General features: G+C 70.4%; 47 protein-coding genes and 1 tRNA gene (2 of these 48 running past the window's edge). 21 read left to right on the plus strand and 27 right to left on the minus strand.

Features of this window, described 5'->3' with window-relative positions; translation table 11 throughout:
• Together ACFYPM_RS13940 and ACFYPM_RS13945 are read right to left on the minus strand one after the other, a co-directional pair.
• Positions 1 to 1,929, minus strand: the 5' portion of a protein-coding gene (locus tag ACFYPM_RS13940; RefSeq protein ID WP_387196397.1) for a (Fe-S)-binding protein. The gene continues 327 nt to the left of window position 1, outside the view; the window shows 1,929 of its 2,256 coding nt (coding positions 1-1,929); its start codon is at positions 1,927 to 1,929; the stop codon falls past the left edge of the window.
• A 207-nt stretch (positions 1,930 to 2,136) separates the two neighbouring features.
• Positions 2,137 to 2,400, minus strand: a complete 264-nt coding sequence (locus ACFYPM_RS13945; RefSeq protein ID WP_387195611.1) for a cell division protein CrgA — start codon at positions 2,398 to 2,400, stop codon at positions 2,137 to 2,139.
• 221 nt (positions 2,401 to 2,621) lie between these two features.
• On the opposite strand from ACFYPM_RS13945, the gene ACFYPM_RS13950 reads away from it, so the two are divergent.
• The 4 genes from ACFYPM_RS13950 to ACFYPM_RS13965 are packed head-to-tail and all read left to right on the plus strand — an operon-like array spanning position 2,622 to position 5,908.
• A complete protein-coding gene (locus tag ACFYPM_RS13950; RefSeq protein WP_357243222.1) occupies positions 2,622 to 3,422 on the plus strand; it encodes a DUF881 domain-containing protein in 801 nt (266 codons plus the stop codon).
• Positions 3,419 to 4,978, plus strand: coding sequence for a class E sortase (locus ACFYPM_RS13955; protein WP_387195614.1), 1,560 nt, complete (start codon positions 3,419 to 3,421; stop codon positions 4,976 to 4,978). The genes ACFYPM_RS13950 and ACFYPM_RS13955 overlap by 4 nt, the downstream gene beginning before the upstream one ends.
• Positions 4,979 to 4,982: 4 nt before the next feature.
• Entirely contained in the window at positions 4,983 to 5,255 is a 273-nt protein-coding gene (locus ACFYPM_RS13960; protein WP_387195617.1) for a hypothetical protein, read from the plus strand.
• Between the two features lie 2 nt (positions 5,256 to 5,257).
• Positions 5,258 to 5,908 carry an aminodeoxychorismate/anthranilate synthase component II gene (locus ACFYPM_RS13965; RefSeq protein WP_387195620.1) on the plus strand — a complete coding sequence of 217 codons (651 nt, stop codon included), beginning with the start codon at positions 5,258 to 5,260 and terminating at the stop codon, positions 5,906 to 5,908.
• 47 nt (positions 5,909 to 5,955) lie between these two features.
• Here ACFYPM_RS13965 and ACFYPM_RS13970 read toward each other — a convergent pair whose 3' ends face one another.
• The 8 genes from ACFYPM_RS13970 to ACFYPM_RS14005 are packed head-to-tail and all read right to left on the minus strand — an operon-like array spanning position 5,956 to position 15,692.
• The gene (locus ACFYPM_RS13970) at positions 5,956 to 6,654 is read right to left on the minus strand and encodes a vancomycin high temperature exclusion protein (RefSeq protein ID WP_387195623.1); all 699 of its coding nucleotides are present in this window, start codon (positions 6,652 to 6,654) and stop codon (positions 5,956 to 5,958) included.
• A gap of 49 nt (positions 6,655 to 6,703) precedes the next feature.
• Positions 6,704 to 8,521: a Stk1 family PASTA domain-containing Ser/Thr kinase gene (pknB, locus tag ACFYPM_RS13975; RefSeq protein WP_387195625.1), complete on the minus strand. Its 1,818-nt coding sequence runs from the start codon at positions 8,519 to 8,521 to the stop codon at positions 6,704 to 6,706.
• On the minus strand, positions 8,518 to 9,927 hold the full coding sequence (locus tag ACFYPM_RS13980; RefSeq protein WP_387195628.1) for a protein kinase: 1,410 nt from the start codon (positions 9,925 to 9,927) through the stop codon (positions 8,518 to 8,520). Before ACFYPM_RS13980 ends, pknB begins: the two co-directional genes overlap by 4 nt.
• A gap of 1 nt (position 9,928) precedes the next feature.
• A complete protein-coding gene (locus ACFYPM_RS13985) occupies positions 9,929 to 11,434 on the minus strand; it encodes a peptidoglycan D,D-transpeptidase FtsI family protein (protein WP_387195631.1) in 1,506 nt (501 codons plus the stop codon).
• Complete coding sequence (locus tag ACFYPM_RS13990; RefSeq protein ID WP_387195634.1) at positions 11,431 to 12,921, minus strand: FtsW/RodA/SpoVE family cell cycle protein; 1,491 nt, start codon at positions 12,919 to 12,921, stop codon at positions 11,431 to 11,433. Before ACFYPM_RS13990 ends, ACFYPM_RS13985 begins: the two co-directional genes overlap by 4 nt.
• A 30-nt stretch (positions 12,922 to 12,951) precedes the next feature.
• Positions 12,952 to 14,415, minus strand: a complete 1,464-nt coding sequence (locus ACFYPM_RS13995; protein ID WP_387195637.1) for a PP2C family protein-serine/threonine phosphatase — start codon at positions 14,413 to 14,415, stop codon at positions 12,952 to 12,954.
• The gene (locus tag ACFYPM_RS14000) at positions 14,412 to 14,897 is read right to left on the minus strand and encodes an FHA domain-containing protein (protein ID WP_387195640.1); all 486 of its coding nucleotides are present in this window, start codon (positions 14,895 to 14,897) and stop codon (positions 14,412 to 14,414) included. The genes ACFYPM_RS13995 and ACFYPM_RS14000 overlap by 4 nt, the downstream gene beginning before the upstream one ends.
• A 6-nt stretch (positions 14,898 to 14,903) precedes the next feature.
• A complete protein-coding gene (locus tag ACFYPM_RS14005; protein WP_007454122.1) occupies positions 14,904 to 15,692 on the minus strand; it encodes a DUF3662 and FHA domain-containing protein in 789 nt (262 codons plus the stop codon).
• 206 nt (positions 15,693 to 15,898) lie between these two features.
• Between ACFYPM_RS14005 and ACFYPM_RS14010 the strand changes: the two genes are divergently transcribed.
• The 3 genes from ACFYPM_RS14010 to ACFYPM_RS14020 all read left to right on the plus strand — a co-directional run bounded on the left by ACFYPM_RS14010 (position 15,899) and on the right by ACFYPM_RS14020 (position 17,967).
• Positions 15,899 to 15,984, plus strand: a tRNA-Leu gene (locus tag ACFYPM_RS14010).
• A gap of 64 nt (positions 15,985 to 16,048) precedes the next feature.
• Positions 16,049 to 17,164 (plus strand): NAD-dependent epimerase/dehydratase family protein, encoded by a 1,116-nt coding sequence (locus tag ACFYPM_RS14015; protein WP_387195643.1) that lies wholly within the window; start codon positions 16,049 to 16,051, stop codon positions 17,162 to 17,164.
• Positions 17,161 to 17,967, plus strand: a complete 807-nt coding sequence (locus tag ACFYPM_RS14020; protein WP_387195646.1) for a WecB/TagA/CpsF family glycosyltransferase — start codon at positions 17,161 to 17,163, stop codon at positions 17,965 to 17,967. Before ACFYPM_RS14015 ends, ACFYPM_RS14020 begins: the two co-directional genes overlap by 4 nt.
• Before the next feature lie 63 nt (positions 17,968 to 18,030).
• Here ACFYPM_RS14020 and ACFYPM_RS14025 read toward each other — a convergent pair whose 3' ends face one another.
• Positions 18,031 to 19,587 carry a S8 family serine peptidase gene (locus ACFYPM_RS14025; protein WP_387195649.1) on the minus strand — a complete coding sequence of 519 codons (1,557 nt, stop codon included), beginning with the start codon at positions 19,585 to 19,587 and terminating at the stop codon, positions 18,031 to 18,033.
• A 214-nt stretch (positions 19,588 to 19,801) separates the two neighbouring features.
• Here ACFYPM_RS14025 and ACFYPM_RS14030 point away from each other — a divergent pair, with 214 nt between their 5' ends.
• Positions 19,802 to 20,401 (plus strand): hypothetical protein, encoded by a 600-nt coding sequence (locus tag ACFYPM_RS14030; RefSeq protein WP_387195652.1) that lies wholly within the window; start codon positions 19,802 to 19,804, stop codon positions 20,399 to 20,401.
• Here the strand turns inward: ACFYPM_RS14030 and ACFYPM_RS14035 are convergent.
• The 3 genes from ACFYPM_RS14035 to ACFYPM_RS14045 form a co-directional block, all read right to left on the minus strand.
• Positions 20,369 to 20,770, minus strand: coding sequence for a hypothetical protein (locus ACFYPM_RS14035; protein WP_387195655.1), 402 nt, complete (start codon positions 20,768 to 20,770; stop codon positions 20,369 to 20,371). The genes ACFYPM_RS14030 and ACFYPM_RS14035 overlap by 33 nt on opposite strands.
• Before the next feature lie 207 nt (positions 20,771 to 20,977).
• On the minus strand, positions 20,978 to 21,199 hold the full coding sequence (locus tag ACFYPM_RS14040; RefSeq protein WP_387195658.1) for a DUF397 domain-containing protein: 222 nt from the start codon (positions 21,197 to 21,199) through the stop codon (positions 20,978 to 20,980).
• Positions 21,169 to 22,050 (minus strand): helix-turn-helix transcriptional regulator, encoded by an 882-nt coding sequence (locus ACFYPM_RS14045; protein ID WP_357243174.1) that lies wholly within the window; start codon positions 22,048 to 22,050, stop codon positions 21,169 to 21,171. The genes ACFYPM_RS14040 and ACFYPM_RS14045 overlap by 31 nt, the downstream gene beginning before the upstream one ends.
• A gap of 626 nt (positions 22,051 to 22,676) precedes the next feature.
• Between ACFYPM_RS14045 and ACFYPM_RS14050 the strand changes: the two genes are divergently transcribed.
• Both ACFYPM_RS14050 and ACFYPM_RS14055 read left to right on the plus strand, forming a co-directional pair.
• The gene (locus ACFYPM_RS14050) at positions 22,677 to 22,961 is read left to right on the plus strand and encodes a hypothetical protein (RefSeq protein ID WP_357243171.1); all 285 of its coding nucleotides are present in this window, start codon (positions 22,677 to 22,679) and stop codon (positions 22,959 to 22,961) included.
• Between the two features lie 104 nt (positions 22,962 to 23,065).
• Complete coding sequence (locus tag ACFYPM_RS14055) at positions 23,066 to 23,521, plus strand: hypothetical protein (RefSeq protein ID WP_387195662.1); 456 nt, start codon at positions 23,066 to 23,068, stop codon at positions 23,519 to 23,521.
• Positions 23,522 to 23,528: 7 nt separating this feature from the next.
• Here the strand turns inward: ACFYPM_RS14055 and ACFYPM_RS14060 are convergent, their stop codons facing one another.
• Positions 23,529 to 24,356 carry a PASTA domain-containing protein gene (locus ACFYPM_RS14060; RefSeq protein WP_387195665.1) on the minus strand — a complete coding sequence of 276 codons (828 nt, stop codon included), beginning with the start codon at positions 24,354 to 24,356 and terminating at the stop codon, positions 23,529 to 23,531.
• Positions 24,357 to 24,513: 157 nt separating this feature from the next.
• Positions 24,514 to 25,200: a PASTA domain-containing protein gene (locus ACFYPM_RS14065; protein WP_387195668.1), complete on the minus strand. Its 687-nt coding sequence runs from the start codon at positions 25,198 to 25,200 to the stop codon at positions 24,514 to 24,516.
• 126 nt (positions 25,201 to 25,326) lie between these two features.
• Between ACFYPM_RS14065 and ACFYPM_RS14070 the strand changes: the two genes are divergently transcribed.
• Positions 25,327 to 26,739, plus strand: coding sequence for a hypothetical protein (locus tag ACFYPM_RS14070; protein ID WP_387195671.1), 1,413 nt, complete (start codon positions 25,327 to 25,329; stop codon positions 26,737 to 26,739).
• Between the two features lie 133 nt (positions 26,740 to 26,872).
• Here ACFYPM_RS14070 and ACFYPM_RS14075 read toward each other — a convergent pair whose 3' ends face one another.
• Together ACFYPM_RS14075 and ACFYPM_RS14080 are read right to left on the minus strand one after the other, a co-directional pair.
• Complete coding sequence (locus tag ACFYPM_RS14075; protein ID WP_387195674.1) at positions 26,873 to 28,351, minus strand: glutamate--cysteine ligase; 1,479 nt, start codon at positions 28,349 to 28,351, stop codon at positions 26,873 to 26,875.
• 297 nt (positions 28,352 to 28,648) lie between these two features.
• Positions 28,649 to 29,230 carry a YceI family protein gene (locus ACFYPM_RS14080; protein WP_357377339.1) on the minus strand — a complete coding sequence of 194 codons (582 nt, stop codon included), beginning with the start codon at positions 29,228 to 29,230 and terminating at the stop codon, positions 28,649 to 28,651.
• Between the two features lie 99 nt (positions 29,231 to 29,329).
• Here ACFYPM_RS14080 and ACFYPM_RS14085 point away from each other — a divergent pair, with 99 nt between their 5' ends.
• Positions 29,330 to 29,836, plus strand: a complete 507-nt coding sequence (locus ACFYPM_RS14085) for a MarR family transcriptional regulator (RefSeq protein WP_357243149.1) — start codon at positions 29,330 to 29,332, stop codon at positions 29,834 to 29,836.
• 207 nt (positions 29,837 to 30,043) lie between these two features.
• Here ACFYPM_RS14085 and ACFYPM_RS14090 read toward each other — a convergent pair whose 3' ends face one another.
• The 4 genes from ACFYPM_RS14090 to ACFYPM_RS14105 all read right to left on the minus strand — a co-directional run bounded on the left by ACFYPM_RS14090 (position 30,044) and on the right by ACFYPM_RS14105 (position 36,563).
• Positions 30,044 to 32,683: an ATP-binding protein gene (locus tag ACFYPM_RS14090; protein ID WP_387195677.1), complete on the minus strand. Its 2,640-nt coding sequence runs from the start codon at positions 32,681 to 32,683 to the stop codon at positions 30,044 to 30,046.
• 132 nt (positions 32,684 to 32,815) lie between these two features.
• Entirely contained in the window at positions 32,816 to 33,964 is a 1,149-nt protein-coding gene (locus ACFYPM_RS14095; RefSeq protein WP_387195680.1) for an acyl-CoA dehydrogenase family protein, read from the minus strand.
• A gap of 78 nt (positions 33,965 to 34,042) precedes the next feature.
• Positions 34,043 to 35,575, minus strand: coding sequence for an acyl-CoA carboxylase subunit beta (locus tag ACFYPM_RS14100; protein ID WP_387195683.1), 1,533 nt, complete (start codon positions 35,573 to 35,575; stop codon positions 34,043 to 34,045).
• Between the two features lie 169 nt (positions 35,576 to 35,744).
• The gene (locus tag ACFYPM_RS14105; RefSeq protein WP_387195686.1) at positions 35,745 to 36,563 is read right to left on the minus strand and encodes a basic amino acid ABC transporter substrate-binding protein; all 819 of its coding nucleotides are present in this window, start codon (positions 36,561 to 36,563) and stop codon (positions 35,745 to 35,747) included.
• 462 nt (positions 36,564 to 37,025) lie between these two features.
• Between ACFYPM_RS14105 and ACFYPM_RS14110 the strand changes: the two genes are divergently transcribed.
• From ACFYPM_RS14110 to ACFYPM_RS14150, 9 genes are all read left to right on the plus strand, one after another.
• Positions 37,026 to 40,085, plus strand: coding sequence for an amino acid adenylation domain-containing protein (locus ACFYPM_RS14110; RefSeq protein WP_387195689.1), 3,060 nt, complete (start codon positions 37,026 to 37,028; stop codon positions 40,083 to 40,085).
• 28 nt (positions 40,086 to 40,113) lie between these two features.
• Positions 40,114 to 41,667, plus strand: coding sequence for a B12-binding domain-containing radical SAM protein (locus ACFYPM_RS14115; RefSeq protein ID WP_387195692.1), 1,554 nt, complete (start codon positions 40,114 to 40,116; stop codon positions 41,665 to 41,667).
• A 16-nt stretch (positions 41,668 to 41,683) separates the two neighbouring features.
• The gene (locus tag ACFYPM_RS14120) at positions 41,684 to 43,258 is read left to right on the plus strand and encodes a cobalamin-dependent protein (RefSeq protein ID WP_387195695.1); all 1,575 of its coding nucleotides are present in this window, start codon (positions 41,684 to 41,686) and stop codon (positions 43,256 to 43,258) included.
• An 11-nt stretch (positions 43,259 to 43,269) separates the two neighbouring features.
• Complete coding sequence (locus ACFYPM_RS14125) at positions 43,270 to 44,532, plus strand: MFS transporter (protein WP_387195698.1); 1,263 nt, start codon at positions 43,270 to 43,272, stop codon at positions 44,530 to 44,532.
• 58 nt (positions 44,533 to 44,590) lie between these two features.
• A complete protein-coding gene (locus ACFYPM_RS14130) occupies positions 44,591 to 46,792 on the plus strand; it encodes an ATP-grasp domain-containing protein (RefSeq protein ID WP_387195701.1) in 2,202 nt (733 codons plus the stop codon).
• 60 nt (positions 46,793 to 46,852) lie between these two features.
• Complete coding sequence (gene lysA, locus ACFYPM_RS14135; RefSeq protein ID WP_387195704.1) at positions 46,853 to 48,169, plus strand: diaminopimelate decarboxylase; 1,317 nt, start codon at positions 46,853 to 46,855, stop codon at positions 48,167 to 48,169.
• On the plus strand, positions 48,169 to 49,410 hold the full coding sequence (locus tag ACFYPM_RS14140) for a GNAT family N-acetyltransferase (protein WP_387195707.1): 1,242 nt from the start codon (positions 48,169 to 48,171) through the stop codon (positions 49,408 to 49,410). Before lysA ends, ACFYPM_RS14140 begins: the two co-directional genes overlap by 1 nt.
• Positions 49,367 to 50,350 carry an aldo/keto reductase gene (locus ACFYPM_RS14145; RefSeq protein WP_387195710.1) on the plus strand — a complete coding sequence of 328 codons (984 nt, stop codon included), beginning with the start codon at positions 49,367 to 49,369 and terminating at the stop codon, positions 50,348 to 50,350. The genes ACFYPM_RS14140 and ACFYPM_RS14145 overlap by 44 nt, the downstream gene beginning before the upstream one ends.
• 108 nt (positions 50,351 to 50,458) lie before the next feature.
• Positions 50,459 to 51,034 (plus strand): snapalysin family zinc-dependent metalloprotease, encoded by a 576-nt coding sequence (locus ACFYPM_RS14150; RefSeq protein ID WP_387195714.1) that lies wholly within the window; start codon positions 50,459 to 50,461, stop codon positions 51,032 to 51,034.
• 61 nt (positions 51,035 to 51,095) lie between these two features.
• Here the strand turns inward: ACFYPM_RS14150 and ACFYPM_RS14155 are convergent, their stop codons facing one another.
• From ACFYPM_RS14155 to ACFYPM_RS14175, 5 genes are all read right to left on the minus strand, one after another.
• Positions 51,096 to 52,016, minus strand: coding sequence for a hydroxymethylglutaryl-CoA lyase (locus ACFYPM_RS14155; protein WP_387195717.1), 921 nt, complete (start codon positions 52,014 to 52,016; stop codon positions 51,096 to 51,098).
• An 88-nt stretch (positions 52,017 to 52,104) separates the two neighbouring features.
• On the minus strand, positions 52,105 to 53,442 hold the full coding sequence (locus ACFYPM_RS14160; protein WP_387195720.1) for an acetyl/propionyl/methylcrotonyl-CoA carboxylase subunit alpha: 1,338 nt from the start codon (positions 53,440 to 53,442) through the stop codon (positions 52,105 to 52,107).
• Between the two features lie 72 nt (positions 53,443 to 53,514).
• The gene (locus ACFYPM_RS14165; protein ID WP_387195723.1) at positions 53,515 to 54,114 is read right to left on the minus strand and encodes a TetR/AcrR family transcriptional regulator; all 600 of its coding nucleotides are present in this window, start codon (positions 54,112 to 54,114) and stop codon (positions 53,515 to 53,517) included.
• Between the two features lie 103 nt (positions 54,115 to 54,217).
• On the minus strand, positions 54,218 to 57,058 hold the full coding sequence (locus ACFYPM_RS14170) for a hypothetical protein (protein ID WP_387195726.1): 2,841 nt from the start codon (positions 57,056 to 57,058) through the stop codon (positions 54,218 to 54,220).
• Between the two features lie 2 nt (positions 57,059 to 57,060).
• Positions 57,061 to 57,671: the end of an HSP90 family protein gene (locus tag ACFYPM_RS14175; RefSeq protein ID WP_387195729.1), read on the minus strand. The gene runs 1,177 nt beyond the window's last position; the window shows 611 of its 1,788 coding nt (coding positions 1,178-1,788); its start codon lies beyond the right edge, outside the window — the gene reads right to left on this strand; its stop codon occupies positions 57,061 to 57,063.

Raw genomic sequence — 57,671 nt, forward strand, 5'->3', positions numbered from 1 at the left:
ACCGATGGCTGCGCCACCCTGGCCATCTCCGGCTCCGCCTGCGATGGCACTCCCGAGGACCTCCCGGGGGGCCGCGAAGACCCGGTTGTGCCGGCCCAGGTAGCAGGGGTCGTGGTAGGTGACCCCACCGTCGACCGGCTGCACCGGGGTGAGCTTGCCGGTGGCGACCAGGTGGGCCAGCAACTGGGTGTGGTGGACCACCTCGAACTCGCCGCCGAGTTGGCCGTACTCGTTGCCCAGGGTGTTGAAGCAGTGCGGGCAGGTCGCGACGATCTTCCGCTTGGCCTGCTCCCGACCCTCGAACGCCTCGTTCAGCGTCTCCACGTTCTGCTGGGCGAGCATCTGGAACACGAACTCGTTGCCGATCCGCCGCGCCGGATCGCCGGAGCAGGTCTCGCCCTCGCCCAGGATCGCGAACGACACCCCGGCCTCGTTGAGCAGCGTGGCCACCGCGCGGGTGGTCTTCTTGGCCCGGTCCTCGAACGCGCCGGCGCAGCCGACCCAGAACAGGTACTCGAAGTCGTCCACCTCGCCGACCCGGGGCACCTCGAAGTCGAGACCCTTCGTCCAGTCCTCGCGGGTGTTCTGCGGGGCGCCCCACGGGTTGCCCTTGTTCTCCAGGTTGCGCAGCATCACGCCGGCCTCGGAGGGGAAACTCGACTCGATCAGCACCTGGTAGCGGCGCATGTCGACGATGTGGTCGACGTGCTCGATGTCCACCGGGCACTGCTCGACGCAGGCGCCGCAGGTGGTGCAGGACCAGAGCACGTCCGGGTCGATGACACCGCCCTCCTCGGCGGTGCCGATCAACGGCTTGTCCGCCTCGGCGAGGGAGAGCACGTCCAGGTGGGCCAACTGCGCCTGGGTGGCCTTCTCCTCGCCGGTCAGGTCCTTGCCACCGCCGGCCAGCAGGTAGGGCGCCTTGGCGTACGCGTGGTCGCGCAGGCTCAGGATGAGCAGCTTGGGCGACAGGGGCTTGCCGGTGTTCCAGGCCGGGCACTGCGACTGGCAGCGGCCGCACTCGGTGCAGGTGCTGAAGTCCAGCAGACCCTTCCAGCTGAACTGCTCGACCTGGGCGACGCCGAACTGGTCCTTCTCCGGGTCGGCCTCCTCGAAGTCGAGCGGCTTGCCCTGGCTCGTCATCGGGCGCAGCGCGCCGAGGCCGGAGCCGGCCGGCCGGGCCGGCTCACGCTTGAAGAAGATGTTGGGGAACGCCAGGAAGCGGTGCCAGGCGACACCCATGGTGACGTTCAGCGAGATGACGATCAGCCAGGTCATCGAAATGATGATCTTGATGGCGGCGGCGACACTGACGCCGTCCGCCCAGTCGGGAAGCACCGCGCCGACCGCGTGACTGACCGGGGTGGCCCAGAACGGGAACTCGAAGTGGTCGGTGGCCACCTTGAAGCCCCGGATCACGAACCCGAAGATCAGGACCAGCAGCACGATCCACTCGACGAAGTAGCCCTGCCACATGGTCGAGCCGGTGAACCGGGACCGCCCGCCCGGCCGCGTCGGCCGGTTGCGCAGCCGGATCGCCATCAGCACCAGGATGCCGACCAGGCCCAGCACCCCGATGATCTCGGTGACCAGGCCGAAGATCGTCCAGTGCCCGATGATCGGCAGGCCACCGTCAGTGGTGACCACCTCGAAGTACGCCTCGAGCACAAGCAGCGACAGCACGACGAAGCCGACCATCACGAACCAGTGCGCCGCACCCACCACGCCCCACTTGAGCATCCGGGTGTGGCCGGCCGTCTCGACCAGCATGGTCCTGGCGCGGGAAACCTTGTCGGTGAACCGTTCCGGTGCCGGCTGCCCGAGCCGGATGACTGCCACCATCTTCAGGACCGCACGCACCGCAAGCCACACCGCTACGGCGGTGCTGGCGGCCGCGAGGATCGTGGTGACGATCTGGACGCTGCCCATCGAGTTGGCCTCCCCGGTCTGCTGCCTGATGACCTCGCTTCGCTCGGTCATGCAGTGCAGCCTACGCGAAGGTTACCCAGCGGTAACGTGAGTCATCTCGCAGTAGGCCACGCTGCCTGCGGACACCATAGGGGTCCCCACCCGTGCCTGCCGGGCAGGGGCGCGGGGGTTGACGTGGGACCGCCGACGCGACGGCCCCGAGCCGGCTCAGCGCCAGCGGGAGAGCAGCCCCAGCGAGGCGACCATCGCGCCGAAGCCGACCGCGAGGTTCCAATAACCCCAGGCGGCGACCGGGTACTCCTGCTCGGACAGGTAATAGAGCACCAGCCAGCCGATGCCGACGACGATCAGGGCGACCGCGGTGATCGGCAACCACACCGGGCTAGGCTTGCTCGTCGACGCCGCCGTCGTCGGACGAACGTCCGTCGGCGGGGTGTACACCTTCTTCTTGCGGACCTGAGACTTGGGCACGACGCTCTCCAGAGGGGTGACGACCTCGTCCGGCCTGACAACCGGGCGCGGGGGCGACGGTCCATGGCCAATAATGTTCGACAGCTAGCGTAGTCCCGATTGCCCGTCCGGACCATGAATGGGGTCAGGCCGGTGCACGGAGTGACCGAAAAAGGCGGGACTGCTCGCATCACCGGCCCGGCCGGGGTGGGCCGATCCCCGACACGCGGAAGGAACGCTCGGTGGAGTACACATCCGGCGCAACCTCGTGGCAGAAGGTCCTCCGACGGGCCGCCGCCGGGCTACTGCCCCGGCGACCGCGTCAACGCCGACCGGGCTGGTCAATCGGGGTGCCCCTGATCGCCGCCGCGGCGGGGCTGCTCTTCACCACCACCGCGACCACCGCCGGTGGCACCGCGCTGCGTGAGGACCGACGGCCCCAGCTCAACCAGTTCATCGAGGACCGGCGCGAGCAGGTGGCGGCGAGCGAACGCCGGGCCGCCACGCTGCGCGACGAGGTCCAGCAACGCACCAACATGCTGGCCGGCTCGGACGCCCCGATCAAGGATCAGCAGGATCGCGCCCAGGGCAGCCTCCAGGCCGCCGGATTCACCGCCCTCGGCGGACCCGGGGTCACGGTCGAGCTGAACGACGCGCCACAGCTCGACCAGACCCAGTCGGACGCCGACAACGACGACCTGGTGGTGCACCAGGCGGATGTGCAGGCCGTGGTCAACGCGCTCTGGGCCGGCGGAGCGGAGGCCATGTCAATCATGAACGTCCGCGTCCTCGCAACCAGCGCGGTACGCTGCGTCGGTAACACCCTGCTGCTCCACGGCCGGGTGTACTCCCCACCGTTCAAGATCGTAGCGATCGGCGATCCCGCTGCCCTCCAGCAGGCCCTCGCCAGCTCTGAGGGAGTCCAGTGGTTCAAGGACGCGGTCGACGACTACCAACTCGGCTACAACGAAACGGCTTCCACGGTGCGAGTCCCGGCATTCGAAGATTCGACCTCCCTACGCTCGGCCACGGTGCCTAAGTGAGCGCGCCGGACGAGCCTCGGGACGGGCGACACCGCGACCAGACCGACGATCCGACCGCCTTCCTGCCGAAGGTCGACCGGCCCGAGCCGGCGCCGGTCCGCCCGACCCCGGCCGGCAACTGGCCCGAGCCGATGCTGCCCGCCCGGCCCGGCCCGGCACGCCCGCCGGCCACGCCGGAGCCGTCCCGTCCGGCCGACCCGACCCCCGGCCCCCGGGGTGTCGACGCGCCGCCGCCGTGGCCAGGCAGCAGCACCGCCTCCCGATCCGGCCCGCACCCAGGGTCCGCCGGTCCGACCACTCCCGGCCAGCCGGCCGTGACCAATCCGGGCCCGATACGGCCCGCTGCCCCGGGCGACGCCCCGACCCGGGCGACGACCTCCGGCACACCGGGTCAGCAGGCCCCGTCCGGCCCGCCCACTCCACCGGTGGCCGACTCACCGACCGCGTTCATCCCCCAGATCGCCGCCCGGCCCACGCGCCCGACCGGCTCCCCGGTCGCTTCATCCGCGCCCGGCCCTGGCCCGGATGCCTCCACTTCCGCCGGGCCGGGCCGTGTCCCGCCCGCCGGACCGACCCGTGTCCCGCCCACCGGACCGACCCGTGTCCCGCCCACCGGTCCGGATCGCATCGCCGACCCGGCCGCCACCGCGTTGATTCCCGCCGTGCCCGCCACCCCCGCCACCCGGCCACCAACCCTGGACTCGACCGCGCTGATGGGTGCCGTCCCCCGCACGGCAGGCCCCCAGGAGCCGACCGGTGGCGGCGACAACCCCGGCGAGCCGCCCCGGCCCCGGCGCGGCGAGCGCGTGGTCCAACTCCGGCCCCACCAGACCGGCGAGGGCTACAAGAGCGTCTACTCCGAGCTGACCCGCCCGTCGCTCGGCTCCCGAATCCGCACCGGTGTCCGCGTCACCGGCGAAATACTGATCACCTTCGGCCTGGTGGTGCTGCTCTTCGCCGGCTACGAGGTGTGGGGCAAGTCGGCCATCGTCGACGCCCACCAGAACGACCTCAACAAGGCCCTGACCCAGGAGTGGGGGCCGTCCGACGACCCGACTGTCGCTCCGTCGGCCGGCCCGAGCGTCAAACCGACGCCCCCGGTACGCGGCAAGCCGCTCGCCGGCCTCTACATCCCCAAGCTCGACAAGAACTGGGTCGTGGTCGAAGGGGTCACCCAGCAGGACATCCGCTACGCCCCGGGCCACTACCCGGCTAGCGCCCTGCCCGGCCAGGTGGGCAACTTCTCCGTCGCCGGCCACCGCAACCGGGCGACCTTCTGGCGGCTGGACGAGCTCGACGAGGGCGACGCGATCGTGGTCGAGAGCAAGACCGACTGGTACGTCTACCTGGTGTCGCGGTCACAGATCGTCCGGCCCACCCAGGTCGAGGTGGTGGCACCGGTGCCCGGCGAGCCGAACAAGAAGCCGACCAAGCGGATGCTCACCCTGACCACGTGCAACCCGAAGTTCGACAACTACCAACGCCTGATCATCCACGCCGAGCTGGACCGCACCCAACCCAAGACGGCGGGCCGCCCGGCGGAGCTGGGAGGCTGACCCGATGTACGCGTTCATCTGGCGCAGGCTGCCCTTCGGCCCGGCCGGGAAGCTGATCGGCTCGGTGCTGCTGGTGGCCGCCACGGTGGCCCTGCTCTGGTATGTCGCCTTCCCCTGGGCCGAGCCCCTGCTGCCCTTCGACGACGTGCAGGTCGAGTCCCCCGCCGACTCGGGCGGCGGCGGCCCGGCGACCGGCGACGCCCCGGCCGGCGACGAGCACGAACTTCCGTACGACACCGATCAGAACAACCCCGCGCCACCCTCCCCAAGCAGGTGACAATGCGCATCCTGGTGATCGACAACTACGACTCGTTCGTCTTCAACCTCGTGCAGTATCTGGGTCAGCTCGGCGTGACCTGCGAGGTCCGCCGCAACGACGAGATCGACGTCGACGCGGTGGGCAGGGTGGGCGCGGCCGGCATCCTGCTCTCCCCGGGGCCGGGCAGCCCGGACCGGGCCGGCATCTGCCTGGACGTCATCCGGCAGTACGCGGGCGAGCTGCCGATCTTCGGTGTCTGCCTCGGTCACCAGGCGATCGGCGAGGCGTTCGGGGCGACCGTGACGCGAGCGCCCGAGCTGCTGCACGGCAAGACCTCCGAGGTACGGCACCAGTCGGTGGGCGTACTCGCCGGCCTGCCCGACCCGTTCACCGCCACCCGGTACCACTCCCTCGCCGTGCTGCCCGACACGCTTCCGGACGAGCTGGAGGTCACCGGCTGGACCGGCTCCGGCGTGGTGATGGCGATGCGGCACCGGACCCTTCCCATCGAGGGTGTCCAGTTCCACCCGGAGTCGGTGCTCACCGAGGGTGGTCACCTGATGTTGGCCAACTGGCTGGCCGGCTGCGGTCACCAGGAGGCGTTGGAGCGCGCGCCCGCACTGGCCGCCGAGGTCGACGCCCGCCGCCGGTCGGCCTTCGTCACCACCTGAGGCCGCGCCACTGGATCAGCGGGCCGGTGGACGGCACGTTGGCCGGATCAGCCGCGCAGCGCGTCCCGCACCGCCGGATCCGCGGGCGAGCGGACCGCGGGCGGGCGACCACGGACCGCGTCCCACGCCGCCTTACCGCTGGCGAAGTAGTCCCGGACCGACTTCTCGGCCAGCAGGAACGGGCCGCAGTCGTCACACCGTGCGGTGACCCCGTCGACGTCGAGGCCGAGATGCCGGCACAGCGTCACCGCCCGGGACAGATGGTAGGACTGGGTCACGATCAGTGCCCGCTGGACGCCGTACACCTCGCGCGCTCGGGCGCAACTGTCGTACGTGTCCAGGCCGAACGGGTCGGCCACCACGCGACGCGAGTCGACACCGAGCCCGGTGAGATAGGCCGTCATCACCGCGGGCTCGTCACCCGACGTGCCGCCCCCGTCACCCGACACGAGCACGACCTTGGCCCGCCCGCTGGTCACCAACTCGGCGGCGGTCTCCAGGCGGCCGGCGAGCCGTTCACCGGGCCGCTGCCGATCGGTCGCCACGGCGGTACCGAGGACGATCACCACGTCGGCGGCCGGCGCGTCGGCCTCGGCGTACACGTGGCCGCGTGCGGCGAGCGTCGTCCACAGCCACGGAAGACTGGCGAGCAGCAGCACGACGACCCCGAGGATGACCAGACGTCTGCGGCGTCGAGGACGTCGACGCACCACCGACCCGCCGCCGGCCACCTCGGCGTCACTCACACCGCCCCCTGGGGCGGCCAACGGCCGGCCAGGGGCTTTCACACATGCCCTAGTCCTCGGGAAGCCGGCTCGGCGGGGGTGGGAACGGCAGGCCGACTCCGCCCCCGGTGCCGGGCGTGGTCGGCGTGGCCGACGGCGTGCTGGTCGGTGTGCCGCTGGGCGGCGGTTCGACGACCTTCTCCGGTACGCCGATCTCGATGGTCACGGTTCTGTCCTTGGCCAGTGCGGTGCCCGCGCTCGGACTCTGCTTCTCGACCCGACCGGCCCGATCCGCCGGCACCTCGTCACCGTCGCGGAAGTCGACGTTGTAACCCGCCTCGCGAAGCTCCGCGGCGGCCTCGTCGCGCGTCGAGTTGAGCACATTCGGCACCTTGCCGACGTTGCCCCTGGAGACGTCGACGACCACCGTGCTGCCCTGCGCGACGGTGGTGCCCGACGCCGGAGTCAACTTGAGCACGGTGCCCTTCGTCGCGGCATTTTCCACCTGCTTGTCCTGGACATTCAACCCCTGGGCCTCAAGCTGGGACTTGACCAGCTCGTACTGGGAGTTGACCAGGTTGGGGGGGATCTTCACGTCGGGCTTGCCGTCGCAGAGCTGAATGGTCACCGTCGCGGACTTCGCCAGCCGAGTGTTCGGCGCCGGATCCTGCCTGGCGACCGTGCCCTTCGTGCAGTCGTTGTCCAGGACCGGTTCGCCCACCTTCGGCTGCAGGTTGGCTTTCTGGATCTCGGCGACCGCGACCGCCTGGGCCTTACCGGTGAGGTTCGGCACCGCCGTGTTGGCCTTCTCCTGCTGCTGGTTCCAGAGGAGGGCGACGACCAGGGCGATCACCGCCAGCACGCCGACCGCGCTGAACGTCGCGATCAACCAGGAGGACGCCTTGCGCTGGCGCGGATCGCCCACCCGGGCCATCTGACCGGTCTGCGGCCCACCGGCGGCGGCCGGGTAACCGCCCCGGCCGCCGGCCGGGGCCATCGCCACCGTCTCCGCCTCGCGCAGCACCGGGGTGGCCAGCACGGGCCGGCCGGCGGCGGCGCGGAGCAGGTCGGCACGCATCTCGCCGGCGCTCTGGTAGCGGTTGAGCGGATTCTTCGACAACGCCTTCAACACGATCGCGTCGACCGCCGGGGTGACGTCCGGGTTGATGTCGCTCGGCGTCGGCGGCGTCTCCCGTACGTGCTGGTAGGCAACGCTGACCGGGCTGTCCCCGACGAACGGCGGGTGCCCACACACCAACTCGAAGAGCACGCAGCCGGCCGCGTACACATCCGATCGGGCGTCGACAGCCTCGCCCCGCGCCTGCTCCGGGGACAGGTACTGCGCCGTCCCGATCACCGCGCTGGTCTGCGTCATGGTTGTCGCGCCGCTGGCCAACGCGCGGGCGATGCCGAAGTCCATCACCTTGACCTGGCCGGTCTGGGTGAGCATCACGTTGCCGGGCTTGATGTCCCGGTGGATGATCCCGTGCCGGTGGCTGAACTCCAGCGCGGCGCACATGTCGGCGCAGATCTCCAGCGCCCGGCGCGGCTGCAGCCGACCCTCGGCGCCGAGGACCTCCTTCAGGGTCCGACCGTTGACGAACTCCATCACGATGAACGGCAGTGTCTCGCCGGTCGGCGCGGTCTCCTCACCGGTGTCGTAGACCGCCACGATCGCCGGGTGGTTGAGCGAGGCGGCGTTCTGCGCCTCCCGGCGGAACCGCATCTGGAACGTCGCGTCCCGGGCGAGATCGGTCCGGAGCATCTTGATCGCGACGTCCCGACCAAGCCGGAGATCGCGACCGCGGTGCACCTCGGCCATGCCGCCGTAGCCGAGCAGCTCGCCGACCTGATACCTGCCACCGAGCAGGCGGGCCTGCGCTGTCATCGCGTCTGTCGTCCTTCGCTCGTCGTCGTCCCGCCGTCGCCCGGCTGGAGTCGTATCTCCCGACGGTACGACGTCTGGGTCGGATCGTCGCGTCCGTCGAGCCGCAGGGTGCCGGACGCGGCGGTGCGCACACTCGTCCCGACGGGTTCGCCGGCCTGCGACTGCTTCTTCAGGTTGTAGGAAATCACGCCGGAGCAGAGCAGGACCAGCACGGCCAGGAAGATGGCGAGGAGCACCAGGCCGGGCCGGGACCGCCGGGGCTCGGGGGACGGCGCCGACGGTACGGCCTGCCGGGCGTACGCCGCCGGTTGCTGCTGCCGGGGCGGTGCCGACGGCACCGCCGCGGCACCGCGCGGGTAACCGTTCGGTGCGGCCGGCGGCCGGGCGGACGGGACGGACGGCGCGACGGCGCTGGGGCGTGGGTGTTGGACGGGTGCGATCGCTGTCGGCCTCGGCCCGGCCACCGGCGGGCGGGCAGTCGGCGGACGCATCTGGTGTGCCTGCGGCACCTGGGCCCGGCCCGGCGCGGCCGGTGAGGCGGGCGCCGCGGAGACCGGCCCGGAGTTGGCACCGGCCCGGGCCTGCTGGGAGAGCGCGGCCTTGAGCTGACGGGCGACCCCGGCGAGAGCGGCGGCGCTCGGCCAACGGGCGGCCGGGTCCTTGGCCAACGCCCGTTCCACCAAGGAGCGGACCTGTGGGGGGATGTCGGCGGGCAGCGGCCGGGGCATCTCCCGCACGTGCCGCATCGCGATGTCGAGCGGGTTGTCACCCTCGAACGGACGCCGCCCGGCAAGACACTGGTAGGCGACCACGCCGAGCGCATACACGTCCGAGGCCGGGGTGGCCACCCCTCCGGTGGCCTGCTCGGGTGAGATGTACGAGGCGGTGCCGAGCACCGAACCAGCAGCGGTGAGCTGGCCGACCAGGTCGGATCGGGCGATGCCGAAGTCGGTGAGAACCAGCGTGCCGTTCGGTCGGACGAGCAGGTTGCCCGGCTTCACGTCGCGATGCACGATGCCCTTCTCGTGCGCCGCGTGCAACGCCTCCGCGGCCTGCGCGACGAGGGCCATCGTCCGGGCCGGGGTGAGCCGGCCGACCCGGCTCAGCGTGGACGACAGGGCGTCGCCCTCGACGTACTCCATGACCAGGAACGCGATCTGCTGGTCGTTGCCGAAGTCGTAGACGTCCACCACGCCCGGATGGTTGATCGTGGCCATGGTGCGGGCCTCACCACGGAACCGCTCGGCGAAGTCCGGGTCGTCGAGCAGGGCGGGGAGCAGGCTCTTGACCGCGACCGTCCGGCCGAGCACCTGGTCGGTGCCGCGCCACACATCGCCCATGCCGCCGCTGGCGATCCGCTCGTCGAGGCGGTAGCGGTTGCCGAGCTGGACGCCGGGGCTGAGCATGTCAGCGACCCCCGGGATCGGCGATCGCGGCCCGCATGATCAGGCCGGCGATCCGCGCCGCCTCGCCGCTGCCACCGCCGCCGGCCTGCTCGAGCATCACGCAGACCGCGGAGACCGGGGTGCCGTTCTTGTCCAGCGCGAAGCCGATGAACCAGCCGTGGTCGGGCCGGTCCGGCGCGGACTGGGCGGTGCCGGTCTTGCCACCGACCGTGTAGCCGGGGATCGCGGCCTTCCCTCCGGTGCCGTTCTGGACGACGCTGACCATCATCTCGCGCAGGTCGGCGGCGACCTGTGGCTCGACGGGCTGACGCAGCTCGCGCGGCTTCGCCGTGTAGTAACTGGTGGTGCGGTCCGGGGCGAGCAACTGCTGCACCAGGTACGGCCGCATCTGGCTGCCGTTGTTGGCGATCGCGCCGACGATCATGGCGCCTTCGAGCGGAGTCATCCGGACGTTGTTCTGGCCGATCGAGGACTGGGCCAGTGCGGCCTGGTCGGGGGTGCCGTCCGGGTTCTGGATGTCTCCGGTCCGGCTGGCCGCCGTGGGCAGACCGTCCTCGCCGAGGTGACCGACGGTGAGGTCCTCCTGCTCGAACCCGAACTGGCGGGCCTTCTCCTTGAGCGTTTCGGCGCCGAGCCGGACGCCGAGCTGGGCGAAGCCGGTGTTGCACGACTCGGTGACCGCGTCGAGCAGGGTGACCTTCGGCTGCGGGCAGATCGACGGGTCGGCGTTGCGGATCGGGGTGCCGGAGGTGGGCGGCGTCCAACTGGGGCCGGCCGGGATCTGGGTGGTCTTGGTGACGCCGTTCTCCAGCGCCGCCGCGGCGACCACGATCTTGAACGTGGAGCCCGGCGGCAGCGTCTCGGAGAGCGCCCGGTTCTTCAACGGACCCGCCGGGTCCTGATCCAGCTTGTTGAACGCCGCGGCCGCCTCCTTGTCGGTGTGGTTGGCCAGCGGGTTCGGGTCGAAGCTGGGCATGGAGACAAGCGCCTGCACCGCCCCGGTACGCGGGTCGATGGCGATGGCCGCGCCCCGCTTCGCCCCCACCTGGTTGTTGCGCAGCTGATTGTAGGCCGCGTCCTGGGCCTTCTTGGAGAGGCTGAGCAGCACGTTGCCGCCACCGCTCTCGTCGCCGGTGAACATGTCCTTGATCCGGTCGCCGATCAGCTGGTCGCTGTTGCCGGCCAGGAAGTCGTTCTCCACCCGCTCGATGCCCGTGTCGGCCAGGCTGACCGGCTTGTAGCCGAGCACGTGAGCGTATTCCGCGCCGCCCGGGTAGGTGCGCTGGAACTTCAGCCTGCCGGTGGTCTCCTTGCTGGTCGCCACCGCCGTGCCGCCAGCCTCGATGTTGCCGCGCTTGCGCTTGTAGTCGGCGACCTGGACCCGACCGTTGTAGTCGCTGGTGCGGTACTCGTCGGCCTTCTGGAACTGCACCCAGTTGAGGTTGGCGAAGAGCAGACCGAACAGAACCATGACGACGACGCCGACGCGGCGCAGTGGTGCGTTCACGGCTTGATCACCTCCGTGGGAGCACCGTGCAGTTGCTCCGGGGCACCACCGGCGGGTCGGGCGGCCTTGCTGACGCTCCCGCCGACCGGCCGGCGGGCGCCGTCGGAGACCCGCAGCAGCACCGCGATGAGCAACCAGTTGGCCATCAACGACGAGCCACCGGCGGACAGGAACGGGGTGGTCTGACCGGTCAGCGGGATGAGCTTGCTGATCCCGCCGACGATCACGAAGACCTGGAGGCCCAGAGTGAACGCGAGACCACCGGCGAGGAGCTTGCCGAACGAGTCCCGGACCGCGAGCGCGGCCCGCAGCCCGCGCTCCACGATCAACAGGTAGACGACGAGCAGGGCGGAGAGACCGAAGAGGCCGAGCTCCTCGCCCATGCCGGCGAAGATGAAGTCGTTCTGCACCTCGGGCAGGATGTCCGGCTGACCGCCGCCCGGCCCGGCGCCGAAGAGCCCGCCCGTGCCCAGGGCGAGCAGGCCCTGGACGAGTTGGTAGCCCTTGTCGGTCGGGTCGGCGAACGGGTCGAGCCAGATCTCCGCCCGGACGTAGAAGTTGGCGAACGGGCCGCCGACCGTCGAGCCGAGGACGTAGGCGAGGTAGGCCCCGCCGAAGAAGAGGACGAGACCGATCAGCAGCCAGCTGACCCGTTCGGTGGCGATGTAGAGAGTCACCACGAACATGCCGAAGTACAGCAGCGAGGTGCCCAGATCCTTCTCGAACACGAGCACCAGGAGGCTGACCAGCCAGACGCCGACCACCGGGCCGAGGTCGCGCCCGCGCGGGAAGTCGATGCCGAGGAAGCGTCGGCTCGCCAGTGAGAGCACCTCGCGCTTGCGGACCAGGTAGTAGGCGAAGAAGACGAGCAGCGCCAGCTTGGCGAACTCACCCGGCTGGATGGAGAAGGTGCCGAGATCGATCCACAGCTTCGCGCCGTTTCTCTCCGAGATGCTCGCCGGCAGTACCGCCGGGAGCATCACCAGCACGATGCCGGCCAACCCCAGGGTGTACGAGTATCGCGAGATCGACCGGTGGTCGCGCATGATGGCGAGCAGGCTGGCGGCGAGGATCACCGCACCGAGCGTCCAGGCCAACTGGCGCCCGCCCTGCCCCGCGAAGACGGCCAGGCTCTCCCGCTCGGCCACCGGGGCGTCGCCCAGGTCGATCCGGCGGAGGAAGCCCACCCCGAGCCCGTTGAGCAGGGCCACCGCCGGCAACAGTGCCGGATCGGCGAACGGGGCGAGGAATCGGATGACCAGATGCAGACCGAGGAAGACCGCGCCGAGCACGGCCGCGGGTATCCAGAAGTCCGGGGTGACGGTGTCCAGCAGGTTCGCCTCGACGGTCGCCCCGTACGCGGCCACCAACGCCATGGCGAGCAGCAGCAGGGACAGCTCGGCGTTGCGGCGCGACCGCGCCAGGCGTACGCCGGACTGCTCGCCCGCGGTGGCGGGCGAGGGTGCCGGTGTGGCCGCTACGGTCACAGGTGGAGTCCTTGGGATCTCAGCCGACGCTCACTCAGGAGACCGGCAGGTGGCCGGGTCGAGCGCCGGCGTGGCCGAGTCGGAGGGCGTGTTGTCGGGCGTGGTGGACGAACCGGTCGCACCGACAGCGGCGGTGGCACCGACGGTCGGGCTCGCGCTGGCAACCCCGTTGGAGGTTGGCGACGCGATGGTGCTCGGACTGCCGTTCGGGCTCGGCGACGGATCGGCCGGTGTCGGCGTACCGCTCGCCGCGGCGGTCGGATCGAGCGCGCAGAGCGGCTTCAGGTTGGGGTTGCTCGGGGTGTCGCTGGTCAGCTCGGCGAGCTGGCGTTCGGCGTCCGGCTCGCTCTTGGCCCGGATGCCGACCTTGACGGTGTCCTGCGCCGCGACCGTGAGGTCGTCCAACCGGGTGCCGCTGCGGCGGTGCACGGTGGAGAGGTCCATCCCGGCGATCTGACCCTGGACGCCACGGAAGACGGCGACCTGGCCCTCCTCGGTGGCTCCCACGTAGTACTGCCGCTGGGTGTATGTCCAGCCCCCGAACGCCGCGCCGCCGAGGATCACCAGCAGGGCGAGCGCCATGGCGGCGGTCCGCACCGGGCGGCGCTTCGGCCGGTCCGGTTCGTCGTCCGAGGCCGCCGGCTCCTCAGGGGCGGCCGGACGCGGCGCGGCGAGCGCCGAGGCTCGGGCGGCCGGAGTGGAGTCGTCCGCCGAGGTCGCCATACCCCGGTCCCGAGCGGCGGCACCGCCGACGATCGGGCTCGCCTCGACGATGTCCTGATCCGTGGCATCGGCGATGATCACGGTGATGTTGTCCGGGCCGCCGCCGCGCAGCGCGAGCTGCACCAGCCGCTCGACGCACTTCTGCGGGTCGGTGTACTCCCGCAGGGCCTCGCCGATGGTCTCGGCGCTGACCACACCCGACAGGCCGTCGCTGCAGATCAGGTAACGGTCGCCGGGCAGCACCTGGCGCACCGAGTATTCCGGGTCGATGTCCCGACCGTCGAGGGCGCGGGTGAGCAACGATCGTTGCGGGTGGCTGCTCGCCTCCTCGGCGCTGATCCGACCCTCGTCGACGAGCATCTGGACGTACGTGTCGTCCTTGGTGATCTGCGCGAAATCACCGTTGCGCAGGAGGTAGGCCCGCGAGTCGCCGATGTGGACCATCCCCAGCTTGCTGCCGGTGAAGAGGGTCGCCGTCAGCGTGGTGCCCATCCCCTCCAACTGCGGGTTGGCGTCCACCGTGTCGCGGAGTTGTTGGTTGGCGGTGCCGACGGCCGAACGCAACGCATCGACGAGAGCGTCCCCGGGGACGTCCTCGTCGAGCGGCGCCATGGCACCGATGACGATGTTGCTGGCGACGTCACCGGCGGCCATGCCGCCCATGCCGTCGGCAACGGCGAGTAGCCGCGGTCCGGCGTAGACGGAATCTTGATTGCCGTCTCGGATCAGACCGCGGTCGCTGTGGGCCGCATAGCGCAGGGTCAGAGTCATGGCCGTAATTCGAGGGAAGTGCGGCCGATCCGGATCGGCACGCCGAGGGGGACGGGGGTTGGTCCGGTGACCTTAGCGCGATCGAGGTACGTGCCGTTAGTCGAGCCAAGGTCCTCGACGAACCACTGCCCGTCCCGCGCCATGAGCCGGGCGTGTCGCGCGGAGGCGTAGTCGTCGGTGATGACCAGGGTGGAGTCCTCAGCTCGCCCAATGGTGATCTGCGCGTCACCGAGAGTGATCCTGGTGCCGGCCAGCTGACCGGCTGTCACTACTAGCTGGTGCGCCGCCCTGCCCCGTTTCACCTTCGCCGGCTTCGCCGCCTGCCCCGTCGAGGCGCCGACCGCGCGTGGCGCGGCCACCAGACGACCGGAGCGGGCGCCCGCGAAGAGATCCCTTCGGATCACGCCCACCACGGTGAACACGAAGATCCACAGCAGGATCAGGAACCCGAACCGGGCAACGGTGATGACCAGTTCCGGCAAGGCGGGTCAGCCGTCCACGCGGAAGGTCAGCGTCGTCGTGCCGAGCTGGACCATGTCACCAGGGTTCAGCGCGACAGCGGAGACCCGCTGCCCGTTGACCATGGTGCCGTTGGTCGACCCCAGATCGGTCAGCACGACCTGGCCCCCGTCGAAATCCAACCGGGCGTGTCGCCGGGAGATGCCGACGTCGGGCAGACGCAGGTTGGCCTGATCGCCGCGACCGATCACCGTCGACCCCATCTGAAGGGGGTAGGTGCGACCGTCACCGGAGACCAGCCGAACGTTGCGACCGCCACCGTGCCCGGGCGGAGGGCCGTAGCCACCACCCTGGTCGTACGCCGGGTAGGCGGGCGGGCCGGCGTCATAGCCGGGCGCCGACACCGGGGCGACCTCGCCGCCGGTGTAGACCTCGGCTGTGACACGGAACATGCCCGTGTCCAGACCCTCGCCTCGCTCGATCTCGACGATCACGTCGCCGTAGACAGTCCAGGCCTGCTCGCCGATGAACTCCGCCTGCGACTGGGCCAACTCCTGGGCCAGCGCAGCGGCGTACGGCGCCAGCCGACTGTGGTCGAACGGCGAGAGATCGATCACGTAGCGGTTGGGCACCAACGTGCGCCCACCGGCCAGGATCGCCTTGTGCGCCTCGGCCTCCCGCTGCATGGCGTTGAGGATCTCCACGGGGTGGACCACCCCTTTGAAGACCTTGGCGAAGGCCCCTTCGACCAGGCCTTCCAGACGCTTCTCGAAGCGTTGCAGCACGCTCACCGGCTCCTCCTCGGGTCCCGAGGACATGATGGTATCCGGCCGGCGCGCGCGCAGCTCACACGCCGCTCGGCCACCTGCTCCCGACCCGTTCGGAAGGGTCGGGACTGCCGTGCTAATCTTTCGTCCGCCACGAACGGTAACCGCTCGTGGCGAGCACCTGGGACAGCGTAGTATTCCCGAGGCCGTTGGAGACAGCGGGGCCGGGGCGGTTACAGTGTTCCGGGTTGTGCCACGGGGATGTGGCGGAATGGCAGACGCGCACGGTTCAGGTCCGTGTGCCCGAAAGGGCGTGGGGGTTCAACTCCCCCCATCCCCACCAGCGACGAGGGCTCCGCATACCGCGGGGCCCTTCCGTCATATCGGGGCGCGTCGGACGCCAGGCTATGCTGCGATGGATTCTGTCTCCGATGGACCAGGAGTGGCGTGTGAGTGTCGCGTTGGTGACAGGGTCGGGTGGCCTGATCGGCTCCGAGGCGGTCCGGCACTTCGCCGGCCTCGGTCTGGACGTCGTCGGCATCGACAACGACATGCGCCGGTATTTCTTCGGCGAGGACGGCTCCACATCCTGGAGCCTGGATCGGCTCGCCCGTGACCTGGGCGACGCGTACACCCATTTCGCGGTGGACATCCGGGACCGGGACGGCCTGGAGCAGGTGTTCAAGAAGTACGGCTCGGACATCGCCGTGGTGATCCACAGCGCGGCTCAGCCGAGCCACGACTGGGCCGCCAAGGAGCCGTACACGGACTTCGACGTGAACGCCGGCGGCACGCTCAACATCCTGGAGAACACCCGTCGGCACGCGATCGACGCGCCGTTCATCCACTGCTCGACGAACAAGGTCTACGGCGACCGGCCCAACACCCTGCCGCTCGTCGAGATGGAATCACGGTACGAGCTGCCCGAGGACCACCGCTGGTACCAGGGCATCACCGAAGAGATGTCGATCGACCACTCGCTGCACTCGGTCTTCGGCGCCTCGAAGGTCGCGGCGGACGTGATGGTCCAGGAGTACGGGCGCTACTTCGACATGAAGACCGCCTGCTTCCGGGGTGGCACGCTCACCGGTCCGGCGCACTCGGCGGCCGAGTTGCACGGGTTCCTGGCGTACCTGATGCGCTGCGTGATGGAGGGCCGGACATACAACCTGTTCGGTTACAAGGGCAAGATGGTCCGGGACGCGATCCACTCCCGGGACGTACTGACCGCGTTCGAGGCGTTCTTCCGGTCCCCGCGCTCCGCGGAGGTCTACAACCTCGGCGGCGGCCGGCACTCCAACACCTCCCACATCGAGGCGTTCCGCATCGCGGAGGAGATCACCGGCCGCGAGGCGCGGATCAACTACGTCGAGCAGGCCCGCACCGGCGACCACCAGTGGTATGTCAGCAGCATGGCCCGGTTCGAGGAGCACTACCCGGACTGGAAGATCACTTACGACGTGCCGATGATCCTGCGGGAGATCTACGAGGCCAACGTGGGTAAGTGGGTATTCAAGGCATGACCGCGCGGACCAAGCGCAACGTACTCGGCGTCCTGGTCGACGCCACCGACTACGCGACGGCGACCGATGCGGTGGTGACCGCGGCACATGAGCGGCGTCCGCTCGCGCTCACCGCGTTGGCCGTGCACGGCGTGATGACCGGGGTGCTCGATCCGGCGCACAACGCGCGGCTCAACTCCTTCGACGTGGTCACCCCGGACGGGCAGCCGGTGCGGTGGGCGCTCAACCTGCTGCACCATGCCGGGCTCTCCGAACGGGTCTACGGGCCGACGTTGACCCTGCACGTGCTGTCGCGTTTCGCCGACGAGGGGCTGCCGATCTACCTGTACGGGTCGACCGAGGAAACCCTCTCCCGGTTGATTCCGGCGCTGGAGCGGATGTTCCCGGCCCTGAAGATCGCCGGGGTGGAGCCGTCCAAGTTCCGGGCCGCCCAGCCGGGCGAGGACGCCGAGATCGCCGACCGCATCCGATCCAGCGGTGCCCGGCTGGTCCTGGTCGGGCTGGGCTGCCCGCGCCAGGAGGTCTTCGCGTACGCCATGCGACCGCTGCTGGACATGCCGTTGATGGCGGTCGGCGCTGCCTTCGACTACCACGCCGGGTTGCTCCGTCAGCCCCCGCGCTGGATGCAGCGTGCCGGTCTGGAGTGGTTCTGGCGTCTCGGTCTGGAGCCGAAGCGGCTCTGGCGGCGCTACGTCATCCTCAACCCGGCCTACCTGAGCCGGCTCGCCGCCCAGAAGCTCGGCCTGTGGAAGGCCCGGCCGCCGGCGCCGGCCAGCGAGCAGCCGGCGACCTTCTCGGTCTGATCGATCCGTACGGCACGGGGCCCCACCCGGTCCACCGGATGGGGCCTCGGCCGTCAGAAACCGTCAGACGGTCAGGGTCCAGGTGTTGATGTAGCCGGTGTCGGCCGAGTAGGTGTCCCGCACCTGAAGCCGCCAGATGCCGTCGGCAGCCTCACCGGAGACGTTCACCGTGTACGTGGCGTTCACGTTGTCGGCGCTGTCCGAGGTACTGCTGTTCTTCAGCCGGTACGCGCTGCCGTCCGGCGCGAGCAGGTCGATGACCAGGTCACCCCGGTAGGTGTGGACGATGTTCACCGCGACGGTGGAGGTCGACGAGGCGTTGCGGCCACAGCCGGAGATGGTGATGGAGCTGGTCACCGCCGAGCCGGCGTCCGGGATCGACACGTCTGTGCCGTTGGTGCCGGTGCAGCCGGTCGGTGGTGGGGTGGTGCCGCCGGAGCCCACGTAGAGCAGCAGGTTCGGTGAGCCCGAGCCGGGGTTGCTCACCACGTTGGGTGTCGCGTTGGACACCAGTTGGTTGCGGACCTGCGCGGGCGTCCAGCTCGGGTTGGCGCTGGCCACCAGGGCCGCCGCTCCGACCACGTGCGGTGTGGCCATCGAGGTGCCGCTGATCGTGTTGGTCGCGGTGTTGCTGTTGTACCAGGCCGAGGTGATCGACGAGCCGGGCGCGAAGATGTCCAGGCAGGTGCCGACGTTGGAGAACGACGAGCGGGCATCCGAGCTGGTCGTCGAGCCCACCGTGATGGCCTCGGTGGTCCGTGCCGGCGAGGTGTTGCACGCGTTCGCGCCGTTGTCGTTGCCGGCCGCCAGGCCGTACGTGACGCCCGAGGCGATCGAGTTGCGGACCGCGTTGTCGAGTGAGGTGTTCGCGCCGCCGCCGAGGCTCATGTTCGCCACCGCCGGCTTGATCGCGTTCGCGGTGACCCAGTCGACGCCGGCGATCACACCGGCGTTGGTGCCGCTGCCGGAGCAGTTGAGGACCCGTACGCCGACGAGTTGGACGGCCTTGGCCACCCCGTACGCGGACCCGCCGACGGTGCCGGCGACGTGCGTGCCGTGCCCGTTGCAGTCGTCGGCCGACCCGCCGTCGACCGCGTCGTAACCGGAGGTGGCCCGGCCGCCGAAGTCGTTGTGGGAGAACCGGATGCCGGTGTCGATGATGTAGGCGTGCACGTTGCTCGCCGTGTTGGGGTAGGTGTAGGAGCTGTCCAGCGGCAGGTTGCGCTGGTCGATCCGGTCCAGGCCCCAGGAGGGCGGGTTGGCCTGCGTGCCGGAGATGGACACCGTGTGGTTCTGCTCGACGTACGCCACCGCCGGGTCGGCCGCGATCCGCGCCGCCGCGCTCGCGCTCACCGTGACCTCGAAACCGCGCAGCGCCGCGCCGTACGTGCGGGCCACCGTGCCGCCGTGGCGGCCGGAGAGCCGCTTCGCGGTGTCGCCGACGCGGTCGCGGGCCACGGCGCTGTCCTTGAGAACGACGATGTAGCTGTCCGGCACGGCGGTGGCTCCGCCGGCCGCCCTGACCACACCGGCAGGTTCGGCGGCCAGGGCCGGCGTGCCGACGGCCAGCACCGTCGCCGCGGCCACCCCGACCAGTACGGACCTTCGTGGAAGACCCATTACTACCTCCCTCCGACCGGCGGCGGAACGTGACCACCGGTCCCAACATCAATCGACGCTTGCCGATCTAGCTGAGAGTAGGTCAGTGAGCGGGCTGTTGGACATGCCGGAACGTCCATATCTCCGTGCGATGACCCCTACGGGCCGGTCGTCCGGGGCGAACGGGGGACCGGCCCGGATTCGCCCCACCGTGATTCGGGAAAGACTCTCGAATATGGAGAGTCACCTCACCATCCTGCTTCCGATCGCCGCTGTCTGGCTGGCCGCCGGCGTTGTCGCCGACGGGCTTCCCCGGCTGCGTAACACCCGCATGCTGCGCCGGCGTACCGGATGGTTGCTGGTGCTGTCCTTCATCGGCATGGCGCTCACCGCGGCCGTGGTCGGTGGCGGCCTGCTCAGTGCCGGCACCGCGCCCGTCGACCGGGCCGCCGCCGGGCTCACCCTGGCCGCCGGTCCGGCGCTGGTGGCGATGGTCTGCTCCCTACGGCGAATCCGCCGGCTGCGGGCCGGGGCCGGCGCGTTCGCCAACGCCCCCGGCACGCCTGCGCCCCACGGGCTGCGCGCCGCCGCGGCGCACCCACTCGTCGGCCTGCCGCTACAGGTGACCGCCCTGGCCACGGTGCCGGCGGTGATCGAGGCGGTCGGCACCGACCTGAGCGCCAACCCGGGTGTCACCGGACCGGCGATCACCGTGGGCGCGCTCGCGGTGATCGCCATCGGAGTCCGGCACGCGCTACGGCACAGCCGGTTCGCCGAGCGGGCACAGCCCGCCGTTCCGCGATCAGCGCGGACGACCGGCCCCCTGCACGTATAGCAGCTCCAGGATCGCCCTGGTCGCCTCGAACCAGCGGTCCAGCCACTCCGAGGGCGGCAGGCTGCCCTTCGGCGGCAGCTCCATCAGCAGACCGCGAAGCAGCGGATGGTCGGCCAGAGACCCGCTTGGCTCCATCGGCCAGCCGGTGGGCGGAAACGACGGCTCCACAAGTGGGTTCGGGTCCAGCGACGGCAGCGAGAGAGGCAGGTCCGCCGGCTCGGAGGCCGACGTGTCCCGCCCGCCCATCTCCTGGTCGGTCGACACCACCTCGGTCAGTACGCTGTCCCGACGCGCCCCGCGGTACTTACCACCGAACCGCTCAGGTTTGGCCGCACCGCTGGTGAGATTGTCTGACCCGATCGTCGTCATCCGTCTCGCCTACCTCGCTCGGTTGCCGGTCGGTGCGACGGGTCGTCGACCTGCGCCGTACCGACCAGTTCAACGAGACGGACGGCCTGCGGCGACGGGAATCCCGGCGGAACCTCGCCGACTGTTCCGGCCGCCCGGCCCTCCCCGGACACGGCAAGGCCCCCGTCCGGATCCGAATCCGGACGGGGGCCTCGGTTGACCACTCGGTCAGACCGCGCCGAACGCACCGCCTCGGGTGCCGCCGACGAAGGCGTGCCAGTCACTCGGTGCGAAAACCAGGGCCGGGCCTGTCTTGTCCTTCGAGTCCCGCACTCCGACCGCCCCCGTCACGTACGCCACCTCCACGCAGTTGTCACAGTTCGGCCCGCTCTTCGAGCTCTTGAACCATGCTGCCTGCGTCAGGTCCATGGGGAACCTTTTGGTCGCCATTTCCACAAGGGCTCCTCTGCCAGTTTTGCGATGTGTGCGACGGACTCCTCAGGACGTATGGCCGCAGCGCGGATGTGATCGAAGATGAAGCTGTACTTCTGCAGTTCGTCGCTCTTCTCGAGGAAAAGCCCACCCGTGGCGTTCTCCGCGTACACAACATCAGGATCACCGGGCTCAGGGAAGCTGAGGATCGTGAAGGTGCCGTCCATGCCGGCGTGCGCGCCCACCTCGAAGGGCAGGATCTGCAGCGTCACGTTCGGCAACTCGGCAACCTCGACCAACCGCTTGAGTTGGCCACGCATCACCTCGTCCCCGCCTACCGGCCGACGTACCACCGCCTCATCGAGTACCACCCACAGATCGACCGGATCGTCCTGGGTCAATAACGACTGACGGCCCAGACGGACACGCACCCTCTGGTGGACCTGATCGGCGGTGAAGTCTGGCCGAGCCGCGCGGATCATCGCCCCGGCGTACTCCTCGGTCTCCAGAAGACCCGGTACGACCTGCTGTTCGTACGCCCGGATCGAGCTCGCCGCCGCCTCCAGCCCGACGTACGCGCCGACGAGCACCGTGCTGTACGGATGCCACCAACCTTTTTGCCGGGCCTCCCTGGCGATCTGCACCAGCTCGTCGCTCTCGGCACCGACCACCCCGTAGATCCGCAGCATGTCCCGGACGTCGCGAGGGGTGGCGGTGGTGTGCCCGGTCTCGATCCGGGAGACCTTCGACGCCGAGCACTCCAACTGCTCGGCGACCATCTCGATGGTGATCCCGGCGGACTCCCGCTGGCGCCGCAGCTCGGCACCGAGCCGCCGCCTTCTGATGGTGGGACTGCGCCGCTCACTCATCGCGCAACCCGTGAGTCGCTGATCCCCGCGGCTGGCTGCTCGGCCCCACTCGGGCTACCTCCGGTCGACGCGCCACTGGCTGACACCCGCCGGGGGCGCGACCGTCGTCCGGCGAACGTTCGCGACGAAGGGGGTGGTGCCGGTCCTCGGCCGGCCGCGACGGGCGAAACCGGCTCCCAGTGTGCCGCCCGTACGTGGAAGGCTTCAATAGGCCTTTCGCGGGACTCGCTCACGTATCGGCAAAAGTCGACGTGCAACTTGCATGCAGCACGTCCCTCATGCACTCTGTCCGTATGGCACGGGTTACTCAGCGTCTCGATCCGCTCCCTCGCAGTGGTGAACCCACTGAGGCGGGGAAGCCCGACGCGGCGCGGACCCGTCCGGCACAACCAAGACGCGCTCCGGGGTAATGACCCCGCCGCTGCAAGCCGGCAAGCTGCGGCGGCGGGCGCGGTTCCCGGAAGCATCCGGGTGATGGTCGGGTGGCGGCACGCCACCAGCGAGGTACGGCCCGGCCACCACCATCCGCACCACCGGTTCACGAGGCACGACCCCGTCACCGGCCGAGACGTCCCCCGATCAGGCACCGCCGGCACAGTTGCCGGCCATCCTCCCCAGGAGCCCATGTGCTTCCCCGCACCGGTGACGTACTGCTCGTGACTCGCGCGGCGAGTGTCCAGTTCCTCAAGCCCATCAAGTTCCGGGTGATCCGGGTGCTGGACTGGCCCACCTACGACGGTTGGCTCTGGCTCGACGGCTATGAGCTGAACGCCGCGGGCGACGCGGTCAACCGACGATCGATCTTCGTCCAACGCGACGGGCTGGAGCAACTACAGGCCGCCCCCGAGCCCCGCCCGCACACCGTACGGGCCCGGCGACCGGTCACCCGTACTCCGCTCCGGGTCGGCTGACCGACCCGATCCGCCGCCGGTGGGCGTGCCGCCGCCATAGAATCGGTACGCCCACCCCGGCACCGTTCCACCCGCGCGTCCAGGACCCTGACCCTGGGATGGTCATGGTCAATCAGCCCGCCCTGCGGCGGCACCGCCGCTCCCGTATCGCCTATGCCTGTGGACTGCTCGTCCTCCTCGGGGCGATGGTCACAGCTTTGGTCCTCGTCCGCGACCCAGCGATGTCGTCCACCCGGCTGACCGCGCCGGTGCCCGCACCGGAGATCACCGTGGTCGACGACCACCCACCGACGGAGGACCCGCCACCGGCAGCCGGGGAATCCGACTGGATCGGCGGGGATGCCCCGGGCAGCCATGCCGGCGTCACCACTGCGACCGGGTCAGCGGCCGGCCGCGGCGCCGGCGGCCAGTCCGACGACCGTCCGCAGGTCACCGAAGCGGCTCCGGCCGGGCGCACCGCGGCGGACACCCGCCGCTCCCTGTTCTGGTCCGGGATCTTCGGCCTCGCCATCGCACTGGCCGGCCTCGGCCTGGTCGGCACCCGCCGGCGAATGTGGTGACCACCGGTCAGGGCGTACTGGTCACCGTCGGGATCGGCGCGGACGGACTCGGCAGGGTCGGACTCACCCCGGTCGAGGGCCGGGCCTGAGAGATGATCAATAGCACCTCGTCGTCGGTCGACACCGGCGTGCCCGTGCCCGGCTCGGTGCCCACCACCGTCCCGGGCGGCAGCTCCGAGGACCGGTACACCACCTGGTAGGCAAGGCCGAGTCGGCCCAGTAACCCCTCGGCGGTCGCCTGCGGCAGGCCGGCGAGCGGCGGCACGGGCACCTGGACCGGCGCGCTGGTGGCCGGCGGGCTGCTCGGTGCCTCGCTCGTCGGCGCGGCCGAGGTGGGCGATGCGCTGGTCGGTGCGGCACTTGTGGCACTGGCCGACGGGGTGGGGTCGGGATCGTCCCGGTCGTCATCCTGCTTGGCGAGCACCAACCAGAGCGCCCCGCCGAGCAGGCCGGCAAGCAGCAGCGCGAGAACACCCCACAGGATCGGCAGCCACCAGCGCCGGCCGCCCTGCTCCTCGACGTACCACTCCCCGACGGCCTCATCCGGCCGGGGCGGCCGGACCTCGGCCCGCCCGGCCCACGACGGCGCGGTCGGACTGGGCGGCGTACCCGGGCTGGGCGGCCCGGTGGCGGCGGCGCGGTCGATCGGCATGGTCTGGTCGGGCGACTCGGTGGGACGAGCCGGGACCGTCCGGTCGATCGGCGCCGTCTCGTCCGGCTCGCCGGTGGGTCGGGTCGGTTGCGGTGGCTCCGCCCGGTCGGCGGACGGTGGCAGTGGGCGGGTCCGGTCGTCCTCGTGCTCGCCGGCGGGAGGCTCCTGGCGGTCGTCGCTCATCGCACGTCCTTTCCCGAACCGGACGGGCAGCATGGCCCTCGACCGTCAACCTAGTCGCCCAAACTGCCATCGGTGGGGATCAGCGTGCCGTGCCGCGCCGTTCGCGGGTACGTCGCTCCGCCTCGGCCGCGTCGACGATCGCCGGACGGGCCTCAGCTCAGGGAGTGGGTTTCGCCGGCGGTTGTTCGGGGGCGCCCGCCCCGCACCAGATGCTGACCTCGTCGTTCCACCGGGCCGAGCCGTCCTCGACCGGCTCCTGCCGGGCGACCTTTCCGTTGCGACCGCTGATGTAACGCGGGTAGAGGCCCTCGTCGATCAGCTCGTCGACGGCCTTGGCGCAGTCTTTGCCGACCACGTCCGGCACCTCGGCCGCTGGCGCTGGCCCCGTCACCTGGAGTTGCACGGTCGTGCCCCGGGCAACCTCGGTGCCCACAGCGGGTACGACGCTCTCGACAGTGCTACCGGCTCCGCCGCCGAAGACCAGCCGCCAGCCCAGCCGATGCTCGCGCAGCATGTCCCGCGCCTGCACGAACTCGACGCCGATCACCGGTGGCACGGTCAGGCCGGTGCCCTTGGTCGCAGTGGCGGAGGTCCGGACGGCCGACGGCGTGGCCCGACCGGTGCTCGGTCGAGCCGAGGTGGCCCGGCTGCTCGGCGGGTTGGTCGTGGTCGCGGCGGCCAGTGGGTCCCCCGGGGATTTCTCGCCGTCGCCGGCCAGCAGCCAACCACCGGTCGCGCCGATCGCGGCGAGCAGCACAGCGGCCAACCCACCACCCAGCCACATACTGGCCCGGCTCGCACCGCCGCCTGCGGCATCCTGCGGGTTCGTGCTCGTGTCCGTCATACTGTCCACCGCCTCATCACCGGCGACCGTACCGCCCGCCGCCCAATCCTCCGCATCGACGGTCGGTCCACACCAGCGGATCGTTGCGACTCGCCGCGCCGACGACGGGACGTTACGCTGCCCGGCATGGCCAGACAGGGCTGGGGAGTGTCGATCGCGACCGCGATCGGGGTCGCTGCCGGCGCGGGTGCCGCGCAACTGGGCTTCGGCTACGGGCTCGGCGTCATCACCTGGACGCCCAGCGATGCCGGCGCCAGCGACACGGCCTGGGCCGACGGCCTCGCCTGGGCCACCTGGCTCGCCGCCAGCTCGACGGTCCTCGGCGCGGTCTGCGCGCAGCGGCTCCACCAGCGCGGCGGCGCACCGGTGACGGCCACGCCGCCGGCGACCGACCCGGCAGCGACCGAGGAGTCCGACCGGGCCACCGCCATGGATCCACCTGCCGCAGACAGGCCCGACCCGGAGCCGACGGACAGCCGATCACCGCAGGTGGCCGAGGTGCCGTCCGCCGACCGGGCGGGCCTGCTGCGACGGGTGGTCCTGGCGCTCGGCGCCGGGATCGGCGGGCTGGTCACCGTGCTGCTGATCGCCGTTCCCGCGCGGGTCGCCACCGGCGCCGACACCGGGGCACCGCAACGGACCGCCGCCGTGCAGGCGATGCTGGGCATCCTGATCGGCGTGCTCGTCGCCGGCTGGGCGCTTCGCTCCCGGGCCGCCGCGATCAACGTGACCGCGACGGCCGCCTGGCTCTGGCTGCTCGCGGTGGTCTCGGTGATCGACGGGGTACGCGTCGGACGAGGGCTGACCGGAGCCCAGCTCGGCACCTGGCAGCTTGATCCGGACCACCCGCGGTACTGGATCTCCGACCAGCTCTACTGGCCCGGTGCGCTGTTGGCACTCGTGCCGGCGCTGCTGATCGGCGTGCTGGCCGCTCGGCGGACGGCCCGATCGGCCGGGCACCGCGTCGGGGCCGCAGCCTCCGGGGCCGCTGGTCCGGTGCTCGTCGCGCTCGCCTACCTGACCACCCTGCCGCACTGGTCGACGCTGGGTCCCGCGCAGCTCTCCACCCAACTGATCGCCCCGTACGCGGTGATCGCCGGGATCGGCGGCTCCGTACTCGCCGCTGTCCTCGCCGATCGCGTGGAGCGGAGTCGGGCGAGCCACCGGAGCGCCTCAGTCGCGGCCCCGAAACCCGAGCCGCACCCGGCAGACCAGGTCGACTCAACGCAGATCACCGTCGACGGGCCGACCCCTCGGACCGATCCGGCTCCGAACGCCCAGCCCGACTCCGAGCCGTCGACTTCCCGCTCGTCCATCACCACCACGGGCCGACGCGGCAGGACCGACGCCGCACCCCGGACAACCACGACAGGCGCCGCACCTGGTGCGGATGCCACGCCAGGTGCGGATGCCACGCCAGGGGTACCCGCGCCGAGGGTGCCCGCGCCGCGCACCGAACCATCCATCTCCGCCCCCGCAGAGGATCCGACACCAAGCGTCCGCCGCACCCGCGCAACTCGCCGCCCCACCTCCGACTAACCCACCCCCGGCCCTGGCCCCTCGGCCTCCACCCCCGGCCCGCCGCGTTGATCATGAGGATGTTGCCATCCGGCACGCGTCGCGGCGATAACCCCATGATCAACGCGATCTGGGGGATGGAGGTGGGGTGGGGTTAGGCGACCGGCCAGGTGTGGACTGGCTCGTTGGCGCGCTGGAGTTCCGCGTAGCGCTGGACCATGTGGTGCAGCGCGGCCGCCCGGTCCATGCCGTGCCGCCGCTGCGCCGCCCACACCGCCTCGGTCTGCCAGACGGCACCGTTGCGGCCGGTGCGGCAGCGTTGCTCGATGATGCCGAGCAGCCGGTCCCGCTGCGCCGGAGGAACGCCGAAGCCGTCCAGGCCGGCCGCGGCGGTGGGCAGCAACTGCTCCAGCACCAGCTTGGTGACTGGTACGTCGCCGAGCGCGGGCCAGTGCAGCACGGCGTCGAGGCCACGTCGGGCGGCGGCTTGGAAGTTCTCCTCGGCGGAACTGAAGGTGAGTTGGCTCCAGATCGGGCGGTCCGCCTCGGCCAGACCCCGCGCCAGTCCGAAGTAGAAGGCCGCATTGGCGAGCATGTCCACCACCGTCGGGCCGGCCGGCAACACCCGGTTCTCCACCCGCAGGTGCGGCCGGCCGTTCATGATGTCGTAGACCGGGCGGTTCCACCGGTAGACCGTGCCGTTGTGCAGCCTCAACTCCCCGAGTTGCGGGACGCCACCGGCGTGCAGCACCTCCACCGGGTCCTCGTCCTCGCAGATCGGCAGCAGCGGCGGGAAGTACCTGACGTTCTCCTCGAAGAGATCGAAGATCGAGGTGATCCAGCGTTCACCGAACCACACCCGGGGCCGTACGCCCTGGGCCTTGAGCTCGTCGGGACGCGTGTCGGTGGCCTGCTGGAACAGTGCGATCCGGGTTTCGGCCCACAGGTGGCGCCCGTACAGGTAGGGGCTGTTCGCTCCGATCGCCACCTGGACCCCGGCGATGGCCTGGGAGGCGTTCCAGTAGTCGGCGAAGCTGTCCGGTGCGACCTGGAGGTGGAACTGGAGGCTGGTGCAGGCAGCCTCGGGGGCGATGGAGTCGGTGTGCGTCCGTAACTGCTCGACGCCGCGGATGTCCAACTCGATGTCCTCGCCACGGGCGCCGACGATCTGGTCGTTGAGCACCCGATAGCGCTCGTTGGTGGAGAGGTTGTCCTCGACCAGGTGCCCCTCGGTGAGGGTGGGCAGGATGCCGACCAGGACGATCTTCGCGTCGGACTTGGCCGCGCGTTCGTCGGCCCTGGAGAGGCTGCCGCGCAGGTCGTGCTCGTAGTCGGCGAAGCCGGTGCCCTCGATCAGTCGGGGTTCGGCGTTGAGTTCCAGGTTGAACTGCCCCAACTCGGTCTGGAACAGCGGGTCGGCGATGTCGGCGAGGATCTCCTCGTTGCGCATCGCCGGCTCGGCCGCCGAGTCGACCAGGTTGAGCTCGATCTCCAGGCCGGTCATCGGCCGGTCGGCGTCGAACCCGAAGTCGTCCAACATGAGGGCGAAGACGTCCAGGCAGCGTCGTACCTTCTGCCGGTAGCGGACGCGGTCATCCCGGGTGAAGGCGCCCTGTGCGACGTCCCTGCCCATGTGTCCTCCCGACAGCCGGCGCGGTCGGGATTCGTCCGTCCCGGAAAGCGCATTGTGAACCCTCCACGGTAAGAGCGCCCACCTGCCCGGAGCCAGAGGCCGACGGCGGTGATCCGACATCGACCGGAGCGGGCGCGCTCGTGGCGCCATCTGTACCCCGTTCACCGAGCGACCGGACGCGATGGCGGCGCGAGCCGCTCGTGACAAATACCACGACATCGGCGTCGGAGGTGGAGACGACACCGGGCCCACGCCGACGTGCGGCGTGGGCCCGGTGTACCGGCGATGCGGGGAAGATCAGGCCTGGCGGACAGCCTCGCCCTCGATCTCAATCTTGATCTTGCGGCTGACCAGCACGCCACCGGTCTCCAGGGCGACGTTCCAGGTCAGGCCGAACTCCTCGCGGTCGATCTCGGTGCTCGCGGAGAACCCGAAGATGTCCTGACCGAACGGGCTGCGGCCGACACCCTCGAACTCCACCTCAAGCTCGACCGGCCGGGTGACGCCCTTGATGCTCAGCTCACCGGTGAGCACGAACTCGCTGCCACTACGGGACTTGACCCCGGTGCTGCGGAACTCGAGCGTCGGGAACTTCTCGGCGTCCAGGAACTCGGGGCTGCGCAGGTGTGCGTCCCGGTCGGTCTGGGTGGTGTCGATGCTGGCCGCCTGGATGGTCGCGACGACCGACGTCTGCAGCGGGTCCTCGGCGATGGTGATGGTGGCGGTCGCGTCCTTGAACTCACCGCGAACCTTGCTCACCATCATGTGCCGGGCCACGAAGCCCACGCGCTTGTGCGCCACGTCGAGGACGTAGGTGCCAGCCGCCGGGATGGTGAGGCCGTCCCATTCGCGGGTAACGGCATCGATGCTGCTGGTCATACTGCTGTCCTCCAGGAGATTGTTTAGTAGCCCAACGACTGCTGGAGCAAATATAACCCCAACAATATTCCTCCTGTCAAGTACTGCTAGGATTAACGAGTGACCAACGTCTTCGACGATCCCCGGATCACCGCCGTCGGCCTGCTCTTCGAGGCACACGCCGGGCTGTCAGCCCGGTTCAACGCTCAACTGGAGGAGCACGGCCTGTCCTCGGTCGAGTTCGAGGTCATCACCCGACTGGCCCGCTCGCCGGGCAACCAACTACGCATGACCGACCTCGCCGCGCAGACCTCGTTGTCGACGAGCGGCGTGACCCGTGTGGTGGACCGGATGGAACGCGACGGGTTGCTGACCCGGCGGGCCTGCCCGAACGACAGGCGCAGCTCGTACGCGGTGGTCACCGCCGCCGGGATGCAACGCCTGAACGAGACGCTACCCGGGCATCTCCAAATGATCGAGCAGTGGTTCACCGGCCAACTCGACCCGGAGGCGCTGACCGCCCTGCTCGACGGGCTGCGCCGAGTGCGCGACGCCGCACACCCGTGCGCCACCGCCGGCAGCGACGACGTCAGCCCCGAGCAGGAGTCCGCCGCCACCCAGCCCTGAGCACCGGCATTCCGCACCGGCAGAAAGACCGGCAGAACTGAGCCAGCCAAGCCGAAGAATTCCAGCTAATCCGACTTTTCGCTCTGCCGGCGGTGGCAGGCTTCCTGCACCGGGGATCACCGGGGGGTGACGGCGCGGACGAACAGCGAGGGGTAGCACCAAGGGGGCTCTTCGTCCGCGCCACTCTCCCCGCCCGCGAGCGGGCACCTACGGTGCTTCCGGCCCACTGCGGGTGGCCGTCAGCGCGTAGAGCAGTCCCGACTCCTGCGGCAACAGCCGAATGCCGCTCTCCTCGCAGACCCGACCGAGCCGCTTTAGGACCGCCGGGTCCGCGGTGCTCGCAGCCAGTCCCACAAGCGCCTCCACCACGTCTCGGCGCTCCTGACCCTTGGCGTCGGCGGCCGCTGCGAACCACTCGGCGGCCAACTCCCGGTCACCCCGGTGCAGCGCCAGATTCCCTTCGATCAACGCGCCGAGCCCCACCTCCGGCCCGCCTGCGGGCAGCGCCGCCTCCCCCGAGCGTTGCCTAGGCACCACGGCCCGGCGAGCCGGCGCTCGCGGCGATTCGGCCGCCACCGCCTCGGTCCCCGCGCGCAACTCGGTGAGCACCTCTGTCGCTTCCGCGGCACGCCCGTCCTGAGCGAGCGCCAACCCGATCTTCCCGAGCACCCGACGACGGCGTCTCGGATCACCCAGCTCGGACAACGCCGCGAGCGCCCGCCGGCCCTGGTCGACGGCGTCCGCGTACCAGCCCTCCAGGCGGGCGACCTCGGCTCGATTGGCCCAGGCCAGCACCCGAAGGCGCTGCTCCCCACTCTCGGCGGCGAGCCGGTCCACCGCCGCGAGCCTGCGACGGGCGGCGGCCAGGTCGCCGGTCCGGATCTCGTGCCAGGCAAGGCTGTTCTGGGCCACCGCCAGATCCCGGGTACGTCCATTACGGGCGGCCAACCGCAGCGCCGTCTCGGCCTGCTCGCGAGCCTCGTCCTGCCCGCCGACGGAGCTCAGCAGGGTGCCGAGGATGTTTCGCGCCTCCAGCTCCCCGGTGACGTCGCCGGCCTGTCGGAAGATGTCCAACGCCGTACGCGCCGTCGACAGTTCCTCGGCGCCCGCACCGTGCTCGGCCGCGAGCTGGGCAACCCCGACCGCGGCCCAGCCACGCAGGATCGGATCGGCGTCGGCGGTCCGGGGGTCCGCCAGCAACCGCCGCAGCCACTGTCGCCCGGCGACGTCGCGCCCGCGGAACCGCCACCAGCCGGTCAGGCACGCCGCCAGCCGCAGCGCGGTGAGCGGGTCGTCCGTGGTCGCGTGGGCCAGCGACGAGCTGATGTCACTGCTCATCTCGTCCAGCCGGTGCACCGCTTCGGCCAGCCGGGGACCGACCAGGTCGCTCGCGATCCGCGCCACCAGGCGCGCGATCACCTCGGCGTGCCGACGTCGGATGCAGGTCAGCTCACCCGCGCCGGCCGCCTGCTCGATGGCGTAGTCGCGGACCGCGTCGAACAGCCGGAACCGGAACGGCCCGGTGCCGCGGACGCCCAGCAACCCCAGCTCGACGAGCCGGTCCAGCAGTGGAACCGGGTCGATCGCCACCGTGCCGTCCCGGTCGGCCTTGTCGCCGAGCATCTCCTCGGCCAACTCCACCGACCAGCGGTCGCCGAACACGGCGAGCTGCCGCAGCGCGGCCCGCTCGTCGGGTGCCAGCAGTCGGTAGCTGGTCGCCACCGCGTCGCGCAGGGTGACCGACACCGCCGCCGCAGAGCCGGGGTGGACCACCGGATCGGCGGGAGTGGCAAGGTCGAGCACGCGGTCGCCGTACCGGTCCAGCAGCTCGGTGAGGTCGAGCAGTCGACCCCGGGCGGCCATCAGCTCGATGGCCAACGGCAGCCCTCCCAGCCGGCGGACCAGCGCGACAAGGGCGGGCAGCTCGTCGGGAGTGGGCGGCTCCCGACGAACCTGAGCCAGCCGGGTGGTGAACAACGCGACCGCCGGCCACGATTCGAGCGTGGTCGCTCCAGCGCGTCCGGTGCCCGGTGGCGGCACGTCGAGCGGCGCGACCGGCCAGACCCTCTCGCCGGGCAGTCCGACCGGATGCCGCCCGGTGACCAGCACCCGCAGTGACGGCACCGCACCGATCAGCCGGTGCAGCGTCGTGGCCACCGGGTCCGGCGCGTGCTCCACCGCGTCCAGCACCAGCAGCGCCGGCTGCCCGCGAAGCCGGGCCACGAGGTCCGGCAGCCGGGCCACGCCCAGCGCCGCCATCGCGGCGGCGAACACCTCCGGCCCGTCCGAGCCCTCAGCGACAAGAACTCCGGCCACACCTCCCGGGTGGTCGACGGCCACCAGATGTGCCACCGCCGTTGCCAGGGCGGTCTTGCCGACCCCGGCCAACCCGACCAGGCTCACCAGCCGAGGCCCGCGCTCCGCGGTCAGCATCTCGGCCAGCTCGGTGAGGTCACGATCACGGCCGACAAGCGCGACCGGCGGCGGGAGGGTGGCCGGTGGATTGGTGGAGAGCGACTGGGACGTCGTCCGGTCGCCGGTCCCGAGCGCCGTCGGGGTGGCGTCCGGCCCGGGTGACTCGACGCCGGAGTGCCCGCGGGCGGCGGCCAGGAACGCCGCCCGGCTGGCACCGGTCAGCGCCAACGCCGTGGCGAGCAACTCGACAGTGGTGCGTTGCGGCCGGACCGACCGGCCGCGCTCCAGGTCACGCACCGTCCGCACGCCCACCCCGGCCCGGGACGCCAGCTCGGCCTGGGTCAGGCCGGCGGCGCGTCGGTGCCCGCGGAGCAGCTCCGGCAGGGGGGTACGACCAGCCGGGCTCCGTGACCCTTCATGATCCGGAGTCATGGCCACGAAGAGTACGGATGAACTACGACCGTCGGCAGCCGAACGTCGGGCTGCCGACGCCCGTTCGCCGACAATCCGACAGCCCTACGGGCAACATTGCCGGGCCGATCGGTAGGCCTGCGCGGCGGGCCTTCAGAGACCCAGGTCGCGAGCGATGATCATGCGCTGCACCTCGCTGGTGCCCTCGCCGATTTCCAGAATCTTGGAGTCCCGCCAGAAACGGGCCACCGGGTACTCGTTCATGAAGCCGTACCCGCCGTGGATCTGGGTGGCCTCCCGGGCGTTGTCCACGGCGATCGTGCTGGCGTGCAGCTTGGCGATGGCGGCCTGCCGCTTGAACGGTTCACCGGCGAGCATCCGCGCGGCGGCGTCGTAGTAAGCCAGGCGAGCGGTGTGCGCCTTCAGCTCCATGTCGGCAATCTTGAACTGGATGGCCTGGTTGGCGCCGATCGGCTGGCCGAAGGCGTGCCGCTCCTTCGCGTACCTGATCGACTCGTCGACGCAGCCCTGCGCGAGGCCGACGGCCAGCGCGGCGATGGCGATCCGGCCCTCGTCGAGGATTCGCAGGAACTGGGCGAAACCCCGGCCCCGCTCGCCGAGCAGGTTGGCCGCCGGTACCCGGCAGTCGTCGAACGTCAGCTCGTGGGTGTCCGAGGCCGTCCATCCCACCTTCGAGTAGCCCGGCGCCACGGTGAACCCGGGCGTGCCGGTCGGCACGATGATCGTCGACAGCTCCTTGGAGCCGTCCGGGTTCGTGCCGGTCACCGCGGTGACGGTCACCATGGCCGTGATGTCGGTGCCCGAGTTGGTGATGAACGCCTTCGAGCCGTTGATCACCCACTCGTCGCCGTCCAGCACGGCTCGCGTCTGGGTGCCGGCGGCGTCCGAGCCGGTGCCCGGCTCGGTGAGCCCGAACCCGGCCAGCGCCTCGCCGCTGAGCAGCCGGGGCAGCCACGTCGCCTTCTGCTCCGCGGTGCCGAAGCGGTAGATCGGCATCGCGCCCAGCGAAACCGCCGCCTCCAGCGTGATGGCCACGCTCGAGTCGACCCGGGCCAACTCCTCCAGGGCCAGGCAGAGCGCGAAGTAGTCGCCGCCCATGCCGCCGTGCTCCTCGCCGAAGGGCAGGCCGAACAGGCCCATCTTGCCCATCTGCCGGATCACCTCGTACGGGAACGTGTGCTGCTCGTAGTGCTCGGCGATGATCGGGGCGACCACCTGGCGCGCGAAATCCCGCACGCTCTCGCGCAGCGCCGCTTGGTCGTCGGTGAGCCGGAAGTCCATCTCATCCTCCTGTAAGGACGGGCCGTCCCGGCGCTCGTGACGCCGAGAGCGGATCGCTGTGCGGGTCTGAGTGGGTGATCAGACCGGGGTGACGCCATGCCGACGGCGGGAGAAGTGCCGATCCTTCGTACGCGCCGCCGCGAAGCGACGGACCAGCTCGGTGCGCAGGTCGTGCGGCTCGACGATGGCGTCCACCACCAGCTCGCTGGCGAGTCGGACGACGTCGATGTCCTGCTCGTACTCGGCGCGTTTGGCCGCGACGAAGGCGGCCCGCTCGGCCTCGTCCTCGATCGCCGCGATCTTGTTGGCGTAGACCGCGTTCACGGCGGCCTCGGCGCCCATGACCGCGATCTTCGCGCTGGGGAGCGCGATGGTGGCGTCCGGCTCGAACCCGGGGCCCGCCATCGCGTAGAGGCCGGCGCCGTACGCCTTGCGCACCACCACGCAGATCTTCGGCACCGTCGCCTCGGAGATCGCGGTGATCATCTTGGCGCCGTGCCGGATGATGCCCTGCTTCTCCACCACGCTGCCGACCATGAACCCGGGTACGTCGCTGAGGAACAGCAGCGGCACGTTGAACGCGTCGCAGAGCTGCACGAACCGGGTGGCCTTGTCGGCCGAGTCGACGAAGAGCACGCCGCCCTTGAACATCGAGTTGTTGCCGACCACCCCGACGACCTGACCGTCGAGCCGGCCGAACCCGATGGTCAGCTCCTTGGCCCAGAGCGCCTGGATCTCGAAGAAGGAGCCCTCGTCGAGCAGGCCCTTGACGTAGCGCCGCATGTCGAACGCCTGCCGCTCGCTTGCCGGCACCAGCGCGGCCAGGTCGGCCTTGGCGGGGGCGGCGACGGCCGGCGCGGCCGGCGGCGCTTGCGTCCAGTTCGCCGGGAGGTACGACAGGTAGGTCTTCACCACATCGAGCGCGTCCGCCTCGGTCTTGCAGAGGAAGTGCCCGACGCCGGACTCGGTGGTGTGCACCTTGGCCCCACCCATCGCCTCCAGGGTGGTCTTCTCCCCGGTGACCATCTCGACCATCCGGTCGGAGCCGAGATACATGCTGGCGTTGCCGTCGACCAGGGCGACCACGTCACAGAACGCCGGGATGTACGCCCCTCCGGCGGCGCTCGGGCCGAACAGCGCGCAGACCTGCGGGATCGAGCCGGAGGCGCGGACCTGGTTCCAGAAGATCTTGCCGGCGCCACGCCGGCCGGGGAAGAGATCGACCTGGTCGGTGATCCGGGCACCGGCCGAGTCGACCAGGTAGACCATCGGCACCCCGGCGCCGTACGCCCGCTCGATGATCCTGATGATCTTCTCGACGGTGCGGGCGCCCCAACTGCCGGCCTTGACGGTGGAGTCGTTGGCCATCAGGCAGACCTGCCGGCCGTCGATGGTGGCCGTGCCGGTGACCACGCCGTCGGCGGGCAACCCCTCGGCGAGCGCGTTGGCGTAGAGGCCGTCCTCGACGAACGAGCCGTCGTCGACCAGGAGCGCGACCCGCTCCCGGGCGAAGAGTTTGCCCTTGGCCGCGTTGGCCGCGTGGTACTTGTCCGCACCACCGGACCGGGCCCGCTTGCGCAGCTGCTCCAGTGCCTCACCGTCGAGCGTCACGCCGACCCCCTACTGCCGCCACCCCGGCCGGCTGCCCCGTCCGGGCACACCTACCGACCTAAACGATCGTTAGGCTAACGTACCCGGACGGGTCGCGGCGACCCAACCGCCGGTTACGACAGGCCGGAGGTGGAGCGCCAACCAGGGGGCCGAGCGGACGGGGATCGGGTCAGACGCGCGGTTTCTGACCGATCCACTTCTCGTAGAGCGCGTCGTACGTACCGTCCTGCTTCGCCTTGGCCAGCTCCTCGTTGATCGTCTTGAGCAGTTCCGGGTTGCCGTCCTTCTTCACCGAGATTCCGTACTGCTCGCCGGTGTCGAACTCGGCCGCCACCTCGAAGCCGCCCGGGTTCTCCTTGATGTACTCGGCCCAGACCGGCAGGTCGTTGATGGCGGCCTCGATCTGCCCGGTGGCCAGAGCCTGCTGCTCGGCGGCGAGGTCCTCGAACTCGACGAGTTGGAGGCTCTTCTCCTTCTCGAACCTGCGGGCGTAGTCACGGCCCGTGGTCGCCGCCTGCACGCCAACCTTCCGGCCTTTCAGGTCATCCAGCGACTTGTACGACTTGCCGGTCTTGACCAGCATCGCCTGCGTCGCATCGAAGTACGGGGCGGAGAAGTCCATCACCTTCTGCCGCTCCTCGGTGATCGTCATGCCCGCGGCGGCGGCGTCACACTTGCCCGTGTTGAGATCCTGACCGGACTTGATCCCCTCGAACGGCGTGTCGACGATCGCCTGCTCGACGCCCAACTTCTTGGCGACGAGATCCATCACGTCGACGTCGAACCCCACCACCTTGCCGCTGGCGTCCTTGGACTGGAACGGCGGGTACGGCAGGTGGGTGCAGATGGTCAGGGTGCCCGCCTTGATGAGCTTGACCCCGCTGGTCTGGACCTCGCCCTGATCCTTTTTGGCACATCCGGCACTGAGGACAAGTGCACCGACAGTAACAACAAGACCGATGGTTCGGACCGGCTTATAGATATTCACAGCTATGCCCCTTTGTTTCCCCAAAGTAACGGCAGGACAGGGTGATGGCAGAGGGACCGTACCTGATTACCCGGATTGCCGACTAGATCCAGAGCACCGAGCAGGTGGGTCCGCTCACACGAGGCGGTGACACCCCGAAGTCGTCGATCCCGAGTCGTGAGAATCGTTGACGGCGCTGGGATTTCCCTGCTAGCTGCCGGACGGCAGCGGGTCGGCCCGCACCCCGGCTCGCGGAACCGCCGTCGCGGCCGACCAGAGATCATTTTGACGCTGACCGATTTCGACGCTTCGCCCTGTTCGTCGGCGGTAAATTACCGCTGTCGATGCATGGACAATTTCAAAAGTTCGCAGTTACGATGCGATGCAGTCAACGGGGACTATCCACCCTGTCCACGGTGCCGCCGCAACGGCATATTGTGAACTGCTCGGGAGAGGTGCCTCCGTGGTGTCCTCAGAAACACCTTGACCGTCACCAGAACAGAGCGCCTGCGCCCCAGTCCTGCCCAGGCCGGCGCTCTCCTCAACGGGCCGGTCCGGCCACGTCCGATCCACCAGACAGTCGCCGACCTCATCGACGAGACGATCCGCCGGCATCCCGACGCCACCGCGATCGTCCATCCCACCGGCACGCTCACCTATCGGGACGTGGATCGGCTGGCCAACGCGGTCACCACCGATCTGCTCGCCGTCGGCGCCCGGCGGGGTGACTTCGTCGCGCTCCTGCTCGACGACCGGGTCGGGCTCCTCGTCGCCATGCTGGGCACCATGCGGTCAGGTGCCGCGTTCGTGCCGTTCGACCGCGCCTGGCCGGCGCTGCGCCAGATCCGGATGCTCGACGGTCTCAGCCCGGTCGCCACCGTCGGGTCGCCACCGGACGGCGCACCCGCCCTGCCGGTGATCGACGTGCGGACGCAGCCGACCACACACCGGAGCCCCGCGCCCGCCACCGACCGTCCCCGGCCGGAAGACCCGATCTACGCCTTCTTCACAAGTGGTTCAACCGGTCTGCCCAAGTGTGCGGTCAACCTGCACCACGGGCTGGTCAACCGCTTCCTGTCCATGACCGAGCGGTTCGCCGCCGACGGTGCGGTGGTGCTCCAGAACTCCGCGCACACCTTCGACTCGTCGATCTGGCAGCTGCTGTGGCCGCTGACCCGCGGCGGCACCGTGGTCATCCCGGACCGCGCCGGCATCCTCGACTTCGACGCGACGCTGGCCCAGATCCACCGGCACGGCGTCACCATGACGGACTTCGTCCCCAGCATCTTCGACCTGCTCGTCGAACGCCTCGAGCACCGGCCACAGGACCGGCACCTGCTGGCGTCCATGCGCCAGGTCTTCATCGGTGGCGAAGCCGCGAAACCGCACACGGTCCAGGCCTTCCGACGGATGTTCGCCGACATCCGGGTGACCAACACCTACGGTCCGACCGAGGCGTCGATCGGCTCGGTCTTCCACGCCGTGCACGACGACGACCGCCAGGTCATCCCCCTCGGTCTACCCCTGCCCAACACCTCGGTGCTGCTCCTCGACGAGGACGGTCAGCCGACACCCCGGGGCGAGATCGGCGAGATTCACCTCGCCGGCATCTGCCTGGGCGCGGGATACCACGGCGACGCGGAGCGCACCCGGCAGGTGTTCGTCCCGAACCCGTACGACGAGGTCGAAGGCGACCTGCTCTACCGCACCGGGGACTTCGGCTGGGTGCGCGAGGACGGCCTGCTGATGTTCAGCGGCCGCCGGGACGCCCAGGTCCAGATCGCTGGGATACGTGTCGACCTGGGCGAGATCGAGCACGCGCTCACCACGCTGCCCGACGTGCACCAGGTGAAGGTGATCGTCGACGAGGCCGGCGCGGCGGCCACGATGGTCTGCTTCTACTCGGCCGAGCGGGCCGTGACCGAGGAGGCGCTGCGCGAGCACGCCCGGACCGCGCTGCCCGCCGCGTTGGTGCCCGGCAGATTCGTCCGCCTCGCCACCCTGCCGCTGCTCTCCAACGGCAAGGTCGACCAGGAGCGACTGCGCCGCCGACTGGCCGGCGCCGCACCGAAAGCCACTGACACCGACACCGCCTACCCGGCGGACAGCGTCGAGGCGCGGATCGCCGAGATCTGGACGCGGGTGCTGGGCTTCAACGCCAACGACGACGACTTCTACTGCCTCGGCGGAACGTCACTCGGCGCCGCCCGGCTCGCGGTGGAGTTCGAACGCGCCTTCGCGATCCGGTTGGACGTACGCGACCTGATCCGTTCCACCACCATCGCGGCACAGGCCGAACTGGTCCGCCGGGGCAGCCCGCTGCCCCCGCCCGTTGTCACGCCACACGAACTGGCCGACGACCTGCGCCTCGGTGAGCTGGGCCGGGTGCGGGTCCGGCGGCCCGACGACCCGGGGGCGATCCTGCTGGTCGGCGCGACCGGCTTCATCGGTTCACACGTGCTGGCCGCCCTCACGGCGCAGGGTGGTCGACCGGTCGTCTGCCTGGTCCGCGCCACCGACGACGAGGCGGCCCGGCACCGGGTCAGTTCCGCGCTGTCGGCCGGCGGCTACGGGCCGGCGGAGCTGACCGGGTGGTCGGCCCTCGCCGGTGACCTCGACAAACCCCACCTCGGGTTGGTGGCCGCCGACTGGCGACGGCTCTGTCGACAGGTCGGCACCATCGTCGACGCCGGCGGTCGGGTCGACACCCTCCGCGACTACGTCGACCTACGGGCCACCAACGTGCACGGCCTGCGTACCCTCATCCACCTCGCGGGCACCCACATCCGCAAGCGGATCATCTCGCTGTCGACGACCACCGTGCGGCACGCCCCCGGCACACCGCTCACCGAGTCGTTCCTGCCGCCCTGGTCGACGTTGCCACCCGACGGTTACAGCCAGTCCAAGTGGGTCGGTGAGCAACTGCTGCGGGCGGCCAGCGAGCAGGGTGTCCCTGCCGCCGTCGTCCGGCTCGGGGAGGTCGCCGCCCACTCCCGGACCGGGCACGCCAACCCCCGGTCCTCGGTCACCATGATCCTGCGGCTATGTCTACGGCTCGGCGTACGGCCGCCGACCCGCCTGCACGTGGACTGGACCCCGGTCGACCTGGTCGCCCGGGTGGTCGCCGCGCTGACCGACCCGCACCACCCGGTGCCGCCGGGCACCGTGCTGAACGTGGTGGCGCCGACATCGGTGCCGGTGACCGAGCTGCTGTCCCTGCTCCGCGCCGAGGCGGGCGCGCTGCCGGAGGTCCCGTACGACCGGTTCCTCGACCGGGCCGCCGACCTGGTCGGCGATGACGAGACAGCCCGCTGTCTCGCCGTTCTTCGGCCCCGCAGCGCCGCGGCGACCGACGCCCTGACCGGGGTGTGCCACGACGCCCTGGTCGGCACCGACACGGTCCGCGCCGCCCGGCTGGCTCGGGACCTCGGCCTCAACTGGGGCACGAGTCGGGACGTGGGGGTCGACACGATGGTCGACCGTCTCGCGAGGACCAACCTGTCAGTGCACCGTCCGCACCTGTTCACCGCGACAGTCCAGTGAACCGCGACCCAACGGCCCAGGAGACGCCATGAAGGTGAACCTCTACTACGCCCCGTTCCCCTCGCAGATCTTCCAGGGGGAGGGCGAGCCGATCAACACCGAGCGGCCACTCAACCCGAAGAGCGCACTGACCACCATCGCCGCCGGGCTGCGGGCGTACGCACCGCACTTTGGCTACTCCTGCGACATCGAGATCATCGACCTCCAGCTCGGTGGGCAGCGGGTCAAGTACAAGTCCCTGCCGTACGGCCCCCGGATCATGGACTGTTACCGGTACGGCACCCCGTTCGAGGAGGCCGACGAGAAGATCCGCTCGGCCGAGGTGCACGGGATCACCTGCAACTTCACCAACAGCGCGCACATCGTCAGCGACCTCGCGCAGCACATCAAGCGGGTCAACCCGAAAGCCGTCGTCGTCGTGGGCGGTGTCGACTGCACCGCCCGTCCGCAGTACTACCTGTCCCGGGGCGCGGACGTGGTGGTGCGCGGTGAGGGCGAGCTGACCTTCGCCCGGATCATCGACGCGCTCAACCGCAAGCAGGACCTGGGCACCGTGCCGAACATCTCGCTGCAGGGCCGGTTGATCCCCACGAAGGTCGACACCGGCGAGACCATACCGATGGATTCGATCGAGCCGATGGCCCTCGACCTGATCCCCGATCTGGCGGTCTACACGGACACGGCGGAAGGTCCGCCGCCGGAGGGCGTGCAGGGCAGCTTCATCTGCTGGGAGACGTCCCGCGGCTGCGCGTGGCGGTGCTCGTTCTGCACGGCCCCGTCGCGCGGCGGGTACCGCTACATGAGCCTGCCGACGATGGAGAAGCACCTCAAGACGTTCCAGGAGTACGGCATCAAGACGATCGTGTGGCAGGAGGACAACCCGCTGTCCCGGATCCAACAGAACGGCACCGGTCGCTACCTGTACGACTCCGGGCGCGAAGACGTGCTCGCGATGTTCCACATGTTCCGGGACTACGGCTTCGCCTGGGAGTTCGCCAACGGCATCGAGTTCGGCAAGTTCATGCAGAACGGCAGATTCGACCACGAACTCGCCGACGCGCTGCTCGGCAGCAAGATGGTCGACGGCCAGTGGGTCGGTTGCTACCGGGTGCAGATCCCGCTGGACAACATGAACGTCAAGAAGCGCCGGTTCCCCAAGCTGCTCGGCTTCGACGAGCAGGTGGACGTCCTGGCCACGATGCTCACCGACCACGGCGTCGGCCACCAGACGTACGACCTGTTCATCGGCTATCCCGAGCACGACCGCGAGGGCATCGACATGTTCACCGACTACTGCCTGCGCTTGAAGGAGGAGCTCACGGCCGTCGGGCAGGGGAAGTACAAGCCGTACTTCAACGTGTTCAACCTGTCGTTGCTGCCGGGAGCCCGGGACTGGACCACCCTGCACTCCCTGCTCCAGTTCGACATCGACGAGAACCCGGAGGTCATCGGGATCTTCCTGTCGGCGATCAACACCGACCACTTCACCTACTGGGACATCTACCAGAAGCGTCTCGAGATGACGACCATGCTCAACGATCGCGAGATGCACCGTCTCTACGACGGCATCTACGCGGGCTGACCAGGAGGTTAGGGCCATGCGTGTCACCCTGTTGTACGCCCCGTACCCCGGGCAGTCGTTCCGCGACGAGGACACCACCATCAGCCCGGTGCGGGTCCGCAACCCCAAGAGCGCGCTCGTCACGTTGGCGGCCGGTGCTCGCGCCTACCTGCGCGAGTGGGGGGTCGACGCGGAGTTCAAGATCGTCGACACCCAGGTGGACGACGGCGAGCCGCTGCACTACGCCTCGTTCCAGTACGGGCCGCGCACCATCGACTGCCATCGCTACGGCGGCCCGTTCGAGGCGTACGCGGACGAGGCGCGTGCCGCCGACATCATCGGGATCTCCAACAACTTCACCAACTCGGCCCGGGTGGTGGCCGAGTTCGCCACCTTCCTCAAGCAGGTGAACCCGAACGCGCTTATCGTCGGCGGGGGGATGGACGTCACCGCCCGACCGGACTGGTATCTGGCCAACGGCTTCGACGTGGTGATCCAGCTCGAGGGTGAGCTCACCTTCGCCAAGCTGATCCAGGCCCGGGCGACCGGCCAGCCCATCGAGGGGATGGTGATGACGCGGCGGGTCGGCGACGGGCTCGTCATCATGGGTGGCGCCCAGCTCAACCTGGCCGAACTGCCGCCGATGGCGCTCGACCTGATCGACGACCTGTCGGTGTACGACGACACCGGCGAGGGCCAGCCGCCGATGACCGTGCGGGCGCCGTTCACCTGTTTCGAGACCTCGCGCGGCTGCTACCGGACCTGCTCGTTCTGTGCGACCCCGATGCGTGGGCACTACCGCTACATGAAGCCGGACGTGGTGCGGCGGCACTTCGAGTACCTGAAGTCGATGGGGATCTCGAACATCCTGTTCCAGGAGGACAACACGCTGTCCCGGATCCAGCGCTCGGGGCGCGGGACGCTGCTGCACGACAGCGGGCGGGAGGACACTCTGGAGATCTTCCGGATCGCCCGCGAGATGGAATTCTCCTGGGAGTTCGCCAACGGGCTGGAGTTCGGCAAGTTCCTCGACCTGGGTGAGGTCGACCGGGAGCTGATGGAGACCCTGTTCTGGAACGACACCAGCGGGGACCGCTGGGTCGGCTGCTACCGGGTGCAGATCCCGCTCGAGTACCTCGGTGACGAGCCCACCAAGAAGTTCAACAAGCTGCGCCCCTTCCAGGAGCAGCTGCAGATCGTCACGTCGATGCTGGACCTCGGCGTCCGGTACCTGACCTTCAACATGCTGATCGGGCATGACGACGACGACCAGGCGATGATCGACATGTACCTCGACCGGTGCCTGCAGCTGAAGGCCCGGCTCAACGAGGCGAGCACCGAGGCGACCAACTACTTCAATGTCTTCAACCGGACTCTACTACCGGGTACCGCGGACTTCCGAAAGAAGGCGGACCGACTATCGTTCGACATCGAGGAGACGCCGGAAGTGATAAGCGTCTACCTCTCGCCGATGCCGTCGAACCACCTCTCCTACTACGAGCTGTTCGAGCAACGCCTGCGACTTACCGAGGCGTTGAACGGCTCGCTGATCGACCAGTACGACGGCATCTACCGGCCGCGCACGCAGAAGGAGTCCGTCCCCGTTGTCTGAACTGGTGACTGATGTCGCTGGGTGAGGCCGTCGGGCGTTACGCCGCACTGTGGCGTACGCCCGGCGTTCCCCGGGTGATGTTGCCCGCGATGCTCGCCCGGCTACCGGTGGCCATCGAACCGCTCGCGATATTCCTGCACATCAGCGCCAAAACCGGTTCCTACACGTCCGGCGCGACGGCCCTCGGCGTCTTCTCGGCCGCGTTGGCCGTCGCCTGGCCGCTGCACGGCCGGCTGATCGACCGACGCGGGCTGCGGGTTGTGCTGCTGACACTGGCGGCGCTGCACGCGGTGGCGCTGGCCGTCTTCCTCGTCGCGAGCAGCGGCCCGACCTGGTTGCTGGTGGCCTCCGTCGCGCCCGTCGCGCTCACCATGGCACCGGTGGGCTCGACCGTCCGCGCGGCCTGGGCGCTGATCCTGCCGCCCGGACCGGCACTGAACACCGCCAACGCCCTGGAGGCGGTGCTGATCGAGGTCTTCTTCGTGATCGGCCCCGCCCTGACCGGCCTGTTGACCGGCGTGTTCAGCGCACTCACCACGACGCTGCTGGCCGGCGCAATGCTCGTTGTCGGCTCCCTCCTGTACGGCACCGCACCGGCCGTCTCGACGATGCGTAGGGAGACCGACGACACCGACCCGGCCGCACCCGCCGCTGCGCGCGGCGCGGCCCGGGGCGGGCGGAGGCCGTGGCGCATTCCCGGCGTGGTGGCGATCCTGGTGGCTGCCGGCGGGGCGGCCGCGGCGTTCGCCGTACTCGAGGTCACCGTGCCGGCGACCGTGTCGGCGCACGGCGACGCCGCGGCGACCGGCGTGGCACTGCTGTCCCTGCCCCCGGCGGCCAGCGTCCTCGGCGGGCTGGTCTACGGCGCGCGGCACCACACCCGGCTGCCGGTCAACCGCTACCTCGTGCTGCTGGCGGTGGCGTTCGCGTGCATGGTGCCGCTGGTCTTCGCCACGTCGGTCCCGGTGCTCGCGGTGTGCCTGTTCCTCGCGGGTCTTCCCCTGGCGGCGCTCAGCTCGGAGGAGTTCGGGCTGCTCGGCAGCCTGGTGCCCAAGACAGTGATCAACGAGTCGTTCGCCCTGGCGGCCACGATGATGGCGGTGGGCAGCGCGGCCGGGACGCTTGCGGCGGGCGCAATCCTGGGCTGGCTCGGCCCCACCGAGGCGCGGCTGCTGTCCCCGATGGCCGCCCTGATCGCGTTGGCGGCCGTCTTGTCGATGCGGGCTACGCTGAGCAGCGTCGATTCAATGGTCACTGCCGACAGCGGAGCGTGACGGGACAGCGAGGTCGAAGAACGCCCGGGGGGTGGGGATCGCAAAGGCGGGGGGACACGTGTCCGGAAACGGCGCGGAGGATTACTACGGCCTGCGCAGATGCATCGTGACGGCGCAGGAGGCACTGGACCGACGGTGGGCGGACGACGCGGACGTGGTCGTCGTGCCCGACCCACCCCGGGAGCACTGGGCGAGCCTTCAGGCCGCCGGCTTCCGGATCAAGCCAGGGTGGGTGACCTGGGGGCGACCCACCCCGGCCCGCGCGGAGGACTTCCTCGCCGGGCTCTCCAAGGCGGAGCGCCGCAACTTCCGGGACGTGCGCCGGTACGTCGACACGCAGGGGCTCACCATCGAGGTGCACGCCCGGCTCACCCCGGAATTGTTCGCCGAGTTCCTCGCCGTCTACGACGCGCAGATCGCCGCCATGCCGCACGGTCTGCCGGCGGCGCACGGGGTCGACGCCACCAAGGCCGGGCTCGCCGACTTCTTCCTCGTCGCGGCGCGCGCCGGTAACGAGTTGATCGCCGGTGTCGTCTGCCGCGTCGCCGCGTCCGACCTGGCCATGCGGATCGCCTTCTCCGCCGCACGGCCGCAGGTCCGCCAGGCGATGATCAGTCGGGCGCTCTACCTGGCCGCGTTCGAGGAGGCCCGCCGGCGTGACTTCGCCTGGATCTCGCTCGGCACCGACCCCACCCTGTACGGCCACATCGCCCAGGCCGGACTGTTCACCTTCAAGAGCCGACTCGGGTTCGTGCCGGTGCCGCTGCACCACCTCGACCCCAACGACGACGGCTGCGACGAGGCCGAGTTGGTGCTCAACACCGAACGGCTCAGCGAGCCGGCGTTGAGCCTCTGTTACGCCCGGCCACCGGATCGGAGGGGCACCTGGGCGGATCCGCTGCCCATGCGGCTCGACGTACTCAGCCCTGCGCACGGCCTCGACCTGCGCCCGTACCGGGCCTCCTTCGTCACGGAGACCGTCGTGACTCCACCGGGCGCCGGGGCGGCCGAGGGCGAGGTGGTCGTGATCGTCGACCCGTTCTCGACCGGCGCGCTGCTGGCACCCGCCTTCAGCCGGCAGGGTCGGCGCTGCGTCGCGGTCCTCACCGGCACCATCAACGAGCGGTACGCCGCCGGTCTGCGCCGCGACGACTTCCGGACCGTGTTGACCGTGCGTGGCGAATCCCCGCAGGCCCTCGGCGCGGCCGCCGAGATGCTCACACCGATGCGTCCGGTCGAGGTGATCGCGGGCAGCGAGTGGGGCGTCAACGTGGCCGACGACCTCGCGGAGCTGCTGGGGCTGCCCGGCAACGTCCGCTCGGCCGACCGTCCCCGGCGGGAGAAGCCCGCGATGATGAACGCGGTCGCCGGCGCGGGGTTGCGGGTGCCGCTCGGCGCGAAGGTGGGCAGCGTCGAGGAGCTGAACGACTGGCTCGCGGCCAGCCGGGTGTTGCCGGTGGTCGTCAAGCCGGCCGCCAGCGCCGGCTCGGAAGGGGTGTACTTCTGCACGGACGAGGCCCAGGCGCGGGCGGCGACCGCGAAGTTGCTCGGCGCGACGAACGCCATGGGCCAGCCGAACGACTCGTTGCTGGTGCAGGAGCAACTCGTCGGCCAGCAGTACTTCGTCAACAGCGTGAGCCTCGACGGCCGCCACCACATCCACGAGATCTGGCGCGACGACCGCTTCTTCATCGACGGCCGTCCGGTGTACGACAGGCAGGTCCTGCTGGACGGGACCGGTGCGGTCGAAGTTGTGCTCCGCCCGTTCGTCGAGGGGGTGCTGGACGCGCTCGGTGTGCGTACCGGCCCGGCGCACACGGAACTGCTGGTCGACGACCGGGGGCCGGTCCTGATCGAGTCCGGGGCGCGGCTGGAGGGTGGCGTCACCCCGGCCGGGCCGGAGCGGGCGACCGGGGTGAGTCAGTTGTCGCTGACCGTCGAGCGGTACACCGACCCGGACCGCTTCGCCCGGCGGATCGGCGCCGGCTACCAGCGGCAGCGCGCCCTGATGGTCGTCTGTCTGGTGGCGCCCTACGACGGCACGGTCGCCGAGGGCGCGGCGCAGCGGCTGGCCGAGATTCCCTCGGTCTTCTGCGGGTCGGCGTTGGATCTGCTGCCCGGCACCCCGGTGCACCGGACCATCGACCTCTTCACCTCGCCCGGCCACCTCTACCTGATCGCGGAGGAGCCGAGCCAGCTGGAGGACGACTACCAGCGGATTCGTGCCCTCGAACAGACGGACCTGTACGAGTACAGATAAGGGGTAGATCTTCGTTGGGTGGGCGATATCCTGAGCGCTGATCTCCCGAATGAGGATTTTATGGATGAGTTCACCTATCGCGACGGTTCCCTCTGGTGTGAAGGGGTGTCGTTGACCTCGGTGGCCGAGCGGTACGGCACACCCACATACGTCTACTCCGCGAGCACCCTGATTGATCACTACCGCCGATTCGCCAAGGCCTTCGACGCGGTCAGCCCATTGGTCTGCTTCTCCGCTAAAGCGCTGGGCAACGTCCACCTGCTCAGGCTGCTGGGCCGGGAGGGCGCCGGCATCGACGCGGTCAGCGGGGGCGAGCTGCACCGGGCGGTGGTGGCGGGGATCGACCCGGAGCGGACGGTGCTGGCCGGGGTGGGCAAGTCCGAGGCCGAGCTTCGGGAGGCGGTCCGCCGCAACATCCGCTGCATCAACGCCGAGTCCGAGGCGGAGGTCGAGCTGCTGTCACGGATCGCCCGTGAGGAGGGCGTACGTCCTCGGCTGGCGATCCGGGTCAACCCCGACGTCGCGCCTGACCAGCGCACCCCGGCCCGGACGACCACCGGCACCCGGGGCGGCAAGTTCGGTGTCGACATCGAGCGGGCCGGGGCGCTGTTCGCACGTGCCGCCGCCGACGACGCGCTGCGGATCGAGGGCTTCCACATTCACCTGGGCAGCCCGATCTTCGACCCGCAGGTCTACGCCATCGCCCTGGATCGGCTGCTCGCCCTGGTCGTCCGGCTGGAGGCGGCCGGGCACCGGATCACGACGCTCAACCTGGGTGGCGGTTTTCCGGCCGAATACATCGATCGCACCGCACCGAGCTGGGACGATTTCGCCGAAGTGATCGTGCACCGGCTCACCGCGTTCAGCCGGCAGGGCGGTCAGGTCATATTCGAGCCGGGCCGCACCATCGCCGCCAATGCCGGAATCCTGCTCAGCACGGTCCGCTATCTCAAGCAGGCCGGTGACCAGCAACTCGCCGTGATCGACGCCGGCATGACGCACATCGCCCGCGCGGCGATGTACGACAGTTACCACTTCATGTGGCCGGTGCAGCCATCCGCGGAGGCGATCCCCAGTTCTCGCGACGTGTCCGGCATCGAGGGTCTGACGACGTACGACGTGGTGGGCCCGATCTGCGAGTCGAGCGACTACCTGGCCCGGGGCCGGTCGTTGCCGGCGTTGACGGCCGGGGACCACTTCGCCATCTTCACGGCTGGCGCCTACGGCATGTCGATGACCAGCAACTACAACAGCCAGTTGCGCCCCGCCGAGGTGCTGGTGCACGGCGACCAGGTCTCGTTGATCCGTCGGCGGGAGACATACGACGACCTGGTGGCGCTGGAGCTGCTCGACGACGGTAGCGACCGGGACGGCTGATGAGCAACGACGTGTCGGTCACGGCTTTGCGGTCAGTCCGCGAGATCGGCGAGCAGGTGTGGAACGGCCTCGCCGAGGGTGAGGGGTTCTACCTCGGTTACCCGTGGATGGCCTGGGCCGAGACCGACCCGTCGTTCGTCACCACCTATCTGGTGGCCCGGGACGCCAGGGGTGCCACCGTGGCGGCGGTGGCGACCTATCTCTGGGCCGGCGCGAGCGTGCCGTCGATGAACCTGGCGTACAGCCCGGGTCACATCGCCGAGGAGAATCTGGAACGGCCGCTGTCGCCCGAGGAACACGCGGCGTTCCTGCCCGTGTTGCTCGTGGGTTCGCGGGCCGGCTATCACGGCGCTGTCGCGATCTCCAAGGAGTTGCCCGGCGACCGGCGGGACGCCGTGCTGACCGCGCTCTTCACCGCGGTGGAGGCGCTCGCCGGGCGGCTCGGGGCGGCCAGTGTCGCGCTGCTCTACACCCCTGCCGAGCACGTGGCCGCGTACCAGGCGGCCTGGCATCGGGCGGTCGGCCCGGCCGGCCGCGGTCCGGTGGCGACGATGCTGTCGGCCGAGGCGGTGTTGCCCGCCGCGGGCGGCGAGGTCTCCGATCGGGCCGCCGAGGCGGCGGACCGGCGGGAGTGGCGACGCGAACGCCGACGGTACGACGACGCCGTGGACCGGATGGAGACGGTCCGGCTCTCCGAGTGCGTGGACGTGATCGGGCCGCTGCTCGGCGCGACCCAGCGCAAGTACGGCGGCCCGGACACCGACGCCGACATGCACCGCTACCTCGCGTCCCAGGTGCCGGCGCTGGACGCGTACAGCCTGGTACTCCTGGAATTCGCCGGCGACGACGTGGTCGGGTTCAGCCTCAACTACCTGTGGCCCGACGGGGTGTACGTCCGCGCGGCCGGCTTCGACCAGCTGGCGGCGGCGTACTCGTACTTCAACCTGACCATGTACCGCCCGCGGGGTCTGGCCACGGAGCGCGGCCTGCCCCTGGTGCACCTCGGTGCCGGCACCTACGGCGCCAAGCGCGCCCGGGGTGCCGAGCCGAGGTGGACGGCAAGCCTGGTCCGACCTCCGGTGGACATCCCCGACGAGCTGACGCGCGCCTTCGCGATCGACGGCTCGGACTACCGGCAGGCGGTGCGCACCTGGGGCGGTCCCGTCCCCACCATCCCCTCACAGCAGGAAGGTGACCATGCACTATCGCAGGTTCGGTCGGCTGGGCTGGCAGGTCAGTGAGATCTCGTACGGCATGTGGGGGGTCGGCGGCGGCCTCCACGGCTGGACCGGTGTCGAGGACGACGAGAAGTTCGCCGCCCTCCAGCGGGCCGTCGACCTGGGCTGCAACTTCTTCGACACGGCCTGGGTGTACGGCCGCGGGCACAGCGAGCAGGTGCTCGGCGACCTGGTGCGGGCCAACCCCGGCACCCGGCTGTACGTGACCACGAAGGTGCCGCCGAAGGACATGCGGTGGCCGTCGACCCGGGACTCCACCCTCGATGACGTCTTCCCTCCGGAGCACATCGAGGAGTACGTGCACAAGAGCCTGGACAATCTCGGGCTGGAGTCGATCGACCTGCTGCAACTGCACGTCTGGGAGGATTCCTGGACGGACGACCCGCGCTGGCGGGACACGCTCACCGGGCTGCGGGACGCGGGCCTGATCGGCGGGATCGGCATCTCGGTCAACCGTTGGGAGGCGTGGAACGGCGTACGGGCGATCGAGACCGGGCTGATCGATGCCGTCCAGGTCATCTACAACATCTTCGACCAGGATCCCGAGGACGAGTTGTTTCCGGCGGCCACGGCACAGGACGTCGCGGTCATCGCCCGGGTTCCGTTCGACGAGGGCACCCTGACCGGCACGTTGACCCTGGAGTCGACGTGGCCGGAGGGGGACTGGCGCAACTCGTACTTCGTGCCGGAGAACCTGGCCGAGAGCGTCGCCCGAGCGCAGGTGCTGAGCGAGGACCTGCCGCCCGGGATGCCGATGCCGGAGGCGGCGCTGCGCTTCATCCTGGCGGACCCCCGGGTCTGCACCACCATCCCCGGGATGCGGCGGATCGCGCACGTCGAGAGCAACATCGCGGTGAGTGACGGGAAACCGCTGGAGCCGGAGGTGCTGGCGACGCTGCGTCGGCACCGCTGGTCCCGTCAGCCGACCTGGTGGTCGCAGTAGCGGCACTGATTCGGATGGGCGGTGACCAGGCGTCGGCGAAATAGGCATTGATATTTACAGATGTCTATGGCTAGGCTCCTGGCACCCCCTTCCAGATCGGAGTCAGCGATGACCTCACGACTCAGTCGAATCGCGGTAGCGATGCTCGCGACCGCAGGTGCCACCCTCGCCGTCACGGTCGCCAACCCGGCACCCGCGTCGGCCGCGATGACCATCTGCTACAACACCAGCCAGGCAGGCAACTACGCCGGCACCGCCAACCAGGCAGCCTCGATCTGGAACAACGCCACCGTCAACCTGACGCTCTCCGCGAACTGCGGCTCCAACCTGCGGATCTACCGGATCACCGGCGGCGGCTCGTACGCCGTGCGGACCAGCCTCGGCAACGGCCGGGTCTACATCGACACCCAGCAGGCCGCGCAGTACAGCCCACTGCGGATCATGACCCACGAGATCGGGCACATCCTCGGCCTGCCGGACAACTACAACGGCAACTGCGCCCTCCTGATGTCCGGCGGCAGCGCCGGCACCGGCTGCACCAACCCGTACCCGAGCAGCGCCGAGGCGAACCGGGTCAGCAACCTGTTCGCCGGCACCCGCATCGCCACCGAGCGCAGCACGGACAGCGCCGGGGCGGACATCTTCCGGGACAGTTGGCCGAGCGTGCTCACCCCGGTGAGCTGATCGACCAGGCACGTCAGAGGGGCCGGCCTCGGGGCCGGCCCCTCTCCGCGTTTCCGGGCGGTCAGCTCGGCAGCGGCGTCAGCCGGGTACGCGGACCGGCCCGCAGCACACCGGACGGCAGCTTCTTGCCGAGCAACTCCTCGGCCAACTCCGCCACCTCGATCAGGGCGGCCAGGTCGATGCCGGTGTCGATGCCCATGTCGTGCAGCATGTGCACGGCCTCCTCGGTGGCCAGGTTGCCGCTCGCCCCCGGCGCGTACGGGCAACCACCGAGGCCACCGACACTGGCGTCGAACTCGGTCACCCCCAGCTCCAGGGCGGTCAACAGGTTGGCCAGGGCGGTACCCCGGGTGTTGTGGAAGTGCAGCAGCACCGGCACGTGCGCGTTGCGGTCGCGTACGGCGGTGAGCAGCTCGCGAACCCGACGCGGCGTGCCCATTCCGGTGGTGTCACCGAACGCCACCCGGTCCGCGCCGTCGCGGACCACCCGGTCGACGATGCCGGCCACCCGCCGCGGGTCGATGTCCCCCTCGTACGGGCAGCCGAAGCTGGTCGCCACGATCACCTCGACCCGCGCGGACGCCCCGTGCAGCAGGTCGATCAACTCGGCGATGTCGTCAAGCGACTCGTCAGTGGATCGGTTGACGTTGCGCCGGTTGTGGGTGTCACTGGCCGAGACCACCACCTCGATCTCGGTGAAGCCGGCCGCGAGGGCCCGCTGGGCGCCCCGGGTGTTCGGCACCAGCGCCGAGTAACGCACCCCGTCGACCTTCACCGCCCGCTGCCACACCTGGTCGGCGTCGGCCATCTGCGGGATCGCCAACGGGTGCACGAACGACACCGCCTCGATCCGGCGGACGCCGGTGGCAGAGAGCGCGTCGAGTAGCCGCACCTTGGCATCGGTCGGGATCGGGTCCTCGTTCTGCAACCCGTCCCGTGGCCCGACCTCACGGATCGAGACGGAATCTGGAAAATCGCTCATCGGTCACCTCGCTGTGACGTGGAATCGGGGCAGAGCAGAGGGCGGGCGAACCAGTCTTGCCGCGCGGCCGGACAACGGACCGCCCGGCTCAGCGCATACGGGAGACGATGCCGGTGTCGTAGGCGCCGGAGCGGAACTCCGCATTCTCCAGCAGCTCGCTGAAGAAGGGGACGTTGTTCTTCGGCCCCTCGATGTGGAAGGCCGCGACCGCCGTCTTCGCCCGTTCGAGCACCTCGTCCCGGGTCGCGCCGGTGACGATCAGCTTGGCCAGCAGGCTGTCGTAGAACGGGGTGACGGTATTGCCCTCGGTGTAGCCGGAGTCCACTCGGACCCCCTCGCCCGTCGGCTCCACCCACGTCCTGATCACGCCGGGGCCGGGCAGGAAGCGCTTCGGGTCCTCCGCGTTGATCCGCATCTCGATGGCATGGCCACGCGGGGTCAACGCGTCCGGGTCGAACGTCGGCGCCAGCCCGGACGCCACCCGCAACTGCTCCTCGACCAGGTCGATGCCGTAGACGTACTCGGTCACCGGGTGCTCCACCTGAAGCCGGGTGTTCATCTCCAGGAAGAAGAAGTCGCCGGTAGTCGGGTCGAGCAGGCACTCCACCGTCCCCGCGTTGCGGTAGCCGACCGCCTCACCCGCGCGCACCGCCGCCGCCAGGAAACGCTCCCGCAGCTCCGGCGAGACCGCCGGCGACGGCGACTCCTCGACCAGCTTCTGGTTACGCCGCTGCACCGAGCACTCCCGCTCACCGAGCGCCACCACCCGGCCGTCGGCCAGGCCGAGGATCTGCACCTCGACGTGCCGTACCCGGGGGAAGTACCGCTCGATCAGCACCGAACCGTCGCCGAACATCCGCTCGGCGAACGCGCGTACCTTGTCGTACTCGGTGCGCAGCGCGGCCTCGTCGACGGCCACGCCCATGCCCATGCCGCCACCGCCGGCCGCGGCCTTGACCATCACCGGGTAACCGATCTCGGCCGCCGCCGTCACGGCCGCGTCGAGGTCGGCCGCCGGTTCGGTGGTGCCGGGCGCGACCGGGACGCCGGCCGCCGCCATCAGGTTCCGAGCATTGATCTTGTCGCCCATCGCGGTGATCGCGTCCGCGCCGGGCCCGACCCAGATCAGGCCGCTCGCCTCGACGGTACGGGCGAACTCGGCGTTCTCCGACAGGAAGCCGTACCCGGGGTGGATGGCCTGGGCGCCCGTCGACTTCGCGGCGGCCAGGATCGCCTCGGTGTTTCGGTAGCTCTGCGCCGGGTTCGGCGGGCCGATGAGGACCGCCTCGTCGGCCTCGACGACGAACGGCAGGTCGGCGTCCGCCTCCGAGTACACCGCTGTCGCGCGGATGCCGAGGCGCTTGGCGGTACGGATGATCCGACGGGCGATCTCGCCCCGATTGGCGACCAACAGTGACTCGATCATGTTTCCTCCCGGCGTCCGGATGGTGGGACGAATGTCAGGGAATCATGACCGGCCTGCTTCTGACGAGTCGGCTCAGGCGAGCAGCGCGGCGAGGGCCGCCCCGCGCAGCAGCTCGGCGCGACGCCGCCGGTCCACCTCACCACCGAGGAACGGGGTCGAGTTCATCAGACCGAACGCCGCGTGCGCGAGCACCCGCGCCTCCCCGTCGGGCATGCCCGGGTGCAGCGCGGTGAGCACTGTCACCCACTCCTCGACATAGAGCCGTTGCAGGCGGCGGATGCGCCGCCGCGGCTCCTCCGGCAGGCGGTCCAACTCGTGCAGGTGCAACGCGATCACCGCAGGGTTGGCCAGCGCGAACTCGACGTGGAAGTCGATCAGCGACTCCAGCACCTCGCGCGAAGCGTCCGGGTGCCCGGCCGCGCGTTCCCGCCCGCCGACCAGCAGCCCCTCACACACCGGGATGAGCGCGGCGGCCAGCATCGCCTCCTTGCCGGCGAAGTGGTGGTAGAGCGCCGGACCGGTGACCCCAGCGGCCGCGCCGATGTCATCCATCGACACACCGTGGTAGCCACGGGCGGCGAACAGACCAACCGCGATCTCCAGAATCTCGTCCTTGCGGGACCTGCGCCGGCCCGCACCCGCCGCGCCCCGTGCCTGCTGCTCCACCGTCACCGGGCAAGCCTAGACCGCGAACCGGCAGTGGTGGTTGCCGGTGAGTTTCGCCCGCACCGGGTCGGGCCGCCCCTGACCTGGCCGGGGGGCGGCCCGTTCCGGGTCAGTCGTCGTCGTCCAGGTCGTGCTCCGCACGCAGTGCGGCGGCCTCCGCGGGCCGATCGAGCAGATCCAGCGCACGAGCCAGCAGCCAGGCCGTCTGGCGGACCGGCTGCGCGTCGGCCGGCAACCCACCGAGCACCCGGCGCAGGAGCACCTCCGCCTCGGCCGGGCGGTCCAGGCGTAGCAGCAGCTCACCGGCGAGGCGCTCGGCCATGGCGGCCTCACTGAACGCCTCGATCGACCGCAACCGGTCGGGCACCCCGTCGAGCCGGCCCAACGCCTCGTCCAGTCGACCCTCCCCGGTGAGCACCCGTGCTCCGACCTCGGCTGCCATCGCCAGCTCGTACGTCACCGATGGCTCGGCCTGCCCGGCCAACGTCCCCGCCACCGCGTCGACCACCTCGACGGCCCGCAACGCCGCGTCCCGGTCGTCGGCCCAGAGCCAGGCGTACGCCTCCCGTCGCCGGGCGCGCAGTTCGTCCAGTGGCAGTTCGCCACGCCGGTACTCCTCGGCCGCCGCGGCGAACCGCTCACCCGCCACCGCGTCCCGGTCGGCCTCGAAGAGGATCCCGCCGGCCTCCTCCAGCACCTGCGCCCGGTAGGAAAGGTTGTCCGGTCCGTCCAGGTTGACGGCCAACTGCTCCAGCAGTGCCAACGCCGGGTCAACCTCGCCGAGCCCGGCATAGACGCCGGCCAACAGGTGTCGGCAGCGGTCGGCCTCGGCCTGGGCGCCCATCCGGTCCAGACCGAGCACGGCCTCCTCGGCGACCTCGGCGGCCTCGGCGAGCCGACCCACCACCTGGTACGCGTTCGCCAACTCCCACCGCAGGAACGCATCCCCGCCGGCGCCCTGCTCCACGCACAGCGTCACCGCCTCGACGAAGTCGTCCACCGCGTCGACGGCCCGGCCGGCCGACTGCAACGCCCGAGCGCGGGCGACTCGGACCGGCAGCTCCGCGTCCGCCGATGCCGCCTCCAACGCCTCGTCGCAGGCAGCCACGGCGTCCGCCGAATCGTCCGCCATCCGCGCATGGGCCAGGCAGGCGGTCACGATCACCTCGCCGACACCCAGCTCACGGCCGAGCTGGCGAGCCTCGTCGACGGCGGCGCGGGCCTCGTCGACACGGTCCGACTGCTCCAGCAGGTGCGCCCGGTACATCGCGATCCGGGCCAGCAGATGCCGGTCGCCGCCCGCGTCGGCAGGTACCCGGTCGAGCGCGGCGAGCGCGTCCGCCCAGCGTTCCCGCTGCAGCAGCGCCGACGCCATCCGGACGTGTCCGCCCGCCCGCTCCCGGGCGTCGCCGGACCGGTCCAGGGCCTCGGCCGCCTCGCGGGCCAGCATCAGCCCCTCCTCGGCGCCCTCGTCGGACCGGGCCAACAGCACGCCGAGCCGCCCGGCGACCACCTGGGCGGGCACGTCCTCGCCCACCTCCCAGTACAGCTTCAGCGCCGCCCGGTTCAGCTCGACGGCGCTCTCGAAGTCTTCCTCGTCGGCACGCTCGCCCGCCCGCAGCGCCAACCGCTGCGCGGACGTACGTGCGGGCAACTCGGCGGAGCCGAACCGTTCGTCGAAGGCGACAAGCGCCGCCCGGAAGGTGGCCTGGTCGTGTCGACCCCCGCTCTGGACCGCCAGGTCCAGCAGTTCGTCGGGGCCGGCGTCGGTGGGCAGGTCGACGGTGGGTCGTCCACCCTTGCCGGACCGCACCCGCTCCGCCCGCTCGGCGGTCCGACCGACCGGGCGGCGGACGCTCGCCGACAGCGGCAGATGCTCCCCGCTCGCCCGCACCGCCAGCCGACGGGCGACCCACTCCGACTGGTGGGAGGTGCCGTTACGGGCGTCGAAGCGGACGGCCAGACCGGTCGCGGTCTCGGCCAACTCGTCCGCCAGCGCCGCCGCGGACACCTCGGCGGCCGGGCGGCCCTCGGCGGCCCGGCGGTACACGGTCGACCCGCCGGCCTGACGCAGTGCCGCGGCGGCGACCGCCGCGAAGTGCATGGCGGCGGCCGGCGACGGCGCCCGGTCCAGCCAGTCCAGGTGCCGCTCGACCAGCTCGACCGCCCGCGCCTCGTTGCCGGTCACGGTGCAGAACTCGACGTGGTCCCCGATGTCCCACAGGTTGGCGAGGTTGCCGCGCAGCCGGCGGTACGCCTCCCGGTGCGCGTCCCGCGCCTCGTCGCCCCGCCCGGTCCGCAGGTACGGCAGGAGCAGCGCGGTGAGGATCGACTGCGGCTGCTCGTTGCAGTTGAGCCGACCGGCGAGCACCGGCTCGGCCAGCTCCACCGCCTCGGCGTCCCGTCCGGTGTCGGCGAGGTAGCCCACCTGACTCGTCGGGTCGCAGCCGGCGCAGTCGGAGAGTTCGTCGCGCGGGGTGGTCTGCCAGAGCCGGTACCAGTGCGCGGCCGCCTCGGCGTCGCCCACGTGGTCGGCGACCCGGAACCGGTGCTTGTGGACGGCCTGCAGGCTGTGCCCGCCGGCCCGGTAGCGGCGTTCCATGTCGTCGAGCACGGCGTACGTGCGGTCGAGCGGCACCTCCGGGAAGTTCAGCAGGCCGTTGACCATGTACTTGAAGTGCCAGAGCAGATTGTGCAGGTGACCCTGGTGGTAGGGCTGCGGGTCACCGTCGAACTCGGACAGGCACCAGGAGAAGGTCACGAAGGACTTCGCCGGCTCACCGCCGTAGATGAAGCCGGTGGTGGCCTGCATCCGGGTGACGAACGCGAGATGCCGGTCGTCGGCGGCGTCCACCCGGCGCAGCAGTTGCTCCAGCGCGGCGATCTGACCCGCCCCGTAGGGCATGTCGACGACCCCGCGCAGCACCCGCCACAGATCCTCGTCGCTCATGCTCACTCCCGTCCCGGAACAGCCCGGCCGAGCAGGCCGAGGAAGGAATCATTCAGCAGCGCGGCGTCGGCCGCGCGGATCGGATGGTGGCCGAGCAGCAGCGCCTGCCCGTACAGGGCCTCGACGGCGAGACCGACCAACTCCGGGTCGCTCAGCGAGGCCACCCGTCGTACCAGCGGGTTGCGGTGGTTGAGCACCAACTGCGGGCGGTCCGGCGGGGCGGTGGCGGCGAGCGCGTCGAGCACCCCGCCCCACAGGTCGTCGGCCCGGTCGCGGCTGGCCGCGAGCTGGTCGTTGAACGCGGCCGTGCGGCTCACCAGGTAGAGCGCGGGCAGCGAGACCGGCTCGTACGCCCGGATGACCACCTCGCAGCCGGACCGTTCGACGGCCCGTTGCGCCGCGGTGAGGAACGGGCGCAGCATCAGTTCGACCTGCGGGTCGAGTGCGTCGAAGCGGGTGGTGAGGTCGCTCGGTTCCAGCCGCTCGATCAGCACCGACCGGTCCACCACCGGCAGCCGCTCGATCAGCTCGGTGTCGTACGTGTAGCCGGCGTTGACCACCGCCAGGTCCTGCGCGGCGGCCACGGCGGCGAGCTGACGGAACTCGTCGAGGC

Source organism: Micromonospora sp. NPDC005203, assembly GCF_042872705.1.
Classification (GTDB): Bacteria; Actinomycetota; Actinomycetes; order Mycobacteriales; family Micromonosporaceae; genus Micromonospora.

Excerpts from the sequence above, each read along its gene's own strand:
- ACFYPM_RS14090 (WP_387195677.1), bottom strand. The coding sequence starts at position 32,683 with ATGACTCCGGATCATGAAGGGTCACGGAGCCCGGCTGGTCGTACCCCC.
- lysA (WP_387195704.1), top strand. The coding sequence starts at position 46,853 with ATGGATGAGTTCACCTATCGCGACGGTTCCCTCTGGTGTGAAGGGGTG.
- ACFYPM_RS14060 (WP_387195665.1), bottom strand. The coding sequence starts at position 24,356 with ATGAGCGACGACCGCCAGGAGCCTCCCGCCGGCGAGCACGAGGACGAC.
- ACFYPM_RS14140 (WP_387195707.1), top strand. The coding sequence starts at position 48,169 with ATGAGCAACGACGTGTCGGTCACGGCTTTGCGGTCAGTCCGCGAGATC.
- ACFYPM_RS14095 (WP_387195680.1), bottom strand. The coding sequence starts at position 33,964 with ATGGACTTCCGGCTCACCGACGACCAAGCGGCGCTGCGCGAGAGCGTG.
- ACFYPM_RS14170 (WP_387195726.1), bottom strand. The coding sequence starts at position 57,058 with ATGAGCGACGAGGATCTGTGGCGGGTGCTGCGCGGGGTCGTCGACATG.
- ACFYPM_RS14080 (WP_357377339.1), bottom strand. The coding sequence starts at position 29,230 with ATGACCAGCAGCATCGATGCCGTTACCCGCGAATGGGACGGCCTCACC.
- ACFYPM_RS13960 (WP_387195617.1), top strand. The coding sequence starts at position 4,983 with ATGTACGCGTTCATCTGGCGCAGGCTGCCCTTCGGCCCGGCCGGGAAG.
- ACFYPM_RS14045 (WP_357243174.1), bottom strand. The coding sequence starts at position 22,050 with ATGAGTGAGCGGCGCAGTCCCACCATCAGAAGGCGGCGGCTCGGTGCC.
- ACFYPM_RS14005 (WP_007454122.1), bottom strand. The coding sequence starts at position 15,692 with ATGTCCTCGGGACCCGAGGAGGAGCCGGTGAGCGTGCTGCAACGCTTC.
- ACFYPM_RS14025 (WP_387195649.1), bottom strand. The coding sequence starts at position 19,587 with ATGGGTCTTCCACGAAGGTCCGTACTGGTCGGGGTGGCCGCGGCGACG.
- ACFYPM_RS14070 (WP_387195671.1), top strand. The coding sequence starts at position 25,327 with ATGGCCAGACAGGGCTGGGGAGTGTCGATCGCGACCGCGATCGGGGTC.
- ACFYPM_RS14160 (WP_387195720.1), bottom strand. The coding sequence starts at position 53,442 with ATGATCGAGTCACTGTTGGTCGCCAATCGGGGCGAGATCGCCCGTCGG.
- ACFYPM_RS14020 (WP_387195646.1), top strand. The coding sequence starts at position 17,161 with ATGACCGCGCGGACCAAGCGCAACGTACTCGGCGTCCTGGTCGACGCC.
- ACFYPM_RS14015 (WP_387195643.1), top strand. The coding sequence starts at position 16,049 with ATGCTGCGATGGATTCTGTCTCCGATGGACCAGGAGTGGCGTGTGAGT.
- ACFYPM_RS14030 (WP_387195652.1), top strand. The coding sequence starts at position 19,802 with ATGGAGAGTCACCTCACCATCCTGCTTCCGATCGCCGCTGTCTGGCTG.
- ACFYPM_RS14150 (WP_387195714.1), top strand. The coding sequence starts at position 50,459 with ATGACCTCACGACTCAGTCGAATCGCGGTAGCGATGCTCGCGACCGCA.
- ACFYPM_RS14155 (WP_387195717.1), bottom strand. The coding sequence starts at position 52,016 with ATGAGCGATTTTCCAGATTCCGTCTCGATCCGTGAGGTCGGGCCACGG.
- ACFYPM_RS13995 (WP_387195637.1), bottom strand. The coding sequence starts at position 14,415 with ATGACTCTGACCCTGCGCTATGCGGCCCACAGCGACCGCGGTCTGATC.
- ACFYPM_RS13965 (WP_387195620.1), top strand. The coding sequence starts at position 5,258 with ATGCGCATCCTGGTGATCGACAACTACGACTCGTTCGTCTTCAACCTC.
- ACFYPM_RS13980 (WP_387195628.1), bottom strand. The coding sequence starts at position 9,927 with ATGCTCAGCCCCGGCGTCCAGCTCGGCAACCGCTACCGCCTCGACGAG.
- ACFYPM_RS14065 (WP_387195668.1), bottom strand. The coding sequence starts at position 25,200 with ATGACGGACACGAGCACGAACCCGCAGGATGCCGCAGGCGGCGGTGCG.
- ACFYPM_RS14120 (WP_387195695.1), top strand. The coding sequence starts at position 41,684 with ATGCGTGTCACCCTGTTGTACGCCCCGTACCCCGGGCAGTCGTTCCGC.
- ACFYPM_RS14125 (WP_387195698.1), top strand. The coding sequence starts at position 43,270 with ATGTCGCTGGGTGAGGCCGTCGGGCGTTACGCCGCACTGTGGCGTACG.
- ACFYPM_RS14040 (WP_387195658.1), bottom strand. The coding sequence starts at position 21,199 with ATGGCGACCAAAAGGTTCCCCATGGACCTGACGCAGGCAGCATGGTTC.
- ACFYPM_RS14075 (WP_387195674.1), bottom strand. The coding sequence starts at position 28,351 with ATGGGCAGGGACGTCGCACAGGGCGCCTTCACCCGGGATGACCGCGTC.
- ACFYPM_RS14035 (WP_387195655.1), bottom strand. The coding sequence starts at position 20,770 with ATGACGACGATCGGGTCAGACAATCTCACCAGCGGTGCGGCCAAACCT.
- ACFYPM_RS14115 (WP_387195692.1), top strand. The coding sequence starts at position 40,114 with ATGAAGGTGAACCTCTACTACGCCCCGTTCCCCTCGCAGATCTTCCAG.
- pknB (WP_387195625.1), bottom strand. The coding sequence starts at position 8,521 with ATGACAGCGCAGGCCCGCCTGCTCGGTGGCAGGTATCAGGTCGGCGAG.
- ACFYPM_RS14055 (WP_387195662.1), top strand. The coding sequence starts at position 23,066 with ATGGTCAATCAGCCCGCCCTGCGGCGGCACCGCCGCTCCCGTATCGCC.
- ACFYPM_RS14145 (WP_387195710.1), top strand. The coding sequence starts at position 49,367 with ATGCACTATCGCAGGTTCGGTCGGCTGGGCTGGCAGGTCAGTGAGATC.